Source organism: Floridaenema aerugineum BLCC-F46, from assembly GCF_041929345.1.
Taxonomy (GTDB): domain Bacteria; phylum Cyanobacteriota; class Cyanobacteriia; order Cyanobacteriales; family Aerosakkonemataceae; genus Floridanema; species Floridanema aerugineum.
This window is the reverse complement of the sequence record NZ_JBHFNQ010000086.1, coordinates 1-57,671: the sequence shown is the minus strand read 5'-3', so window position 1 is coordinate 57,671 and position 57,671 is coordinate 1. Positions and strand designations below refer to the sequence as shown.

Here is a 57,671-nt window from a genome sequence, read left to right as displayed (position 1 = left end):
TAAACGGGGAACTACGACTAAACGTCGCGTCGCTGTGAAAAATTTGGGCGATAAAAAAGCGGATATTGATATTTGGATTGCGGCTACTGATGAAAAATCTGAGCCTCTACTTTCCTGGTGTGTTTTTAACGAATCAAATCCTTTAAAATTGGAGCCAAAAGAAAGCAAAGAAGTAATTTTAACTTTTGAAGTACCTCAGCAAGCAACACCAGATTTGTACAATTATGAAATTCTTATAGAGGCTCAATCTCAATACCCAGACAAAGTTTTTCGCCGTCCCCAACAACTCCGAGTTTTGCGATCAGATCAAGATGCTGAATGGGGAAGCGAACCAACATTTACTTTACAACCTTTCACCAACTCTGCTAATCCTTATCTACTCAAAGCAGGAGAACAGTTAAATATAAAAGTTATCGTGGAAAATCGCTCTAAAAGAGTCGATCGCTTTTATTTAACTTGTCCAGAATTAACACCAGATTGGTTTACTGTTCACTACCCAGAAAGTCGCTTAGAACTATCTGGTTTAGTAAAAGAAACCGATGGTTTAGAACTTCTGCCAAATAGTACAGGTGAAATCACTTTATTTTTACATCCACCACAATATACTTTAGCAGGCAATTACTTTCCTACCATTCGTCTCATATCTAGCAATAAAGAAGATTTAGTATTGCTAGATGTGGTTTATTTGCAAATTCTTCCCGACGAAAGTTTGAAAGTAGAACTAAATCCCCTCTTACTGAAAATCCCATCTCAACCAGGTATATTTGAAGTTAAGTTATTTAACCAAGGAAATATTAGACGCGAAATTGTAATTTTTGCCAGCGATCGCGAAGAAATCTTCACCTATATTCCTGAAATTTCCCCAGTAGAACTATTACCAGGGTACGTTAACAATATTCCTTTAAAAGTGCAACCTCGCAAGTGGTGGAATCGACCGCTTTGGGGGAAAGCAAAGGAATTTAATTTTAACCTTGAACTGGAAAATCACAGGTTATTAGTACTACCTGAAACCGCCAAACCACCAGCCTTACCTAAAGAATTAGTTCAAGGAAAATTAATCTGGGAACCGCGTCCTTGGTGGCAATTTTTGCTGCCACTTTTCCTGCTAATACTGTTAGCTTTGGGAATAATCTCGATCGGTGCATTTCTCTTATGGCAACAAATGTTAGTCAAACCGAAAATTGACACACTTAAACCTGTTAGTAATATTTATGCAGAAATTAATAAACAACCAGTAAGTTTAAATTTTCAAATTAGTAATTGGCAGTTCATAAATTGGAAATTCCAAAATACTAACAGACTTAAAAGCATCAAAATTATTCCCCAAAGCGGTGAAGGAGTAGGCGAAATCATTAGTTATGAATACAATGAATTGAAAAAATTGTGTCCAGAATCTCCGAAAGGTGATCTTAACTGTACTGTACCAACAAAGACCACCACAGCAGGTGCTTATACCTTTAAAGTAGAACTTTATTCACCAGGACAAAATCAACATTCTGACTCTAAAGAGACGGATACTGTAACCATTAAGGCTATAGCTAAACCGAAAATTATTAATCTATTCGCCAGCAAAAAGACTTATCAAGAAGCATTGAAAGAGCGAGTTATTCTTAATTGGAGAATAGCTAACGCCAACCAACTAAAAACTCTAACATTAACTCAACAAGGAGGTAACGAACCACCAGTTAAAAAGACTTTTATTAAATGTATTCCTCAAGAATTTCAACCTCAAAATTTACAGCTACAACCAAATTCCCAAGATATCCTAATTTGTCAAGGAGTGGCTACAGAGGCTACAAAAGCAGGGAGTTACACTTTCAAGCTCGAAGCATTTTCTCAACAAGACCAAACTCAACCTTCCGACTCTAAAGAGACGGATACTGTAACGATTAAGCCTATAGCTACACCGAAAATTATTAATCTATCCGCCAGCAAAAAGACTTATCAAGAAGCATTGAAAGAGCGAGTTATTCTTAATTGGATAATAGCTAACGCCAGCCAACTAAAAACTCTAACCTTAACTCAACAAGGAGGTAAAGAACCACCAGTTAAAAAAACTTTTATTAAATGTATTCCTCAAGAATTTCAACCTCAAAATTTGCAGCTACAACCTAATGTTAACAATTTCCAAGATATCCTAATTTGTCAAGCAGTTGCTACAGACGCTACAAAAGCAGGAACTTACACTTTCAAACTCGAAGCATTTTCTCAACAAGACCAAACTCAACCCTCCGACTCTAAAGAAACTGATACTATTACGATTCGTCCAGCACCCCCCATTCCTCCTATCCCTATTCCAAAAATTGAAGAATTATCGTTAAATAAAACTAGCTATGAAGCAAAGGAACCAGTCCTTCTGAATTTAAAAATCAGTAATCCCAGCCAAATTAAAGAAGTAAAACTTATAGAACAGGGAAGTGATGGTTCAGTCACCAAAAATACTTTTGATTTAAGGCAATGTAATTTTCAAGAAACCTCATCTCAAAATCTTAAGCAAAATAATTCTGCTAAAATTGCACCAGTCAATAATTTATCTATTCTAAATTGCCAAAATATTCGGTTAACTCCAACTAAGGCAGGAAAGTATACTTTTAAATTTGAAGTATTTTCTAGAACCGATCAAAATCAACCTGCTCATGTTAAAGAAACTAACACTATTACGGTTAAACCCTTACCTGTCCCAAAAATCGCAGATTTATCCTCTACTCAGCCATTTTATGAAGCAGCTAAAAATGAGCAAATTCTCTTAAATTGGGAAATTACTAACGCCAGCAATATTAAAGAATTAACACTTGTAGGTTTGGCTTTAGATGGATCGATCGCAAGTCCCTTAAAACGTTACCCAATTAACAATCTACCTACTGGATGTACATTAACAACAAACTTAGTTTGTAAAAACGTGCCTACAGATGGTAGACAAAGTGGTGACTACGTTTTTAAACTAACAGTTATTCCCCAAGAAGAAGCACCAGAAACAGAAATTACTAAAAACACACCTACTATCAAAATCAAACCTATTCCCCCCAAACCTCCCAAACCTGCCACACCTGTTAATATTGTCTACTTTAAAGTTAATGGTCGAGATGTTAATCAAGAGGGAAAAATAATCTTTCCGATCAACAAAGAACGAAAACAAGCCAATGTGATTTTATCTTGGAAAGTAGAAGAAGGTGAAGATATTAAAGTTGAACTTTTAGGAAGTAATGTTCAACCTCAAGGAGATCTTTCTTATCCCTTAAGTAAACCTCCCAGCAGTCAAACAATCACCTTAAAAGTGAGGAATAAAGCTGGTGAGGAAAAAACCCAATCAGTTGTGATTGAAACAGTTGAACCAAGTAGTTCAACCAAACCTCAAACATCATCACCTGGAACAAGTTCACCCGGAATAGTTTCACCTGGAACCGGAGTTTCACCGGGAACAACTTCACCCGGAACGGCTTCACCTTCACCTTCCAATGTAGAGCAATTGCCACCCATTGAAGTACCACCATTACCGGATTGATGTTGGTTTAATTGAACTACAACCCCCTCAACTCTATATAGAGTCTGTTTTCAATAAGCAGGGAATTTTTCACCCTGGATTGAGCCGCGAAACCTTTTGCCTGCATTGGTTTGGGGGCGCTTGTCGCCCCCTGAACGAGATGACTAATGAATATCTAAATTGTCAACTGAAGCTCCTACAGAAATAAGAAAGTCATACAAGCTACCCGCAGCGGTACTGAAAGAACCAGATCGGGCAGATTGGAGATTGAGTTTAGTATGTAAGAACTCAAGACGATAAGCATTCCAAATTTCTGAGTAGTCAGCTGTTACCGTCCTTTCCCAACGTTCCAGTTTTTGCAGTCTACGTGAGGCTTCATCCTCGATATCCACCAAAGACATAGCCATCCACTTTTCAACCATAGGGTCAAGCCAGTCTTTAGCTGCATCAGTAACATTGGGCCGATCCTTGAGGTAACGAGCGATCGCCATCGACAGCGAACTGACAGCTTGTTCCCGGATCTCGGCGCGACAGGCAGCAGCACGCAACACACTCATGCGCTGTGCAGGGGCACCTTGCTTTAACTCCTCGGCAAGCTCTTCGTATACTACCTCAGCTAAGCGTCGAGGTTTAGGATGATAGGGTAAGCCAATCAGGTTCTGAGGAAGGATTTGCTCAATAAGAATTGCACGAGCCTCAGCGCGGTCTGTTTCGAGCAGACCCTTGACCAACAGGTCAGCCATATCCTTGTAGGAGGGAGGTAGGTCTCCTTCAGGCAAGGGGAGAATTTGAAGCATCGTTTTAGGCTCCTGGGCGATAGATTGAGCTTCCTTACTCGTGAGTTCGGAGATGTAGCTGGAAGGTTTACCAATGCTATAGCAACATATCGGCAAAGATAGCCACACACTACAGCAGAGCATTAGCATCAGCATATTTACCTTTCTTCATAAAACTAATCCAATTAGAAAAAGTATCTTTGCCCTTGGCATCGAGCGCTGTCTGTAGTTCGGCAACCTTGCCCTGGAAGTAAGCTCCAGCCAGCTTGTCTTTGCTAGATGCTCCGACGAGTTTCTCAATAGATTTGTGTTGATCTGTGTAGAATTTTCCGCGCTTGATTTTCTGCTCTGTACAAATCAACCGAGTGAAGTACTCAGTTGTTCCTTCGTTGGCGTTGAAGCCCACCTTTGATTTGTAGCTATCATTTGAAAAAAGGTGGATAGATTCGTGAATCGCAGTACCAGCTTCACCCCGCTCCTGATGGATATGGATCTCCGTGCCATCCCGGAAGGCATTGATTTTTGGTTCCTCTTTTTTTGCTTCCTTCTTGGTGTAAAAAGTTCCTGTGTCGGGGTTATTACGTGCCATTAAATACTTCACACACTCCTTGACAAAATCCTCTGGGGTATGGATATGAACGTGGCCTTCGGCTTGAGTACCAGCTTTAAACTTGTCTTCGACGTACTTCTTGATAAAGGGGCTGGCTTTTAGGTAGGTGTCCACCTGCTTGCCTGTAGTGTGTTTGACTTTTCGTTTTTCTTGCTTCTTGACCTTGGGATATAGGTTGTTCTTAATGTGGAGGTAAGCATCAATGTAAGTTTGCTTCTGCTTTGGATCTGAGACACCATTGATGGCCTTACCGTTCATTTCTGGATAAGCCATCCAGAAGGCTTCATTCAACAGATCGTCTTTGGTTTTCTTCTTTTCGATAACCTGGCTCATTCCCTGTTCAAGCACCGCGTTTGCCAATCCCATGCGGACAATTTCAAAGGAAGTGTCAGGATAACGCTGCACCCAAGCCTGATCGCCCATGCCAATATTTACGGGCTGAACATCTTGCTGTGGCAATTTGGCCTGAAGTTGCGCTCCTCCAGTTTGCTGCAACACATGGGTCATCTCATGGGCTGTCAACTCATCGTTACCAGGAGATTTCCCTGCGCCATAGTAAATATCGCTACCGTGAGCGAAAGCTTGAGCGCCTAATTCCTTGTTCATTTGAACTGCTGCACCGTCAGTATGCACTCGCACACCGCTAAAGTCGGCACCAAAGCGGGGTTCCATGAAGGCTCTCACCTCATCCGGCAAAGGGCTTCCACCTCCCTTACTTCCATTCAACTGACTCTCTAAATTGCTGTTATTTGAAGACTTTCCCTCTGACTCAGCCTTAGCTTGCACCTCTTCTTCTTGCGGTTCTTCTGCTGCTGTTTCTCTTTGAATAGTATTACCTGAGAGTGCTTTAGCTTGCACCTCTTCTTCTTGCGGTTCTTCTGCTGCTGTTTCTCTTTGCACCAGTGGCGTAACTGTAGCTGCTAAAGGCTTTGTTTGTACTTTTTCTTCTTTTTTTTCTTCTGGAAGTGCTTCTCGCTGAATTGGTTCCTCATTTTCCGGTGCAGGCATGGTCATCACCTTAGTTGCCACGCTGTCTGCTTGTTGCTCGTACTTATCTCCTGGTGCGCCTACACTCAGTTTTGCTTGCACTGGTGTTGGGGCATCAGGAAATAACTTCATTTGCAATAAGTTGAAGCCAGCGTCAGGAGCTATTTTTGATTGTACTGTTTCGTCTGGTTTTGCATCGTGAACTGGGTCGCTGAAAGGTCGCTGCCAGGAAGTTGCTTTCTGTGCAGGTGGAGAATAAGAACTGGATACAGGTTTTTTCTGGATTTGCGATCGCATACTCATTTCCCACCCCTGCACTTAACCTAGAGTTCGGTAATTTTTTCCATTTTTACATATTTATAATCTTTTGATTTATTCTAAATAATTCTTAACTTGACTGATATCAAAAAATGTTATAAAAAAAATTTTAACTTTGAGGTAGAGACTCTGCCTCACAGGATACAAAATCTGAGTTATAACCAACCTTTTACTTCTGCATCAGTTAAAGCTCTTTCCAATTTCATATATTCACTCTTGGTGGCTTCTAATAAATGTTTCATCATCACAGGTTCACCGCTATCAGCAGCAATAAAAGCTGCATTCAACGCAATATTGCGAATATTTCCCCCTGCAACATTTAACCGCGCTAACTTGTTAAAATCTAAACTTTCAGTAGGTGTATTTTTGGGGAAAATGCGCCGCCAAATTTCGGTTCTTTGTTGTGCGTCGGGGAAAGGATATTTAACTACAAATCGGATTCTTCGTAGAAAAGCTGTATCGATCGCATCTTTCAAATTAGTAGTTAAAATCGCCAAACCTTGATAAGCTTCCATACGTTGCAACAGATAACTTACTTCCATATTTGCATAGCGATCGTGACTATCTTTCACATCGGAACGTTTGCCAAATATAGCATCTGCTTCATCAAATAATAATATAGTTGCCCCGCCTTCTGCGGCATCAAATACTCGCCGTAAATTCTTCTCTGTTTCTCCAATATACTTACTAACTACAGAACTTAAATCAATGCGATAAAGGTCTAATTGCAAAACTCCCGCTAAAACTTCTGCGGACATAGTTTTACCAGTACCGCTAGACCCTGCAAATAAAGCACTAATTCCTAATCCTCTTGCTCCCTTTTTGCCAAACCCCCATTGTTCGTAAACTTTGGTACGCTGGCGTAAATGAGCAGCTATTTCTCGTAACACTTGTAATGGCGCTTCTGGTAATACTAAATCATCCCAAGTGGCAGCAGGTTCAATGCGTTGCGCTAGTTCGTCTAAATGAGGACGAGCTTGAGTGCGACACATATTCCATAAAGAATTGGTTATTTTATTTTCGTTACTTTCTAGTTGAGTTTTAGCTTCAACACAAACTGCATAAATACTGGGAGCGCTGAGATTAAATTCAGATGTTAATATTTCTACTTGTCCGTTTAAACTGAGTGCGATGTCCCCCAAAGCGTTTTCCCAAATGGCTATTTGTTCTTGTTTAGTGGGTTTTGCTACTTCAAAAGTGATGAATGGACGTAAACCTGCACGACGACGATCGCGACTAGTAATCATCAATGGCGTGTTAATATTCTCTATCATCTGAACCAATGTGTTTTCTTTAGCTCGATCGTTGCCATCCCATTCGTCACAATCTAACAATAAAACACTTCTATTTAATTGTGCTTCTCGTTGCCAAAGTAACATCAGATTGTAAAAATCAGTGGAAATATTTGGAATTGCATTGGCAGATATTACTGCTATTTTTATTCCTGAGATGTTACAAGCAAGTTGAGCGATCGCTCTTTTACTCGCTACTTCTTCGCCAATTAATTGTAAAATTGGAGAACTAGCAACGGAATTGTTTAATATACCAGCTAACTTTTCGGCTATTTCTTGTTGCGATGGAACCAAATATTCATTAGCTGATAAAGGTTCGATTATCCCTCTTAGGCGATCGTCCAGGTAATCTACTCCTACTAAATAATGCAATATTCGCTCATCAATTCGCAACGGGCTAGTCATCAGCGTTTTACCACCGCCAACTTCAATCAGTCGCCAGCGGCGTAACGGACTGTGCGGCGCGATCGCACTCCAATGTGCTTGCGGTAAAGCCAACATTGCTAAACTAAAAGTAGGATAGCTTAATTGCGTATCTCCTTGAGCATTAGCGCACAAACTGGCAAAACTCGCATCTAATTCCATGCCAGCGCACAATAACAGCACATTTCGCTCAAAATCCGATAAACTAAATTTACTGCACAGCTGCTCTAACGCAAACGAAGCTTCGGGCACACACGCAGGTGCGCCCCTACTTCCCTGCTCTCCTGTTCCCCCGCTTCGCGCTTGTAACGCTTGACGCACCAAGTTTAAAGTTGTAGAAAGGTAGTTCCAGTTAGCTGCTTGCCAATTAATATTTGCTGTAACATTCATGGAATCACCACCTTTGGGCCGATATACTGCTCGTAAGTTGAACTTTCTCGCTCGGTATCCACTCGCAAAAGACTTTCTGCACCATCCACTTGCACCCGCACTAAATATTCTCCTGGTTTAACATCTGAAATTGCAAACACAATTAAGTTGGTATTAGTATTGCGGGGTTTGGCTGTAAAGATATAAGCTGCTGGGATGAGGAGCGATCGCTCATTTAAAAACAATAACACTCTCTGCTCTCTACCAACAGTTAAATCAATTTCTAGTCTCAGTTCTGCTGAGTACAATTCATCCCCATTATCCATTGCTTGCAAAACTTCTACATCTGATGTAATTGTCGGACATAACACAAATGCTACTACATTAGATCCGACAGCGCGATCAGGTTCATAAGATTTACGTTTTGGTATTGGATGTAACACTTGCAAACTCTGTACACCAGGCCGTAAACTACCATATTCTTCAGTTGATAGAGTTGCCAAATCTAACCGAATTTCGCTTTCTGAAAGCTTTTGCGGTGTTAATTTAGCATCGCCAATCCTAACCTGAGTCAGTTCTCCCCGTAGTTGTTTGCCACGAATAATTAAGGTGTTATTGGCTACTATTGGCTGATTGACTCCGGCTTCTGTAGTGACTTGCTCGATCGCAGGTTGATTAGGCGTAGTGTAATAATCGATACTGCGAATTGGTAACGATCTGCTGCTAGTTCTTTGACCTTCAATCAATACTGTACTACCTTGGCAAGCAAAGGAAAGCACATAAGGACATTGAAAAAATACAGACCAAATTTTTGATAAATCTTCCGTTGTCATTGGTGTAGGAACAATTGTCACTCGCTCTACTTGTTCGGCAAGGCTAGAATCAGTCAAAAAGCTAAAAGTCGGATTATTGATTGTCTCGCGAATCATTTCTGCGGTTAAGATTGGTTGGTCAACAATAGTTCTGACTGCGCTACCTAACAAACGTTGAGGCTCTAACTCTACCTCGTTGCCGTAAAAAGTCATGATGTAGTAAAGGTCTAACCCAGCTTGTGCTTGCTTGATTAAATCTCCTTTGGGGCGACGGGTGCGTAAGTCGGCATTCCGCCAAGCGGGATTGGGGGTAGCTTGGTATAAATATACGTTAACTCCTACTTCTGGAGTCCCACTTCCTGAAGCGTCAGGGCGGACTGTGGTGACTCTAGCGCCAGGAACATCAATTTGGACAGCAGCTTGCAGGATTCTTTGCAGAGTTGCTGTAACAGTAGCGATCGCTAAATAATTACTCATAATATTTCATTTTTACTTCCATTTCTCACTGTCAACCGCTAAACTGAGATCTTGCACTCCAGAGCAGAGCCTCAATTATTCGTTCCCTAGTTGAACCTGGAAACGAGGATCTCGGAGGTTCCACCTCCTTTGAGTACAAGATCTGAGTAAATAAAATTTTTATTAAAAAAATCACTTTTGTCCTGATAAAAAGAAAGATTTGCGATCGACACATCAATTTTTTTAATTGTACTTAAGTAGAAAAAGGTTCTATTTACTACACAAAATTTAACATTGACATTAGCTATTTTTCAGGGAATTTTAACTTAAATATATAATGACACTGAATTATTTTTGGGTTAGATTAAGGTTCTAAACTCAGATTTCCAAATATCCCCGTACTCAGCCTAATTCCCAATGTAAGGAAAATTATCTATGGCGAGACTAGATTACTTTGCCCCTGGCGTATATGTCGAAGAAATTGACAGGGGTAGTCGTCCAATCGAAGGTGTACAGACTAATATAGCTGGCTTTATCGGCTTTACCGAAGCAATACGTAACGGTGCCGAACTCGGCAAGCCAATGTTAATCACCAGTTGGAATCAGTACATGGAATACTTTGCCAGGGAAAATTCCGATGGTTTCACAGATTTTCATGCTTATCTACCCTTTGCTGTCAATGGCTGGTTCTTAAACGGAGGAGCTAGGTGTTGGGTAGTTAGTATTGGCACTTCTCTGCCCAAAACAGCTGAGGAAACAATTCAACCTGGTACGGAATCAACTGCTCTGACAGTAAAAACTAACGGTAAGCGGGAATCTTTGCAATTTATCCTCAAACCAGAAGAAGCCGAAAATGGGGCTGTTAGTGTAGAAATTCAGGCTTCCGAGCCTAAATCTGACCCAGAAGACCCAAATGTTCCCGCACCCGTACCAGCAGAATTTTTCTCTGTAGTTATCAAACGCGATGGGGAAGAATTGGAAAGGCACGAACACCTGACAATGGATCGGGAAGTTCAGCCAGATGTGGGAGATTATGTAGTTACCAAGCTGGAAGAATCCCAGTACGTAATTATAACAGACTTAACGCAAAAAGGTCTTCCTTTAGCTCGACGACCCCAAGATGGTCAGTTTGAAGTCAGTCCTCCCCCAACTTTACCTACTCAAGAAAATTTAGCCCGATATGTGCAGGGGGTGCGGGACGATCGCAGCGGTATCCAAGGACTCTTCGAGATTGACGAAGTAACAATGGTAGCTTGTCCTGACTTAATGCGGGCTTATCAAGCAGGCTTACTCAACGAGGATCAAGTTCACGGTTTAATGGAGTTGATGGTGAGTCTGTGTGAAAATTCTGCTCCCAATCCTCCAAATCGCATGGTAGTTTTGGATACGCCGCCCGATCGCATTAAACCCCAACAAGTAGTTAATTGGCTGGATAACGACTTCAACCGTCGCTCCATGTTCGCCGCACTCTACTATCCTTGGATTAAAGTACCCAATCCCCGCAATGCTGGCAAGCCGATTTTAGTACCTCCTTGCGGTCACATGATGGGAGTTTGGTCACGTACAGATGAAACGCGGGGTGTCTACAAAGCACCAGCTAACGAAACTCCACGCGGCGTAATTGGATTATCCTACGATTGCAACTTCCGGGAACAAGAATTATTGAACCCCAAAGGCATTAATTGTATTCGCACTTTCCCGAATCGAGGCATTAAAATTTGGGGAGCTAGAACTTTAGTAGAACCAGAAAAAACTGAGTGGCGTTATATTAGCGTTCGCCGCTTGATGAGTTATATTGAAAAGTCGATCGAACTCGGCACACAATGGGTAGTATTCGAGCCAAACGATCAAGATTTGTGGGCAAGAGTTCGTCGTACTGTCAGCAACTTTTTAGAACGACTTTGGCGAGAAGGAGCTTTGTTTGGAGCATCGTCCGAACAAGCATTTTATGTTAAGTGCGATGAAACTCTTAACACTCCTGACACAATGATTTTAGGTCGATTGTATATCGAAGTAGGAGTTTGTCCAGTTCGACCAGCTGAATTTGTGATCTTCCGCATCAGTCAGTGGAGTGGACAAGACGAACAATAACAGTTTTTTCCAAACAATAGTTAATAGCAAGGAGATTGAATAATGGCAGATGAATTACTAGTCAGTTGTAGATTTTACTTTGAAGCTGACGGTGTAACAGATAAACAAATTCTCGAAGTTTCCGGTTTAAGCGCGGAAAACCCAGCCGCAGGCGGTGACAAAGTTTTAGGTTCCGGTAAAAACGCCATGAACTTACGTCAAGCTGCGCCTACCAGAGTCAAATTTACACCCGTTACAGTCAAAGTTGTAGCTACCACAAATAAAGACCTTTATAAATGGTATGAAGACTGCAATAAAAACGACGGTGGTAAATCAGATTGGTCATCAAATCGTAAAGCTGCTTCGGTGACAGTTTACGATCAAGCAGGAGACATGAAAGCACGTTGGGAACTGCTAAATGCTTACCCGACAAAGTATGAAGGGCCAAAGCTAGAAGCAGGAGCAAACGACGTGGCTAACGAAACTTTAACCTTAGTTCATGAAGGTATCAAACGAGTGCAATAGCAATGGAAATAGGTCTGGGGAATAAACAATTTTAGGATGGAAAATTCCCCTTTCCAATTACCAATTACCAAGAAGATAAAATGGCAAATTTAATTAATGACTTTCCCGAAATTCTCACAAATTGTCGTTTTTACATAGAACTAAAACTGGATGGTAGCACCGATCCTGTAGATGCCTATTTTCTTGAATGTAAAGGCTTTAAGCGCAATCAAGATGTGGTAGAAGTTTGTGAGGTAACGCCTGGGAGATGGGGGGAGGCTAAATCAGGTCAGGTCGTTCGCACAAAGGTTCCCGGAAATGTTAAAACTAACAATATAACTTTGCGTCGAGGTATGACTAAATCCTCAACTTTATGGCAATGGTTTAATGCTGTTGAAGAAGGAAATTGGGCTAAACAACGTCGAGATGGTTCTTTAACTATTTACGATCAAGCTGGCAATCCCCAAGCAATATTTCAATTTCAAGGTGCTTGGCCTATTAGTTACATTGCTTCGGATTTGAATTCTAGCGGTGGGGAATTGCAAATTGAAGAAATGGAAGTAGCTGTTGAAGTATTTACACGGGATAAGTAACTTTAGATGTTTCAAACAGAATTTGAGTTTACTTTACCCAAAGGATACCTTGATTCGGAGGGAAATTTGCACCGTAAAGGTGTAATGCGTTTAGCAAGAGCAATAGATGAAATTGTTCCTTTGCGTGACCCTCGTGTGAAATCAAATCCTGCTTATGCTACGGTAATAATTCTTTCTCGCGTAATTACTAAATTAGGGGCATTAGAAGAAGTTACTCCAGCAACAATTGAGGATCTTTTTGCTTGCGATCTTAACTATCTTCATCAGTTTTATCGGCAAATAAATGAATTAGAAGAGGAAAATGTAGAGTCGGATAAATCTACAAAACCCTCATAAATTAATGGGTAACGGAAAAAGATAATTACTAATGAGGAGGAATGAGGGTGAAGCTCGCCGATTTAGTTAATTCTGTAGGAATTCGAGTCAGGGAGGTGACAAATTTCGTTCGTTACCCGTTGGAAAATGCCTCCCGAATTGCCATGCGCCGCTTCCAAGATGTGTATGAAAATATAGAAGTTGGTCAGGATAAACAGAATCAAAATAAACAGATTTCAGGACAATCAACTAATGGGAAACAGTTAAATAGTCCAGTAATATTTAGGGAACCACAAGAGACAAGCGAACCCAGAGAAACTACAAATGCTATGAAAATAGCGATCGCAGAACGGTTAGCTAAAAGACAAACTTACCGTGTAGATATTGCCCCAATTTTACTAAAAAATCAAGAGATTCGCGGTGGTCGGCGAGGCAGATATCGAGTAGATAATCTACTTAAAGATGGGGAAAGGGTGCGGTTATATAATGGGGTGCAAATTGTTAATAATAAGCCAGTTATTATTAAGGAGTGTTTGTTACCCGATCGCGAATTCAATAAAAAAGAAGCTAAGGAACGTAAGGAAAAGTTTGAGCGGGTTGCTAGGGTAAATTTAAAGAATGGAGGCGGACAAGATTTTCGGTTGATTAGTCCTTGGGATGCGATCGCTTCTGGTAATGAAAAAATTTGCTATTTAATCTTTGAGCAAACTATTAGTAATAGCTCAACATTAAGAGATTATTTGGCAAATCACGGCGCAATGTCTGGTAAACAGGTGCGTCAAGTTCTCTATCAAGTATTGCAAACTCTTTGGTTTCTTCACAGTCAGAAATTGCGGTTTTCTGCGGATGAAGTACAGGAAGGTTTACCTCATGGTAATCTAACTTTGGATAGTTTGCTGATTGTGACGAGTAACCAGAATGCGATCAACGATCCCCAGTTTTTTATTTACGTATCAGACTTAGCTTTATGGGAAGATTTGTTTAAACCCCCTACTACTAAAATAGCCAATCATTCACCAGAAAAAGATTTACAAGACTTGGGATATATTAGTTTTTATCTAATATCAGGGGGAACTGTAGATGGTGTTTTTAGTCAACCCCTCGATCCAACAATTGAGCAACATTGGCCCCCTGTAAAAGATGTGCGTCTCAAAAGATTTATTCACCGTCTTTTAGGAATAGATAAGCGGTTTGCTAGTGCTTACGAAGCTCGTCAAGCACTGTTAGAATTACCACCAGAAGAAGAATTTGAGGAGCAAAATGCTGCATTAATAGAAACTTATGAAAAAGAAGAAAACAAGAATTGGCAATTTTTAAGAACGCTATTAATCGCTCTTGTGTTAGCATTATTGGCAGGTTTTTTAGGAAGAATTATTTGGCTGACATTGCGTAATTCAGACGAAATTCAATTACCTTTAATTGGTTCTTCTTCTCAAACTTGCTGTTTTGCTAAGGTGAATAAAGTTCCCAACGGAGAGGTTAGATACGCGACTGAAACTGACGGGACATGGAATTATATTCTTAATAATGCCAGCTTGAGTTCTTATACTAAAACCCTGGCACAAGAACTGAGAAATCGGGAACCGAGATTACAAAATTATACACAGAGTAATTCAACAGGGGATTTAATCGAGGATGTGCGATCGGGAGCAGTAGATTTTGCACTCACAACTTATGTCGATAAATTACCCAATGACTTGCAGCAGCAAGTAGTCGCCTACGATGGATTACTGGTTTTTGTAGCTTTTAGCAATAGCAAAAGAAAGGAAAATATTCCCAATACTTTAGATGGAAAAATTACTTTAGAGCAATTGCGAGAAATTTACAAAAAAGGTGAAATTTCTAACTGGTCGCCACCCAAAGAATTTAATAAAATTAAACTTTATCTACCAATTGATAATCCAACAACAATCAAACTAATCGATAAGTTATTGACTGAAGGTGAGTCATCGCCAGAATTAGAACAATTGAAACAGAGAAATAGAAATGAAGAAAAGCAAATTAAAGAGAAGAGAATTTTTGAGAAAAATTTGGAAATCGATAAACGCTATTCAATAGGATCTTGGAGGTGGAGACAAGAAATTGCCGCAATAACTCAAAAAGTGAACGATCGCAAAAATGATGAAGCTTATATATTGGAGCAAATTTTAAATGACTTTGAGAATAAGAAAACAGTGGGCATAGGTTTTGGTCTACTCAGCAGAATTTTCGGTCAATGTTCAGTTTATCCTTTAGCAGTGGGAACAAAAGGTCAGGAAATTCAACCGTTAGTTCAACAAATACAAAATAATGTCCAACCCATAGAACCAACAACAGACTTGTGTAATGATAAAGGAAGTTACTGGCCTAACGTTAAAGCTTTCGAGTCAGGAAGTTACCCTTTAATGTATAAGCTGGTAGTAATTTATCCTAAAGACAAAAATCGTTCTCAAGCAGGGAAAAAATTCGCTGAGTTACTAAAAACCGAAGAAGGTCAACTTTTATTACTGGAAGCTGGATTGGTACCATTAGAAAGTAGTTTAATAGATAAAAGATGAATAAAAGTAACAAGTCAGAAATTTCTCAATTAGTCGAAAAAGTGATGCTCGATCCGATATTACTAAGGAGATTGAGCAACCGAGTTTATGAATTGATGTTAGAAGATTTACGCAATCAACGCGATCGCTCTTGCAACTATAAGGGGTTACTTTAATGTCTAAAAATGGTGTAATTACTCACGAACTCAACTACGTAACAGCAAATCGCTTTTATGTAGAAATGGAAAGTAATATTACTGCGTCTTTCAGTGAGTGTTCAGGTTTAGGAGTAAAAATCAAACGTGAAGCTTATTTTGAAGGCGGCGTTAACGATCAACAGCGAATAATATTAGGTCAAGCTGAATATACAGATGTCACGCTAAAACGTGGTATAACTGACGATTTTGTATTTTGGGATTGGGTAACAAATATCTTGAGTGGTTCTAAAAAAGAACGTCGAAACGTAAATATTTTATTGTTTAATCAAGCAGGGGAAACTATGCAATGTTGGACTCTGCTTGCTGCTGTTCCCGTTGGGTGGAAAGCACCAGCATTACAAGCAAATTCCAACACAGTTGCGATCGAAGAATTAACCCTAGCTTATGAAGGATTAAAGATAGCTAAATCTCAAGGTGGAGGTGCGACTAAACTTAATTCAGGTCGCCACGCTTCAGGATATTTCCTCTAAATAATACGGAGAAAATAACCCATGTCTTTAAAACCTCTTGGTTTGCAAAACCCTTTACTTTCACCTAGTTCTTTAGGAGCAGGTTTTCAACCATTACAACCGTTGCGTCCTTTGGGTCAGAATTTAGAACCATTAGGTCAGTTTCTCCAATTTTCATTGTTAGAAAGTTCCTATCTTAGTGAAGATATCGATATGGGAAATTGGGGAAATGAAAATTTCCCATATTTAGCTAATAGTCCTTCTGAGACTCAATTTACTGAATCTGCTAAAATTGGCGATCGCATCCCATCTACAAAATCAAACTCCCCAGAATCATCAAAGGAAAATTTTCCCCAAACAACTGTTAGGCGATCGGAAACCAACGAAAATCAACAATCAAATCCTAATTTACCAGCAACTTCTTTAGAAAGTTCAACAGAAAATATAGCTAATATTAAACCTTTAGGATTATCGAAACCTTTAGTTCAACAGTCAGATTTTATTATTTCTCCTTCTGTAGCTGAATCATTAGAAAAACAGCAAACAAATATTGAAGAAATATCCAATAGAGAAGTAGTGAGAGGAAGTTGGCAAAATTTGGATGTGAGTGATGATGCTGGGAATGATGTGAATGATGCGAATGATGTGAATGATGTGCGATCGTCCTCAACTTTGCCATCAAACCCTCTAGTAATTCAACCTAATTTAGAAACCGAAATTCCTGCTACACCAGCGAAAATTCAAAATACAATAGCGCCATCTATAGAACCTACTTCAGACAACAGTTTTAGTTTAGAAACAACAACCAATTTAACAGCATCAACAACCGAAGATGAAACACCTAATTCACAAACATTTGCCGAAAATCAGGAAAACATTTCTCTGACATCTCCAAGAACTAACCAATCAGTCAACGAAGATGCAACTTCCCCATCAAATCTGGTTTCACCCTCATTAGAAACAACAACCAATCTAACAACATCAACCACCGAAAATGTAACGCCTCATTCACAAACATCTGCCGAAAATCAAGAAAACATTCCCCTGACATCTCCCACCGCTAACCAATCAGTCAACGAAGCGGTAACTTCACCATCAAATCTGGTTTCACCCCAATTAGAAACAACAACCAATTTAACAGTAACAAATCCAGAAGATGAAACGCCTCATTCAGAAAAATTTGCCGAAAATCAAGAAAATATTTCTCTGACATCTCCCACCACTAACCAATCAGTCAACGAAGCGGTAACTTCACCATCAAATCTGGTTTCACCTCAATTAGAAACAGCAACCAATTTAACAACATCAACCACCGAAAATGTAATACCTAATTCCCAAACATTTGCCGAAAATCAAGAACACATTTCCCTGACATCCTCAACAACCAACGAACAGATAACTTCGCCATCAAATCTGGTTTCACCCAAGTTAGAAACAGCAACCAATTTAACAACATCAACCACCGAAGATGAAACATCTCATTCAGAAACATTGGGAGAAAATGAGGAAACCAATAATGCTTTACCCAACGTAGAACTATTAAACCAAACAAGTAACCAAGAAATCGTATCTGCATCAGACATATCTCAACAGCCAGATATTATTCAACCACGCTTAGAAAATCAAAACTTAATCACTCTTAAACCTTTAGGTTTGGAAAAACCTCTAACTGAACGATCGAATTTTTTAACCTCTAAATTAATAGAAGATTTTATAAATAACTCACCAGTTACTTCCCAAGAAATACCTAAAGTATCTAGTAGTTTTCCTGTCAATAACACAAAAGATTCAGAGGATAAATCACCTAACATTTCCCGTTCAACAGAAGCAATATCTACTGAAATTACCTCAAAACCTACTAACAATATACCTGATTCATGGGCAAACATTTCAGAATTAATCGGTGAAAATACAGATGATAATAGCGAAAATTTGCCACCTCTCAACCCTTTAGGTTATGGCAAACCTCTCAGCAACACAAATAAGTTTATATTACCAAAATTGAACCTAACTTCTGAAACAAGAGAACAGCCTAATAATACTCAAGAAAGTTCGCCAACAGAGAATTTTAACTTTGCTAACGATGTCCCAAATTCCTGGTCAAACATATCTGAATTATTAGGCGAAAATTTTCTAACAACACCAGATAGCAACTTGACAGAAGATGAATTTGCACTTGAAACAGATGAACCATACTATACCCTTTCTTCCACCAATATTTCTAACTCTGATTATTCTGAGAGTGCCAATACTTCCCTATCAGCAGATCGTCAAAAAACTAACCAACAGCTAACAACAAACATTTACAGCAAAGATTCCTCTATCTCTGAAGAACAATTAGAAATTCTTGCCCAAAAAGTTTACACTTTATTGCGACAGAGGTTAGAAATAGAACAGGAGCGTTATGGTAAAAGCTGCGTAGGTTATCCAATTTGGTTAGGCAATATTACCTCATCATTTGGAACTTCTGCTAAAGTTAAATTAGCTCAAAAATCAACACCTCGATCGCGCACAGCAGACGAAACTGGTGAACTTTCCGCAGTCGATAATAAATTACAGACTCTTACCAGAGAAGTCTATTATTTAATTCGACAGAGGCTAGAGATAGAAAAAGAGCGTCAAGGACGCTATTATGCAGGACGATTAAACAGGTAAAATTTAGACAATTTTTTTAGGAAAATGTATGTTACCAACCAAAACAGCACCAATATCAGATAAATCCGGTAATCTCGTCAAAGCGATATTGATATCAAATGATGGTGTACCAGCGATCGAATTTATGTTTAACCCCAGCGAATTAGTTTTTGAGGGTGTAGTTGAAACCGCCGAAAGTCCCGGAGCACGCACCCAAGAAAAAGGACAACCTAAAGTTAGTTTTTCTCATGTCAAAGCCTACAAAGTTACAATTAATAAAATTTTATTCGACACTTATGAAGAAGGAGAAGATGTTGTTAATAAATACATCAATAGTTTCCGAACAGCAGTTGAATTTGTTAAAGGTAAAGAACGTCCACCCATTTATCAATTTATGTGGGGTAAACAAGTTTACTTGCGGCGTTGCTTTGTAGAAAAACTCAACTACAAACTAACCATGTTTTTGCCTGATGGAACACCAGTACGTGCTGTGATCGACAGCCTGACTCTTAAAGAAGCTGACGAACCAAAAGAAAATGGGCCACTAGGCGCTAAACCTCAAGCCAAAACTGATCGCCAAACAGATAGTATGAAAAATCGCAAATCATCACAAACAAACAATTCCCGACGTTCAATACCTAGTTAAACACCAAACAAAAAAAAACTAACAGCTTATGACCGGAGTTCATTACCGCGCCCTACCAACATTAGAAATAGATGGCAAAAAAGCGCCTCCTAACTTAATGGAGGATATTCTGGAAATATATGTAGAAGAAAGTCTGCATCAGCCAGCAATGTTTATTTTGGCAATTCAAAACGATTATTTTCCAGGTAGAGCCCAAGATCAAAAATGGCGCTATCAAGATTTATTACAAATTGGTAAACCCGTCAAAATTGGTTTTACTTCCAGTACCACCGAATCAAAAGACTATAACAAAAACAACGAAAATAACCTTATAGAAGCCGAAATTACCGGAATTGAAACCTTTTTTAGCGAAAAATCTCAAGCTCCAGTAATAGTTAAAGGTTACGATGTTAGTCATCGTTTACATCGAGGAAGGTACAACCGTTCTTTTCAAAACATGACAGATAGCGACATCGTGAAAAAAATCATTCAAGAAGTAGGCATAAAACCAGGTACAATTGATGCCAGTGGTGTCGCCCATGACTACGCTTTTCAAGAAAATCAAACTAATATGGAATTCATGCGACAACGAGCCGCTAGAATTGGATTTGAACTATTTGTAAAAGATAATAAATTAAACTTTCGTAAACCAAAAGCAGAATCAGAAAAAATCACCTTAAAATGGTTAACAGATTTGCACAGTTTCCGAATTCGAGTTAGTAGTTCCGAGCAAGTTAAATCCGTTGAAGTTCGAGCCTGGGATTACAGCGAAAAAAGAGCAGTTGTATCTACTAAAAACCAAGAACAAGTAATTACTAAAACTCAAAACGGCAAAGGCAGCGATACCAGCAATAAATTCAAAGGACAGCCGCCTACACCGAAAATGATTTTAGTAGATCAACCCCTCTTTAACCCCGAAGAAGCTGATACTATGGCACAAGCTTTATGTGATGAATTAGGAGGACAATTTATTTATGCCGATGCTAAAGCTGAGGGAAATACTCAAATTAGACCAGGGCGTGTAGTTCAATTAGAAGATATGGGACAGCACAGCGGCGAATACTACGTCACCGAAACTCGTCACTCCTACCAAGAGCGAGTTTACATCACAGAATTCTGTGTGCGCGGTTTGCGGGGAGGCAACCTTTTAACAACACTTTCTCCTCAATCTCATTTACAGCCAGGGCAAACTTTATTAGTAGGAATTGTCACCGATAATGAAGACCCAAAAGGTTGGGGACGAGTCAAAGTTAAGTTTCCTACACTAACAGAAGAACACGCTAGTAATTGGGCAAGAGTAGTAGCAATTGGCACCGGAAATCAGCGAGGATTTGATTGTTTACCAGAAATAAATGATGAAGTATTAGTAGCATTTGAACATGGCGATATTCATCGCCCTTATGTAATTGGCGCAGTTTGGAATGGCAAAGACGCACCACCAAATTCGGTAAAAGATAACGTTCAAGATGGCAAAGTGCGATTGCGGACATTTCAAACCCGTACCGGACACAAAATGCAGTTTGTAGAAGAAGATAAAAGCTCTAGTAAAGCTGGAGTTTATATTGAAACAAAAGGCGGTCACAAATTACGTATTAATGACAGTGAAAAATTTGTAGAAATTGAGACATCAGGAGGTCATAAATTACGATTGAATGACAGTGATGGTAGTATTACAATGAGTTCAACTGGCAGTATAAGAATACAAGCCCAAAGCAATATTGATATCACGGCTAATGGCATGATTAATGTCAGAGGTAGCATAATTAAACTTAACTAAAACTAAGGAAAATTTATTATGAGTAAACCAGCAGCTAGAATTACCGATCGTGTAGCCCACCCTCTCCCACCCGTCTTGACCGGAGGGCCTGGTAGCCCTACCGTACTAATAGGCGGTTTACCAGCTTGGCGAGGCATACCAGCAGCGGGAGCCGCAGTAATCTTATCAGCAAAAAAAGTCAGCGACGCAGCAATTACCGCAGCAGAATCAGCCACAGCCGCAGCCGCAGGCACGCCAGGACTGCCAGCAGCAAAAGCCGCTGAAGAAACCACAAAAACCACAGCCGCCGCCAGTATGAGCAGTACAATTACTACTAGTGCTGGTGGCGCAGACATTCATAATTGTGCTACTCCTTTACCTATCCCACCACACGGCCCAGGCGTTGTAATTGATGGTAGCAGGACGGTATTAATTAACGGGCTTCCTGCTTGTCGAATGGGAGATACTATTGTTGAAGCACTTGGCCCCCCAAATAAAATTGCAATGGGTTGTTCTACGGTACTGATTGGCGGATAAAAAAGTCTTCTTATACTAGAGAAAGCTGAGAGGAATTAGGCAATGAGCGACAGAGTACAAGTTCAGAAAAACTCATCTGCGCCATCTCAAATGGTATCATCGTCCCAATTTCAGGAACGACCTTTTAGTGATGAGAGATATCAAACTGTCGCTACTGCTGGAACTATTACAGCAGATTCGCCACCACAACCAAACACTATCCGTCCTAGTTTTAATTTGCTGAATATGCCAATATTTGCTCCTTCGTCAGAGGCGAATATGCAGCAAGGAAATATTCAGCGTCAGGAAGAAGAACAAAAGAAACTTCAGCCGCGAGAAAATTCTGATTTTGCTTCTCTAACAGGCAAAAAGGAAGATGATAAAAATCAAGAAGTTCAGTTAAAAGAAGAATCAGATAATCCTCTTCCCGGTGCAGAAGAAAAAGAGGAAAATCAAGAAGTTCAGTTAAAATCAGATAATTCTCTTCCTGTAGCAGAAGAGAAAGAAGAAAATCAAGAAGTTCAATTAAAAGAAGAGTCAGACAATACTCTTCCAGTTGCCGAAGAGAAAGAAGAAAATCAAGAAGTTCAATTAAAAGAAGAGTCAGATAATTCTTCTTCACCGGAAACGCTACAAGAAGACACTGAGTTAAAGCCGATTCAAACTAAACTTACTGTTGGTAAACCTGGGGATAAATACGAACACGAAGCTGATAGTATGGCGGCGAAAGTGATGGCTATGTCAGACTCAGCGATTCAGCGACAAACGGATAGTCAGACGGATGAACTAAAAGAGGAAAATCAGCCTTCTTTGCTAAGTAATTCTATTTCTCGGTTGGTGCAGCGTCAGACAGGAGAAGATTCTGAAGAGTTACAAATGAAGTTGGGATTACAACGATCGCCCAACAGCACAACCCAATCTTCAGCTAGCATAGAAAACCACCTCGCCAATAGCAAGGGGGGAGGTAGTCCGTTACCGGATGAAGTGCGATCGTTCATGGAACCCCGCTTTGGTGCAGATTTTAGCTCAGTCCGGGTGCATACCGACTCCACTGCCGTCCAAATGAACAAAGATTTGGGGGCGCAAGCATTTGCTCATGGTAGCGATATTTACTTCGGAGCAGGTAAATCTCCTGGGAAAAATGAGTTGACGGCGCACGAGTTGACTCACACCATCCAGCAAACGGGTGGCTTGCGGCTGAATAAGCAGGTGCAACGACAACCCAAGCCAGAGGAAGAGGAAAAAGAACCGCTTCAGGCTAAGGAAATTGCAGGTCATACCCCGGACATTTCTTTGTATAAAGAAACGCCTACTGAGTCTCAGTCGGAGGAAGAACAACCAGAAGCGCTTCAAGCCAAAGAACTTCCCGGACAAATCCCGGAAATTTCCCTCAATAAAGAAACGCCCACTGAGTCCCAGCCGGAGGAAGAACAACCAGAAGCTCTTCAAGCCAAGGAACTTCCCAGCTTAACCTTTGACAACAAGCCGATTCAAGCGAAATCATTAGAGGGAGGCTTCACGCCAAGTCCCCTATCGATTCAGCGTGGGATTGGGGATTGGATTTCAAAGGGGTGGAACAAAGGAAAGGAAATTGTCGGCGCAGGACTGGGAAAAGGGCGTGACTTATTAACAGGCGGACTTGACTGGGTAAAAAACAACATTATCCAACCTTTGATGCGATTGGCTTCAAGCGGGTGGAGCGCAGTAAAAGGCTTCGGCAGTCAGATTGCAAACGCATTTAAACAAGCCAATCCCAACATCTGGGATGTTTTCATACCGCAGCATCTTGTATTTCGCACAGCAACGAATTTAAGACGGCAACTCTTTGCTCAAGCGATTCAAGCAGAGCGGAGCCAACGGGCTAGAGCGGCTGCTAACATTCAAGGCTCTAGTCCGGCACCTGTGCAGGAACCCAGTCAGCTAGAACGGTTAGATGGACTGATGACCCAAGTGGAATCTGTTCCAGCAGCGGGCTTCGACATTGGTAAACAATTACTTGAAGGCGCAGTTGTTGGGGATTTCAATGAGAACCCAACTATCTGGAATACCATCGGGCAGGTTGCCATTGGCTTTGTTCCTTATGCCGGACAGGTAGCTGACATCCGAGACATCGTTGCCAATGTCAAGAAACTCCACGAGACGGGATACAAAGACCCTGATGCCTGGATTAATCTCGTCCTCTCAGGTATTGGTATTATCCCAGGTGTTGGGGATGCGATCAAAGCAGTTGGCAAAGGCTCCAAGGGGGCTATTCGTAAAGCTCTTAGCGGTGTCCTGAAGAATGCAGATAACATTTTGCGACCCGCTTTAGGCAAAGCCAAGGGGCTGCTCAATGGGGCGCGTCGCTACGGAAAACAATTCCTGGGATGGGCATCTCGACAAGGAGCAAAGTTACGCCAAGGCGTGACGCAATTCGCCCAGAAAACCGTTAACTTTGCCAAAGCAGCGGGTCAACGAGCGCGAGGACTGGTCACGGCACTGACAGCACGGATTGGCGGTTTTGTCAATGGTGCTATGCAAAGAGCGCGTGACGTTGCCAACCAAGCACAAGGCTTATTAGGTAAAGTAATGGGGCCATTCATGGGGATGGCGAGAAAGGCGTTTGATGCTGTCCAAAGTCGCGTTTCGCAAGCGGTCAACATGGTTAAAACTGCGGCGCAGCGCGGGAAAGAAATAGCGTTGAAGGTTGGTCGCAAAGTTGCAGATGTGACGCGAAAGGCGACAAGTCTCCTGAAAGAATTTACTCAAAGCGCTATTCAAAAAGGGCGAGAGGCAGTTCAAAAGGCTAGGCAATGGAGCAGTCAACAGATCAAGAGAGCTACTGAGTTAGGGCGCAGACTGGTCGCGCAAGCTCGCAAGCGGGTAGCAGATCTGGTTCGCAAAGGGATAAGGTTGGCGAAAGAAAAAGCCATTCCTTTGATTAAGCAGAAATTGAGAGGTGTCAGAGATCGCATCAAGAATTTCCTGCAAGACAAATGGAATCGTTTCAAAGAAAAGCTGGGAATTAAGAAACCTGGAGAAGCAGGCAAGGAAGGGGCTGAACGCGGCGGGAAGGAGACAACTGACAATGGGGCTAAAAAGGCTGCTGAATTGCCAGCTGCGATCGCTCAAGCCAAAGCAATTACGGAAGCTAACGATAGGATTGATACACCCGTGCCAGCGCTATTGGGAATTCTCAACAGCACTGTTAAGTCTAGATATTCTTGGATTGAACGATTTGAAGCACGACCTAAAGCTAAACCTGGTCATTATTCAATTCACATGATTGCTAGTGACCATGAAATTGATCCAGACTATACTACAGATGATACAAAGCATCACTTATACGAAGGTGAAATAGAAACATCTCCACAGTCTCCTTACAACGGAAAATGGAATGGTAAGGGAATTCATGAGTGGGATGCACTGGTGGAGCGGTGCAAGAAAGATGGCTACAACATCAAAGAAGTTAAAGAAGATCCAGTAACAGGAGTACGTAGAGTTACTATAGAGCGTGTTGGAACCGATCCAAAGACAGGTCAGCAGAAAACAGGCAAAATAGAGAAGACCGTTTATCCGAAAAAAATGTCCCGTACAGAGCTTGAGGCTGCTGGAAATCAAGCTCTCGACCGTGCCATAAATGGAAAATCAGGTACAGTTTTTGAACCCTTTGGTACTAAGACAAAGGCTGATGGTAGCCCAGCAGATGGTTACTTTGAGGCATCAGTTCCTACTTCTGACGGTGGTACAATCCGTATTCAAGGCTGGTTTAAGCAACTGCCAGACGGAACTAAACAAATTTCATCTCATGCCCCACGTTTCGACAAGTCATGGCCTTCTTTACCTCAAACTGATTGGTAGTAGTTGACAGACTAAGGATTGTATAGCAATGAATAATGAGAAACTCATACAGCTTGCCGAAGAACTGCAACCCAAACAACCACAACTTGCAGCTTGTTGGAATTTAGTCATCCGTGGTCTAGAAGTTGGATGGTTAGATAGTGATACTCTTAATGAGTTGCTAGATTACTTGCTTGACGGCAATGATTATTGCGTTGAAGAACTTGGATTTGAGCTCATCGGTGATAATTTGCGTATTTCGTTTCTTGACGAATACCTATATTGTTCGCCAGAGGACATGATTGAACAACTCAAGAACTTGAGACGAAGCTATGGAAGTTAACCTATCAAACTGGATTGTGATGTGATTGAAAGGATACCTAAAATTCACAACTGCTTCCTATTTCTCCCCAGCGCGATCGCCCTATCGCACCTAACTCGCCTAGTCCTAATTGCCCAAGAACTTCAACAACGGGGAGCAGAAATTGCCTTTGTCTTTCCAGAAAATAACCAAATTTTACAGCATTACAATTTTCAGTTTTTCCCGGTCGCCGATGCTGTAATTACAGACTTCAGTAGCAATGTTTTTGCTGCCTATACACCCTCTTTAATCGAACAATGCGTCAACGACGAATTAAAGGCAATTGAAGCTTTTAAACCCGATGCTATCATCGGAGATTTCCGGCTCACTGGTGCGATTTCTTCTAAAATTGCGGGAGTTCCTTACATATCAATTGTCAATGGTTACATGACAGATTACTTCGACCCGGTTGATGTCATGATTCCCAAAGATAAACGACCTCTCGATTATAAAATCGCCTCTATAGCGGCTAAAGCCATTCAGGGAAAACAAAAAAGAGACCTGGCAACTCACTTTCGAGAATATGCCCAGAAACATAAACTAAAAAATCTCGTTTCTCTCTACGATTTCCTCAGAGGCGATTTAACGTTAATAGCCGATTTGCCGCAATTTTGCCCTCTAGAAAATCTGCCGCCAAACTTCCGTTATATTGGCCCGCTAATTTGGGAGGGATTCAACGCTACAGTTCCAGATTTCCTGAAAATCAACCAATCCAAACAAATTATTTATGCCACAACAGGCAATACAGGTAAAGAAAAATTTATTCAACTTATTATTGATGCCTTTAAAAATGACAATGCTTATGAAGTTGTTTTAACCACTGGTGCTTTTATACATCCCGATGCTGTACCTAATATTCCCAATATTCATGTAACAAGATTTATTCCAGGTTCAGAAATTATGAAGCATTCCCAAGCAGTAATTCACTGTGGGGGAAATGGTACTACTTATCAGGCTTTATCGCAAGGAGTCTCAGCGGTGGTCATCCCTTTCAACAACGACCAAAATATCAATGCTTGGCTTGTCAAAAAAAATAAATTAGGCATTCCTTTATCTCCATCGGAATTAACGGGAAACCAAGTAAAGTTGGCTGTCAAAAAATTGCTTGACGACGCTGATATCCAAAATAAAGTTCAACATTTCAAGCAGTTATTAACCAATATTGATGCGCCGAAATCTGCGGCTGATCAAATAAGTACTCTTTTTTAGGGTGTTGACGAAGATGATTGCAACTAATGAAAATTCTTGCCCCAATAAAGAACTGATACTACGTGACCCTTCGGCATCAAATTTAACCCTGTGGTCAGTAAATTTGGCACTGAATAGACAGGAAGATACTCTCAGCGAGTGCCGTTTCACCTTTAAGGTAAGTCCAGAACTTTACCAGCGCGTTAACACCCAAGGGTTGTTCAATCTTAAACCGGAATTACACGGGCCTTTTGCTGCTGGTAACTTTCAGGCTGAAGCGGATATTGAAATTACAGCTATTGTACGACCAGATTTGCTGCCTCAACTGACAAATCTCGCCACTAACCCCGACGAGGCGCTAACTTACCTACAAAACCTCAGCCAAGAACAACCCGACAATCTCCTCTTATCCACCGAGAGTTGGTTTTGTTCGCACGTTCAGCAGTCTATTGAGTCCGCGACAATTGGCTATTGCACTTTTTGGTCTTATGTTAGTCCATCTATAATTACCCAAGAAGCCAATTCTAACGGGCAAGTTTCTCAAGCCATAATTCAGTTTATCAAAGATTGGTCTGATGCAGATATGTCTAAGGCCGAAGAGACAATTTCCCAGTCTCTTGAGGAAATGACTAAGGTATTTGAGCAGTTGGCTGATACTGGTCTAGCTGCAACCGAAGAGGCGATTTCTGAAGTTTTTGCCGAATTTAATAATGCCTTTACAGAATTAGCTGATACTGCAAATGAAGCACTTGTTCAGGAAGCTACAGACGAGATTAATTTGGTTACTACTAGCAGGCAAATATTTGAGGAAATAGTTAATTTTTTCACCAAAGATGACTGGGCTTTTTTCAAGATTAAAGGAGAGCCTACTTTGCGCCTTGCTTTCCAAGGGAAAAACGGCAAATGGACTTGCTACGCCAAAGCTAGAGAACAACAGCAGCAATTCGTCTTTTACTCAATTTGTCCCGACAACGCACCAGAAAACAAGCGGCTGGCTGTAGCAGAATTTCTGACTAGAGCTAATTCTGGCATGATTATCGGCAATTTTGAAATGGATTTTGAATACGGAGAAATCCGCTACAAAACCAGTATTGATGTTGAAGGCGATCGGCTCAGTTTTGCTTTAATCAAAAGGTTGGTTTACGCCAACGTTACCATGATGGATGAATACTTGCCAGGAATTATGTCGATTATTTATGGGGAAGCGGAAGCGGGAGAGGCGATCGCCAAAATAGAAACTTAACCCTTCCTTTTTCACCTAACTAAATGATAAAATATAGAATCTACAAAAATAGCTACTATGCCACAAGAATATTATTATCAACAAAACAATTACATCGGTTCAGGTTTGGCATTCCCTCTACAAATAAATGTACAGGGTGGTATCCAACTTAGCTCTAGCACCCCCAATATTGAAGAATCTATAATCATCATCCTCCGAACGGATTTAGGAGAGCGCGTTTACAGACCAAACTTTGGTTCGCGCCTCTCAGAATTGGTGTTTGAACCAATGAACGTTCAAACTCTCCTATTAATTCGTTTATACGTAGAAGAAGCCCTAGAAATGTGGGAACCGCGCATTATATTAAAAGAAGTACGGGCCGATCCTGACCCCATTCGAGGTAGAGTAGACATTATTATTGAATATCAACCCAAAAATAGCCCTGATACTCGTAGTTTGGTTTATCCCTTTTATCTATCGCCTGTAGGGGAAAATGCCCGTGAATTTTGACTTTTTACCAGAATTACCTAAATCAAACCTGGACGATCGAACTTTTAATGATTTAGTAGAAGAATGTATTCTTCGCATTCCTCGCTATTGTCCAGAATGGACGAATCATAACCCAGGAGATCCGGGAATTACTTTGATTGAATTGTTTGCTTGGTTAACCGACCAAATGTTAATGAGATTCAATCAAGTTCCCCGGCGAAATTATGTCGCCTTTTTAGAATTGTTGGGAATTCGCCTTTTACCACCAGCACCTGCTAACTGCGAGATCACTTTTTATCTCAGCAAAGCGCAGTCTCAAGCAATTGTAATTCCTTACTCAACGGAAGTTGCTACAGTGCGGACGGAAACCCAAGAAGCGGTGATATTTAGTACCGATCGCGAATTAATCATTGGCAATCCAAAAATTAGGCACTTTCTCACAGCAGTAACAGAAGAAAATATACCACAAAATTTAAGCGATCGCACTCCCCTAAACAATCAATGGTGGAACCTCGAAGAAACACTTTTGTTTGAGGACTCTAGTTTTAATAATTGTTTTTATCTGGTTTTAACAGAAGAAGATTTAGAAAGTCCAATTATCGGAAATGTCATAGCAATTACCTTTAAAGGAGAAGCAGCTAGAACTACTGGAATTAACCCAGATGATCCGCCGCTAAAATGGGAAGCTTGGAATGGTAGTAATTGGCAATCAACAATTTTGCGCCAGAGAGAAGATGATAAAACTAGAGGTTTTAGTTTTGACAGATTAGCACAACAAGGAAGTAATTCCTTGAATGATGGAGCCGATGTCGTGCTACATTTACCCCAACAATGGCCGATCGCAGATTTTGGCACAGGTTATAGCGGTCATTGGATACGCTGTGTCTACACACATCCGCGAGAAGCACAACCAAGTTATAGCAGTTCTCCTAGTATAGTTGGTTTAGCTGTACGTTCGATCGGGGGAGCAATTAATGCTAGCGAATGTGTGCGAATTGAAAACGAACTTTTAGGCGTAAGTGATGGTAAACCGGGACAAGCATTTGAATTGCAAGGAAAACCAGTTTTAGAACGTAAAGAAGGCGAAACTATTGCAGTTAAACCAATTAATGGCGAACTAGAAGTTTGGACTGAAGTTTCTGATTTTGCTGACTCTACACCTGACGATCGACATTATACCATTGATTCCCAAACTGGTGTAATTCAATTTGGCCCTTTGATTCGAGAACCAGCACAAATTAAACAACAAACACAACAGCGATCGCAAATTCAACCAGTAGGAAGAATAGTCAGGCGAGATAGTAGCGAACCGCGAAATTTAGCGATCGTACAACCATCATCTTTAGCCAGCGAAGCATTAGAACGACAATATGGCAAAGTTCCCCCTCCCGGAGCAGAAATTTACATGGTTGCTTACCGCACTGGAGGCGGTAGTCGCGGTAACGTTCAAGCCGAAAAACTTACCGTTCTTAAACAAGCAATTCCTTACATTAAAAGTGTAATCAATTATGAATCAGCAAGGGGAGGAATTGATGCAGAATCATTAGATGAAGCCGTCATCCGAGTACCGCAAATATTGCGAACTCGTGAATGTGCTGTCACTCCAGAAGACTTTGAAAACCTAGCAAAAACAGCATCGAGAACTGTAGCTCGCGCTCACTGTCTAACTGACCCGACTACCGCTATACCGGGAATTGTCCAATTACTAATTATACCAAAAATTAGTATTGAAACATTTGATTTTCGGCGTGGTATGAACCCCGATGAGTACTTTACTCTTAACAGGGAATTAGAAACAAGAATTCTTGAATATATGCAAGACCGCAAACCTTTAGGAGTACAGGTAAAATTACAAGAACCTGAATATGTGGGAGTAAGTGTCAGAACAGAAGTAACTATAGATCCAAGATATAATAATCCTCGCGCTCAAGAAGAAATTCGATCGGCATTACTGGTTAACTTATACCGCTTTTTAAATCCTCTAATTGGTGGCGTTGATGGCAAAGGTTGGGATTTAGGCCGCCCCTTGTATACTTCCGATATTGTTGCCTTATGTCAAAAAATTCCTGGGGTTCGTTATTTAGGAGTTGTAGAACTTTTTGAAATACGTAAGTATGGAGCAAATTGGTTTTTTACAGATGAACCACAATCAATAATTAATCCAGGTTCTTTAGGGTTGATTTGTTCTTGGGCAGATGAAGGAGATGGACTACAATCCGGTCATGTTATTGAATTATATTAATAGTTAATAGGTAGTAGGTAATAGGTAATGCAAAATTATTTTACCAATAGACATCTCCAAAAACTCTTGTGGGGTAGGCATCCTGTCTGCCTTTGAAATTCTTCGTTGGAGAGGTTTAATAACCAACTACTAACTACCAACTACCAATTAACAATGACTCAAGCAAATTACCGTCCAACTTTAGCTTTAAAACTTGCCTCAATGCAAACCCCGGATGCAGTAGAATCTTCAGCATTAGCAAGTTTTGCGGGAAATAATCAAGAAGAAGCGATCGCTCAAAACCTACTTTTACATCCTGGTGAACCGGGCGAAATGTTAGTCCAATTAGAAAACCTGGGTTCTCATCCATTAAGGTGGAAATTAGTAATTGAAGGAGATTTTCCTGAAATTTGGTGTAATTGGCATCAAGAAGCAGCAGAAGAAATTGGCCCCAACCAAAAAGTAGACAAAGAACTAACCTTTCAAGTTCCAGAAAACTTTTTTGAAAATCAGTTTGCTTTAATGGGTAGGAAAGCACGATTACAAATTAACTATGAAGCTCAAGTTTATGTATATACAGAAAGAGAAACTCATCAACAATTAATTGGTTATCGAGTTTTTAATATTTGTGTTCGCCCTCATAATTCTTACCTGAATTTCTTACCTGCAATTTATCGAGAAATAGATTTTATTGGGCGATTTCTTACTATTTTCGAGCAGGCATTTGACCCCGCAGTTCAAACTATAGACGTACTCTGGGCATATTTAGACCCTTTAACAGCACCAGAAGCAATGCTTCCCTTTCTTGCAAATTGGGTAGCTTGGAATATGGAAGAACGTTGGGATTCTAAAAAACAACGTCGTTTAATTCGCAATGCCGTAACTCTTTATCGCTGGCATGGAACGCGCAGAGGTTTACGTTATTACTTACATCTTTATACGGGTTTACCTTTAGATGAACATCTTCCTGAGTCAGAAAAACATATAAGTATAGAAGAAATTTTTAGTCAAGGTTTCGTTTTGGGAAAAACTTTCATAGGTCAGGATTCTATGTTGGGAGGTGCGCGTCCTTTTCACTTTATTGTAAGTTTGCGTACCAATAACTCAGAGGAAATAGATGAAAGATTAGTAAGAGATATTATTGAACGAGAAAAACCAGCTTTTTGTACCTACGATCTGGAGCTTAGACCGTGATTGAGTTTGACGTAAGGTTGGTTAATAGCCTTCAACTATAAGATTTACTAATTAATCCTTGGCATTTAACCAACTTTCAGTAGACCGAAAAGTTTTCTGGAAGCATTGCTGTGTCCTTGATCTGAGCTAGTTACCCGAATCAGGTGAAATTAAGTGAGAATCAGCTTTTCGAGTAACAGGTTTGTGGATATACTCTCTTGCTTACGCTTGCGCGATCGCAAGAGAGTCCCAAAAACATCGGCCCAAACCCTGATGGTTTCGTGAACTTACAAAAGTTTTCGGTCTAGTAACTTTGAGCGGGAACCGAAGTATTGTATTATAAGCTACATTTTATTAGCTTTTAGGCAGCGATCGCAAAAGTTTTCGGTCTACTGAAGGTTATCTATTAGCTTATTGACAGTAATTATCTTTTAAGTTTATGATATTGCACTTATATAAGCATTTTATTGAAAATTTTTTTCAATAAAATGAATGTGAACTTTAGAAACCACAAGTTGAAGGGAATGACAAGTGCATCCAACCTGCAACAACTCCTCATCACAGGAGCAAGAGTGTTTACGCCCAATTAAAATTTGCCATAACACAGGCGGCGATTTACGATCTGTACCAGGGAAGCGATCGCAAGCATATCTTGATCGCCAAAAACAGAGGGAATCGAACGCCCGCAGCTATCCGCGCTCGATTCCCCTAGCAATTCGCGCTGCCAAAGGGATTTTCATCACCGATGCTGACGGAAAGCAGTATTTTGACTGTTTAGCAGGTGCAGGGACTCTCGCTTTGGGGCACAATCACCCGGTTGTGTTGGCAGCAATGCGACAGGTTTTAGACGAAAGTTACCCATTGCACACTCTGGATCTGACCACGCCAATCAAAGATCAATTTGTCGAAGATTTATTCGCCAGTTTGCCCCCTGCTTTTGCACAACAGGCGCGGATTCAGTTTTGTGGACCTTCTGGGGCAGATGCGGTGGAAGCTGCGGTGAAACTGGTGAAAACGGCGACGGGAAGGCGCACCATGCTGTCGTTTCACGGTGGTTATCACGGGATGACTCACGGGGCTTTGAGTCTCACGGGTAAGCTGGCACCGAAAGAAGCGATCGCCGGATTGATGAGCGATGTGCATTTTCTGCCCTATCCTTCCGATTATCGCTGTCCCTTTGGCATTGGTGGGGAAGCGGGACATCGCCTCAGCAGTCATTATATTAAGCACGTTTTGGAAGATCCAGAAAGCGGCATTAATAACCCAGCAGGGATGATTTTAGAAATCGTTCAAGGCGAAGGGGGGGCAATTCCTGCGCCGGATGCTTGGGTACAGGAAATCCGCAAAATGACGCAAGAAAGAGATATCCCGCTAATTGTGGATGAAATCCAAACAGGATGGGGGAGAACGGGCAAATTATACGCTTTTGAGCATTCGGGAATATTGCCAGATGTGGTGTTGCTCTCGAAAGCGATCGGGGGAAGTTTGCCTCTGTCTGTGGTGTTGTACCGGGAAAACCTCGACTGTTGGGAACCGGGGGCACACGCAGGAACGTTTCGGGGCAATCAATTGGCGATGGCAGCGGGAATTGCAACCCTGAACTATATTTTGGAACATCGATTGATGGATTGGGCGGCGAAAATGGGCGATCGCTTATTGCAGAATCTGCAAAGCATTCAACAACAAACTCGCTGCATCGGTAACGTGCGGGGACGTGGGTTAATGATTGGCGTGGAAGTGGTAAACTCCGATGGGCAAATGTGCGGTGAGAAGTATCCCGTTTATCCGGCAATGGCACAGAGAATTCAAGCGGAATGCTTAAGAAGAGGGCTAATTTTGGAACTTGGAGGACGTTTTGGCAGCGTAGTGCGCTTTTTACCGCCATTAATCGTGACAACGGAACAAATCGACAGTATTAGCGAGATTTTCGCCGCAGCAGTTCAGGCGGCAGAATCGCAGGTTTTGGCAGAGGTAGGAGAATGTTAAGTTTGCCGGAAAATCTACCTCAGCAGTGTTTTGATGCTGAATTGTTGGGGAATTCGGAAGCGAGTTGGGCAGCTTATCGGGAAGCGATCGCCCTAGCACAAGAGTTGCTGATTAATCACTTTGCCGCACAATCTCAACCTTACAGCGGGACATCTCCAGAAGATCTAGCTGCAACTTTAGACAAGTTCAATTATTTCCCAAAAGTTGGGAAAAATTTGCAACAAGTGTTACACACTACTGCTAAAATAATTCTCAATAACTCGGTTGTGGTTTCCCATCCCGCCTGTGTCGCCCACCTGCATTGTCCTCCGGTGATTCCCGCTTTAGCAGCAGAAGTGCTGATTAGTGGAATGAATCAATCGATGGATTCCTGGGATCAGAGTGCAGCGGCGACGCACTTAGAACAGCAAATGATTCGTGAAGTCTGTGCGTGGTTCGGTTACGGGGAGGTTGCAGACGGGATTTTTACCAGTGGGGGTACGCAGTCTAACTTTATGGGATTGCTGCTTGCACGCGATCGCTTTGCCCAAAAGCACTTAAATTGGTCGATTCAACAGCAGGGTTTACCACCAGAAGCATCTCGTTTCCGCATTCTCTGTTCCGAAGTCGCCCATTTCACAGTTCGCCAAGCTGCGGCGCAATTGGGTTTAGGGGAAAAGGCGGTAGTTGCAGTAGCAGTTGATACTGGCTATCGAATATCTGCGGTGAAGTTGCAAGAAACCTTGGAAGCTTTAAAGCAAGAGGGTTGTTTGCCGATCGCGATTGTAGCGACTGCGGGAACGACTGATTTTGGCAGTATCGATCCATTGCAAGTTATCAGTGAAATTGCTGAGAAGGAGGGAATTTGGTTGCACGTTGATGCGGCGTATGGAGGTGCGTTGGCGATTTGCGATCGATACTCTCATTTGTTGAGGGGGATTGATGGTGCGGATTCGATCGCGGTTGATTTCCATAAACTGTTTTACCAACCAATTAGTTGCGGTGCTTTTTTACTTAAAAATCGCTTGAATTTTGAGTTAATTAAGTTACACACTGACTATCTGAATCCCGAAAGTCACGCAGAGTTTGGGATGGTAGATTTAGTGACTAAATCTGTGCAAACTACCCGGCGTTTTGATGGGTTGAAGTTGTTTATTACGCTTCAGGCGATCGGACAAAAGCAGTTAGCAGAGATGATTGAAACTACCATCAAACTTGCTCAAGCAACTGCTAATTTGATTAAGGATGATTCGGATTTAGAATTAGTTAATTTTCCCACAATTAATGCGGTGGTTTTCCGTTATCTTCCGGGAGAAATTGAATTAGCGAATTCTATTAACCAACAAATTCGGTTAACTTTATTAGGAACAGGAGAAGCTGTTATTGCTCAAACTCAAATTAACCACAATGTTTACTTGAAGTTTACTCTCCTCAATCCTCACACTACTCTCACTCACGTCAAGGAAATTTTGCAGCGAATTAAAGAGATAGGTCAAGTTTTAAGCGAGAAATGAAGATTTTTTTTGAACCACGTTCGCGTAGCGTGTGCGTAGCACGTAAGACACGAAGAACATGAAGAAAGAGAAGAAAGAAGAAATTACATAATTGAATATCTGTATCTCTTATCTGCATTCATCTGCGTTCTAAAAAAATCTCGAACTTGTGCAAGAGGTTTATTTAAAAAACCGCTCCAGACGCAGAGAACGCAGAGAGAAGATGGAGTTTTCTATTGCTGTTTTTTACTCGTTAATTCACCATGACTGAAGCAACACTTAATCCAACGGTTTCTCAATCTTTTTCAGCTAAAGAAATTGCTGAACAGGCGACGATGCAAAGTTTTCTTAACTGTTATTTGCGGGAGAGTGGTGAGGGGGAGGTTTTGCGATCGCAAAAATTAGGCACAGATTTGTTAATTCACTGTTTCTTATCTCACCAAAACATTGAAATCTTTGCCGGATTGCATTATTATTCGCCTACGGGAAGGCATATTTTAAGCTTTCCCATGTATTACCAATCTTTGGGAAAAAATGAGCTTTTACCACTCGATTACGTCACTTTAACCGCACTAATAACTAAAGAGTTAATGTTGGCTAGCAATCAGAATGGACATCAGGATGAGTTATTACTCCGAGTGGTGCAAAGTTGCCGAAATATTGAGCAGTTTGTCCAAGAAAGGTACAAAGAAATTCCAGAGTTGTATGGGTTTAAACGTTCATTTAGGGAAACTGAGCAAGCCTTAGTTTTCGGACATCATTTACACCCCACACCTAAAAGCCGCCAAGGTTTTTCTGAGGAAGATTTACCGCTTTATTCTCCAGAGTTAAAAGCTAGTTTTTCTCCCTATTATTTCCGCGCACACCAATCTATAATTCAGGAGGATTCAAACTCAAACGAAACAGCAACAAACTTAATCAAAAAAGAACTTTTAGCTGATGCTGAAGTTGCGCCAGAATTCAAACAAAAATACTGTCAAACTGATGAATATTCACTAATTCCCGTTCATCCTTGGGAAGCAGAATTTTTAAAGCGTAAACCTAGCGTACAAAAGTTACTGAAACAAGGTTTGTTAGAAGATTTAGGACAACAAGGAAAAGCTTATTTTCCTACCTCTTCAATTCGCACAGTTTATCATCCTAATTCTTCATTTATGTTCAAGTTTTCCTTGAATGTAAAAATCACCAATTCCTTACGAACAAATCTCTACAAAGAATTAGAAAGAGGTGTAGAAGTTTCCCGCATTCTCGACACCAAAATCGGACAAGAACTTCAGCAAAAATTCTCAGAATTTCAGATTGTAAAAGACCCAGCTTATATTACTATTAAAGGAGAAGAAGAACTCACTTCTGGATTTGCCACAGTTCTGAGAGAGAATCCATTTTGCGATCGAACCGATGCCACTTGTATAATCTCCTTATGCCAGGATACAATTACAGGTAAAAGTTCGCGACTTGCAGCAATAATTAAGCAGTTAGCAGAACAAGAAAAACGTTTAATAGCAGAAGTAGCTTTAGATTGGTTTCAACGTTACTTAAAACTTTCTTTGGAACCAATTGTCTGGTTATATTTTACTTACGGAATTGCTGTAGAAGCGCATCAACAAAATAGCGTACTTCAGTTAAAAGATGGCTATCCTGATAAATTCTTCTATCGAGATAACCAAGGCTATTACTACCGCGAATCTTTCCGACAAAAGTTAGAAACAATTCTGCCAGGAATTAGCGAAAAAAGCCAGACTTTTTGTGAAGATGCAGTAATTGACGAACGCTTAGGCTATTACTTAGTAATGAACAATTTACTAGGTTTAGTAAATGCCTTTGGCATAGCTGAATTAATCGACGAAAACTTACTAATTTTAGAGGTAAGAAAAACCTTAGAAAAACACTTATCTCTAGAACAAGGTTGTTCCAAATTCTTGGAAAACTTACTAACTCAATCTCAATTGCGATGCAAAGGTAACTTGCTAACTCGATTTCACGACATGGACGAATTAGTTGGTTCAGTTGCAACTCAATCTGTTTACGTCACAATTCAAAATCCCTTAGCTATTTAACAGGAAAATGACTCTACTAAACTCAACTTTCGCCTATTCTCCACCGCAAGATTCCCAATATATCTGGGAAAAATTTGACCCCGAAATTGACAAAAGAATTGCCTTTCGTAAGGTGGTTCTAAATCAAGATTTACCTTTAATTCACAACTGGATGAATCAACCCCACGTCATTCCTTTTTGGAACTTGGCGCTAGATTTAGAAGCAATGCAAAAACACCTGGAAAAAGCATTAGCTGACAACCATCAAACCCTTTATATTGGTTGTTTAGATGGTGTACCGATGAGTTATTGGGAAGCTTACTGGGTAACAGGAGATATCGTTGCCAAAGCTTACGAATTTCATCCCGAAGATCGAGGAATTCACTTATTAATTGGCGAACCAAGCTTTTTAGGAAAAGGCTATGCTTTACCCTTGTTACGCGCCATGACTGAGTTTTTATTTCAACATTCTGCAACTGAAAAAGTGATTGCAGAACCGGATATTCGCAACTCAAAAATGATTCATGTTTTTACCCGCTGCGGTTTTGAGTTGCAACGAGAAATTGAGTTACCTGATAAACACGCAGCTTTGATGTTTTGTGATAGACAAAGTTTTTAGCGAGAAAGATTCATGGCTAAAGAAATTTACGATATTTTGGGTGTAGGAATTGGGCCATTTAATTTAGGATTAGCAGCATTACTCGAACCAATTTCCGGGATTAAAGCACTGTTTTTAGAACAAAAACCTGAGTTTATTTGGCATTCGGGTTTGTTGATTGAAGGTTCAACAATTCAAGTTTCTTTTTTGGCTGATTTGGTAACAATGGTTAACCCTAGTAGCCGTTTTAGTTACCTAAAATATTTGCAGGAACAATCGCGCCTTTATCACTTCTATATTTTGGAACGGTTTCAGATTCCGCGCCGAGAATATAATCATTATTGTCAGTGGGTAGCGAATCAATTGGAAAGTTGCCGATTTGGACAAAGAGTGGAAAGTATTTCTTGGCAAGAAACATCAGCAGAAAGTTATTTTGAAGTCCAAGTTCGAGACGTTTCCTCACAACAAATTCAAACTTACTTGACACGACATTTAGTATTAGGAGTGGGTAGCGTTCCCCAAGTTCCAAATTGTTTCAAAGATGTGTTACATGCGGAAAAAATTTTTCATTCTGCGGAATTCTTGCATCGACGCGATCGCCCTAGAACCTCCAAATCTGTTACTATATTAGGGTCAGGTCAAAGCGCCGCTGAAGTCTTTTACGAACTCTTAGTTGAACAAGAAACTTACGGTTATCAACTGCATTGGCATACTCGTTCTAGCAGTTTTTTACCGATGGAGTATACCAAACTCGCTTTAGAACACTTTTCGCCAGACTACATTCGCTATTTTTATCATTTATCGGCGGAAGTGCGATCGCAAATCCTACAACAACAAACCTTCTTTTACAAAGGAATTAGTCACGAAACAATCACCAAAATTTACGACTTACTTTACGAACGCACAATTGCTGGAAAAAAACCCCCCATTCACCTACTTCCCCTATTAGAAGCGAAAGAAGTTACCCCCATTTCCACCCCTAACGGAACTCGCTACCAAATCGGATATCGCCATCAACAACAAAGCGAACGTATCAATCACGAAACCGATTGTATTATCCTTGCAACTGGATACCATCATGCAATTCCTACCTGCATTTCAGGATTGCAAAACTTAATTGATTGGGATAATCCAGGACGTTACAACGTTACTTTTAACTATCAAGTTCGCCTAACAAAACCTGTTGTTAATCAAATTTTTGTGCAGAATAGCGAATTGCACACTCACGGAATTGGCGCACCAGATTTAGGACTTGGTGCATATAGAAACGCCGTCATCATTAACAGTTTGACAGGAAAAACCATCTATCCTGTAAACCATTCTAATGTCTTTCAAGAATTTGGGGTTGCTGTTTCATGAAACAAAAATGGTTGTTAGGAACCCTATTTTTTTGTGTTTTCTTAGCGTGGTTTACCGAAGTTTTATTATCACCATTCTACCCGCAATTCTTCCGCAAAGTTTTTGGAGTAGAAGACTTAGCTTACACAGGGTATTACATTTTTGTTTGTCGCCTGACTGTAGTTATTGCTTCTCCATTATGGGGAATTTTAGCGCGATGGTTTTCTGTCAAACATTTAATATATTTCGGACAATTAGGAAGCGCCATTATGACAGCAATGATGGCGACAGCGACAAACGAAAAGCAATTTTTGTGGTACACCGTTGTACTACTTGTTCTTAAAAGTAGCTACTTTTTGGTGTACACATTAATCATTCAATTAGCCGGAGAAAGTCAACGTTCTACAGTAGCAGGAACTTACCAAGCAGTATCTCACGGTGCAATTGTTACATCTACAATTGCTGGCGCTTGGATGATGGGATGGGAAGCACCATTGTCATTATTTTATGGAGTTGCGATCGTAGATTTAATCCAATTAGCACTCTGCATTTATCTATTGCGAGGAGTAGAAACCAAACCTCAAAATAAACCTATTACACAAGAATCAAAAGTTACGACAGAAAAGCAACAAATAGGTTTTATCCTAGCAATTGGAATGGCAATTCTCACCTTTCAACTTGCCAACAATCTAATCCGTCCCTACTTTACTGAATATGTCATTGCACCCGAACCATTTAACATTAGTTTGCTCAATAGTAGCATTCTATTTCTAATTCCGAGTGTGATGGCGATCGCAGCGTTACCTTACATCCACTTTGCTTGCAAACCTAATAAATTAAAGCAAATTTACACCTTTGGAATGGTATTATTAGTAGCGAGTTTATTTTTACAAGGTTGGACAAACTCCCTGCTTTTCCTAATTCTCAGTCGCTTAGTTTACGGATTTTTCCTAGCAGTCACCGAAACAGTTTTACAACTGAAACTATTCAACGAAAGCAGCGAAACTGGAATTCACTTTAACTATAGCGTAGCCGCATCCTTCGCCAACGTGGGAAGATTAGGTGCGCCACTAGCAGCATCTTGGTTAGTCAGCAATTACAACCTAGCAGCACCATTTTTAATAGCAGCAATCTTCAGCATTGCTAACTGGATATTCGCTAAAATTACCATCTTCCAAAACTCGCAAAAACCCCAAACATTACCTCCAGTACCCCAAGACTAACTCATTAAAAAACATCTGTGTTCATCCGTGTTTATCTGTGGATATCTGTGGTAAAAAAACAATCTCTGACTCCCACCATAAATACTGCGCTAACATCTGCGTTCATCTGCGTTTATCTGCTTTCATCTGCGTTCTAAAAAAACAAAAATCATGCAACACCTGACAATCTTTAAAAAAGCCTTACACCCGCAAAACTGGGAAACCATAAATCGGAACTTACTAGCCAAAATGCTTTCCGAATTCATGTATGAACAAATAATCACCCCAGAAATCATCGAAACAACTAACAAAAACACCAAACTATATCAACTTCCCCTAGCCTCCGTTGTTTATCGCTTCGTAGCCAAAACCCGATTATTTAACAGCTACCGAGTCATTCCCGAAACAATTAAACGCCAACAAAATAACACAGAATGGGAACCAGCAACCCAAGTATTGCAGTTCATTTTAGATCTTCATGAAACTATAGGAATGAACCCCATTACTACTGCTCATTTTATCCGAGAAATCAGCAACACACTATTAGCAGATGCACACATTTATGTTAACAAAGAAACCGCCAAAACTAACCTATTAAACTTAAACTATGCTGAATTAGAAGGAGAAATGGAAGGACACCCTTGGATTACTTTTAATAAAGGTCGAATTGGCTTTAATTATCAGGATTATTTGAATTACACCCCAGAACAAAAACAGTCAATTTCTTTTCTTTGGATTGCATCGCGAAAAGATAAAACTAAATTTAACGCCGTCTCTCAGTTAAGCTATGATAAATTACTGCAAGAAGAATTAGGAGAAAGTCAAATTAACCAATTTCAAAACTTACTAATTGAACAAGGATTAAACCCGGATAATTATTACTTTTTTCCCATACATGATTGGCAATTTGAAACCTATTTAGCGAGTTTATTTGCTGAGGAAATTGCTACTAATGCGATTGTTATTTTAGATCGATCGCCAGACAACTACTTACCTCAACAATCAATTCGTACTTTCCTAAATATCAGCAATCCCCAAAAACGCAATGTCAAACTTCCAATTAGTATTTTCAACACTTCAACTTATCGGGGATTACCTGCGCCAATTTTAGCGCCATACATGACGGAATGGTTGAAAGATATTTGCGATCGCGATTCTTTCCTCACTCAAAAATGCCGATTAATCCTCTTAGGTGAAGTCGCCGGAATGCAGTATTTTCATCCTTATTATATTAACCTGAAAGGAACACCTTATCAATATCGAGAGATGCTGGGTTGTCTTTGGCGCGAAAGTGTGTTTAACTATCTCGAACCAAAGGAAAAACCAATAACTTTAGCATCTTTGTTACATCTAGATTATCAGGGTAAACCTTTTATTTCTCAACTTGTTGAACAGTCAGATTTAAGCTTATCTCAATGGCTAAAAAGTCTGTTCAATGCTGTTTTACCTCCTCTGCTTCATTACCTTTACCGTTATGGAACCGTCTTTTCTCCACATGGGGAAAACGTGATTTTAATTTTGCAAGACAACATTCCTGTAAGGGTTGCGCTCAAAGATTTTCTTGATGATGTTAATATTAGTGAGCATCCATTCCCAGAGTTGGAAAGTTTTCCGTCTGAGATTAAACCCTTTTTTGCTGGTGAGAAAGACGAGAAACTTTGTCAGTACATTTTTTGCGGTTTATTTATTTGTCATTTCCGCTATTTATCGGATTTGTTGGAAACTTATCATCAGTATGATGAGCAAGATTTTTGGTTACAAGTTCGTGAAGTTATTTTGAATTATCAGGCGGAGTTTCCTGAATTGCGATCGCGCTTTACTCAATTCGATTTACTATCACCAAGTTTCAGCAAACTTTGTCTAAATCGGACTCGTTTGTTGGCGCAAGGTTACGCTGATGAAAGTGGTAATCGTCCTGCTGTTTCTACTTTTGGAACTGTTAGTAATGCGCTTGATGAAGTGGTTCAAATAGCGTCTATTCTTTAGAAACCGCAGAGACGCAGAGGACGCAGAGGAAGAGAAGAGAGAGAAATTTTTGTTACGCTGTGTGTGAGGAGAACAATTGTGAATTTTTGGTCTGGTTTTAGTTCTGTTTTTGTTGCAAGTACTGTTTCTTTAGTTAATGTTCAATCTGCTTTTGCTCAAGTTATCCAAATTACGGGAATTCAGATTAATCGAACTCCTAATGGTGTAGAAGCTATTTTACAAACAACTTCGGGACTTATACCTAATATTGAACCTGTTAGTGAGAATCAAAGTTTAATTTTTGATATTCCCAATGCTCAACTTAATTTACCGGAAAATACGCCTGCTGAGCAAATTAATCCAGTTCCAGGGATTCAGAGAATTTCGCTGACAACTCTCGATTCTAATACTGTTCGTTTAACAATAGTCGGGGAAACTAATACTCCAAAAGCTGAATATCAATTGACTCCTCAAGGTCTTGCTTTTAGCATTACTCCTGGTAAAGTTGCTAGTTTGGAACCGGAAGAAATTGAACTTGTTGTTACTGCAACTCGTACCGCAGAAAATATTAATAATGTCCCTCGTTCAATAACAGTTATTAATCGGGAACAACTCGAAATTCAAACTCGAATTACACCCGATCTTGGGACAACATTAAGTCAGTTAGTTCCTGGTTTAGCACCTTCTACTCAAAGTGCTAGTAACTTTGGACAATCACTGCGGGGACGCAATATTTTAGTAATTATTGATGGCGTTCCTCAGTCTACTAGTCGGAATGTTTTTCGGGATTTGAGGACGATCGATCCTTCAGTTATCGAAAGAATTGAAGTGTTGCGGGGACCTTCCGCAATTTACGGCGATGGCGCAACTGGTGGTATCGTTAATATTACGACTCGACGACCTAGCAAAGAACAATTAACCCTAAGAACTGAAGTAGGAACTAATGCTTCTTTAAGTCATTTTTCTGATAGTTTGGGTTATTTTGCTCAACAATCAGTTTCGGGAAATCAAGGACCGATCGATTATTTAGTTTCTGCTACCTTTTCGGGAACAGGAGGATATTTTGATGCTGGTGGTAATCGCATTCCTCCCGATCCTAATGGACAAGGTGGACTTGCTGATACTGATAATATGAATTTCCTCGGTAAAGTTGGTTGGCGACCGAGTGAAAATCAACGTTTAGAATTCAGTTTTAACTACTTTCAAGACACACAAAATACCGACTATACTACCGATCCTAGAGTAGATGATTTTCCCAATCGTCGCCGTGCGCGTGCTTTACGAGGATTAGATTTAGATGAACAACAAGCTACTAGAAATGCTCAAGTTAATCTGCAATATCGCCATGATGATCTTTTAGGTAGTAAGTTACAAGCTCAAGCTTATTATCGTAACTATTTCACTCGCTTTTTCCCCTTTGATGCGCGAGATTTTGCAGGGTTTGGTAACGATATTATACAATCTAGAATTGAATCGGATAAATTTGGCGCACGAGTGCAAGTTGATACTCCTTTATTTAATCAAGGTGCAGCTAGATTATTGTGGGGTGCAGATTATTTTTTTGAAGATACTGTGCAACCAGTTTCTACTTTTGATGAATCAGAATTCGACGCTAGTAATGGGTTAAGATATCGCAAGCGCGGAAACCGAATTTGGGCACCTCCGATCGAATTAAGCAGCTTAGGATTATTTGCTCAATTTAACTGGAATATTAACGATCGCGTTATCCTAAACGGTGGTCTTCGTTACGAAACCGCAGGGATAAATGTTGATGATTACACCACCTTAAGCGGTAACAATATTAGAGGCGGAAATCTCGACTATAACGAACTACTGTTTAACGCCGGAATTGTTTACTTTGTCATCCCTGAAGTTAACGTCTTTTTCAACTTTTCCCAAGGGTTTTCCCTTGCTGATGTAGGTCGAGTTTTGCGAAGTGCTTCCGCAAATTTATCTGTCAGAGATATTAACCCCGAACCGCAAAAAGTCAACAATTTTGAATTAGGTGTTCGCGGACAATGGCGCAACATTCAAGCATCTGTATCTGGGTTTTATAATCAATCAGATTTAGGTTCTACCTTTGATGCTGACTTAAATGTAATTCGTGCTCCTGAATATGTCTATGGGATTGAAGCAACCATTGATACTAAATTAAGCGATCGCTTAACATTAGGAGGAAGTTTAAGTTGGTTAGAAGGAAGGATTGATATTGGCGACGATGGCGATTATACTGACCTCGACGGTTTTCGGATTCCGCCACTAAAACTTACCGCTTATGTGCAACACCAAACAACTTCTCGCTGGACTAATCGCTTACAAGTTCTTTATTCTGGAGGTCGTAATCCTGAAGGAGATGGTTATGGTTTAGAAGAAGTAAATAGCTACTTTACCGCTGATTATCTTAGCATCATTAAAGTAGGGCCGGGAACACTAACTTTTGGGATACAAAACTTATTTAATACCCAGTATTTCCCAATAGTTTCGCAAATTCAAGGAATCAATTCTAGTAATGCTGCGGCACAAGGAACAACTATCAGTGTAAGATATAGTTTTACTTGGTAATGGAAATTGAAGCGCACGATTTAAAGATAACTTATGGCGATCGAGTAATCGTTCCCAACCTTTCTTTCACTTTAACACCGGGAAAGGTAACAGCTTTAATCGGTCCAAATGGTTCAGGAAAAAGTACTGTTTTACGAACTTTAGCCCGGTTGTTATCACCTTCCCAAGGAATTGTTTACTTAAATAGCCGTAACATCGCCCAATTATCCACGCGAGAAATTGCGAAACAACTCGCTATGTTACCCCAATCACCTGATATTCCCGAAGGTGTAACAGTGTGGGAATTAATTGGATTTGGGCGTTATCCTCACCAAGGATTATTTAGCGGTTTCTCGAAAGTCGATTTTGAAGCGATGCGTTGGGCGTTAGAAGTTACAGGTTTAGAACCTTTAGCAAAAAGGGTAGTGGATACACTTTCTGGGGGAGAACGTCAACGGGCGTGGATTGCGTTAGCTTTAGCGCAAAAAACCCAAATATTATTATTAGATGAACCTACCACTTTTTTAGATATTCGCCATCAGTTAGAAGTGTTATCTTTAGTGCGTTCTTTGAATCGTCACGAGGGAATTACTGTAGGATGGGTATTACACGATCTGAACCAAGCAGCTAGTTATAGCGATCGCCTAATCTTCTTCAACCAAGGTCAAATAATTGCTTCTGGATCTCCAGCAGAAGTGATGACTCCAGAAATTGTTCGAGAAGTATTTGGTGTGGAAATGACAATAATCTGTCATCCCGTTAATGGCCTACCAATTTGTTTATTTTGAATAGGGGTTATGGACTGAAAAATATTTACAATCTTATCTGTGTTCATCTGTGTTTATCTGTGGACATCTCTGGTAAAAAAAACCTTGTATCCCCACCAACAACTTACAAAAACATCTGCGTTCTAAAATTTTTTTTTGAACCACGAAGACACGAAAGACAGGAAAGAAGAAGAAGAGGTTTTTATGAATTTAAGTCGGAGAAAGTTACTTATTACCACAGCAGCAACAGCTGTTAGTGTTGCTTGTTCTCAACAAAAATCTTCAGTTAATCAAGTTGCTAAAACTAACGATTTACGGGTTGTGGCTTTAGAGTGGACTTATGTGGAAAACTTGCTAGCTTTAGGTATTCAACCTGTCGGTGTGGCTGATATTGCTGGATATAAAAAATATGTAAATATTGCGCCTCAACTTGCGCCAAATGTTCAAGATGTGGGAACGCGACAAGAACCTAGTTTGGAAGCGATCGCACAATTACAACCTAATCTAATCCTCGGTTTAGAACTCCGCCACGAACCAATTTTAAAAACTTTGTTTTCTATAGGAAAAACGCTTTTGTTTAATCCATACATTGACCCCAAAACAGGGAATCAATTTGAGGAAATGCAGCAAACTTTTCGCCAAATCGCCCAAGCTTGCGATCGAGTTAGTCGAGGTGAAATTGTACTCAAAAATCTGCAAAACAGTTTAACAGAATCAGCAGCAAAAATCAAAGATGCAAATTTAACAGAGAATACTTTTATTCTCGGTCAATTTGTCCCGGAACTTCGTTTGTTTACCCAAAATGCTTTAGCAGTACAAGTTTTGGAAAAGATAGGATTAAAAAATGCTTGGAATGAGAAATTAGATCGATTTGGCTTTAATACTATCGGTTTGGAAAGTTTACTTCCTTTGGGAAAGTCTCACTTCCTTTATATTGCTGAAAATAATCAAGTTCCTCAACAAGGTTTTGCAAGTAATCCTGTTTGGAAAAGGTTGGAGTTTGTTAAGGATAATCGTTTATACTCTTTGGGAGAAGATACTTGGGTTTTTGGTGGGCCATTATCTGCTAAAATTTTGGCGGAAAAGGTTGTTAAAAGTTTAGTTTAAAATGCAGTTTTTGGGTTTTTGGTGTGGATGTTAAGGTTTTTTTTACCACAGATAAACACAAATGAAGAGGTTAATTGTTTTAGTTGGTAGTTTACTGTTATTGGTGTTATTGCTGTTACTGCATATTTGCCAAGGACAAACGGAAGTTGGTTTTTTTACTGTGGTTCCTAGTTTGTTTTTTGGCAATACTCCAGAAGCAGATGTTATTCGATTTGTACGTCTTCCTCGTGGTTTAATAGCAGTAATTGCAGGAAGTGCTTTAGGTGTTAGTGGTGCATTATTACAAACAATTACTCGTAACTCTCTTGCTTCACCTACTACTTTGGGAATTAATGCTGGGGCTTATTTTGCTCTGACGCTTAGTGCAATAATTTTACCTGGAAAGTTATCACCCATTATAGTTGCTTTTACTGGCGGTTTAGTCACAGCTATTTTAGTTTATACGATCGCAGGTGCAACCCAAATTAATCCCCTACGTCTCACTTTATCTGGGATTGCTGTTTCTCTCGCCGTTTCTGCTTTTACCGCTGCTTTACAACTATTATTTGAAAATGAAACTACTGGTTTATTCTTTTGGGGTGCAGGTTCTCTTTCCCAAGTTAATTGGAATAGTAATATTTATGCAGCACCAAAAGTTATTTTCGCTCTGATTTTTGCACTTTGGATCGCAAAGGCTTTAGATATATTATTACTTGGCGAAGATGTGGCGCGATCGCTAGGACAAAAAATTCAACAAACTCGTTTACTAACTACTCTTACTGCTGTGTTTCTCGCCGCTATTTCTGTTAGCGTTGTCGGTTCTATTGGATTTGTTGGTTTAGTCGCCCCTCATCTCGTTCGTTTGTTAGGATATCGTCGTCACATTTTACTAATTCCTGGTTCTGCTATTTGGGGTGCAATTATATTAGTAGGTGCGGATATTGTCGCCCAAACTTTAACAACTAATCTCAGCGAACTTCCCACAGGTAGCATTACCGCTTTAATTGGCGCACCGTTTTTAATTATTTTAGCTCCTTCCAGCCAGCAAACTAGTAAAAATCGCCCATCAAATCAGTTTTCTCACCCTTCTCATTTTCTCCCTTTTCCTTTACTATTTACTGGTTTAAGTATCGCTTTGTGCATCTTTCTATTTATTGGTTTATCTTGGGGAAATCTTTCTCTTAACTTTGGAGAAATTGTTAATACTTTAATTGGTGGAGGAAATGCGCTTTCTCAAAGAGTAATTTGGCAGTTACGTTTACCTCGGTTATTAGTAGGGATGTTAGCTGGTGCATCTTTGGGAGTTAGCGGTTTACTCTTGCAAGGTGTGGTGCGAAACTCTTTAGCAGGACCCGAAATAGTTGGTATTACTTCCGGTGCAGGTTTAGGGGCATTATTAATGTTAGTAATTTTCCCCGAAGCGCCTGTGGAAATGATTCCTTTAGCAGCATTTAGTGGAGCTATAGCAGCATTTGGAACAGTTTATCTCTTTGCGTGGCAAAATGGGATTTCTCCCACTCGCTTGGCGCTTGTAGGTGTGGCTATATCGGCTTTTTGTGCTGCCGGAATTAACATTTTAGTCGTGTTTTCTAAACTGCGAGTTGCCCAAGCTTTAGTTTGGTTGTCAGGAAGTACTTACGCCCGTTCTTGGGAAGAATTGGGGAGATTAATAATTTTCCCTTTAATTTTGTTGCCTTTAGCTGCAATAGTGGCGCGTTGGTTAGATTTAATGGCGTTGGGTGAAGATTTACCCCGCAGTTTAGGTTTATCTTTGCAGAAAGCGCGAGGTGTGGCAATTGCGATCGCCGTTGCCCTAGCAGCAGCAGCTGTTTCAACTGTTGGTACAGTCAGTTTTGTTGGTTTAATTGCACCTCATACCGCTCGTTTATTAATTGGTTATCATCACCGTCAATTAGTTCCCATCACTGCACTTTTAGGTGCAATTTTAGTTACATTAGCAGATACTATTGGTCGAGTTATACTTGCTCCTAAAGAAATACCTTCCGGTTTAATTACAGCAATGATTGGAACACCCTATTTTCTTTGGTTATTATTAACCCAAAATTTTAAATTTAAACGCAGATGAACTCAGATATTTGATGTAATTATTCCTGTAATGAGTGCATTTTTACACTCTCATGCGAGGCTCCTTTAATCAATTATTTTTGAGTGGCGATCGCTAATTTAGCTCCTTTTACCCGACGTAATCGATCCATTACTTCTACTACACGACCATGAGCGACAACTTTATCTGCATTTAAAATTACCAAGGCTTCAGTGTTAGGAGCAATCTTAGTTTTTACTTCAGCTTCTAACTTTTCTAACTCTATTGGTTGACGATTCAGAGCGATCGCACCATCGGGTAAAATCGATACGTTAATTTGTTCCGTCTTTTGTGTTTGTGCTGTGGAAGCTTGGGGTAAATTTACAGGCAACCCTTCTGAACGAGTTAAGGACAAAGAGGAAACAATGAAATAAGCCAAGATAGAAAATATCACGTCTATCATTGGCGTAATATTAATTTCCGCACGATTTTCTGATTCTTCAGGTAGACGCATAAGTTTGTTTTCCTTGTTCGTAATGACGACGATATAACAATTCTAATTGACCACCATATTCTTGGATCAGTGCCAATTGTCTTAAGTAAAAACTGCGAAATGTATTAGCAAACATTAAGGTGGCAATTGCTACTACTAATCCCATAACTGTGGAAATTAACGCTTCACTAATTCCACCAGTTACACCACTAGCTTGAGTTCCTGCTACATCACCAAGCCTTAGGGAAGAAAAAGCTGTCATTAAGCCTAAAACTGTTCCTAATAAACCTAATAAAGGAGAGAGCGCAATAATGGTTTCAAAAACATTATTAAATCGTTTGAATGTCGGGATTTCTGCCTGTGCAGCACTTTCCAAAGCTAAGCGAAACTCTTCTGGATTAGGATTATCTAACTCTAAAGCTTCTAGGAAAATTCGAGCCATCGGTAAATCAGCATTTTGCTGGAGTAATTTGATTGCTGTACTGGGCTTTAGCGGATACAGTTTCAACGCCTCTCGCACAATTCGGCTCTGACGACGATGCACCTTGAACCAAAATAAACAGCGTTCGATAATAAATGCGATCGCAACTATCGAAAATCCTAACAAAGGCCAAGCGACTATACCGCCAGCTAAGAAATACTCAACTGCTGCTTTCATACTTTTTTCTTCAACTTTTGCTCAGGAGTATTGTACCGGATAATTTAAAAATATTTCTAATAAGAATCTTAGCTAAAAAGTAAAAAATTGCAATAGTCAACTTTGATTTAAAGATTTACCAGAGTTTTACAGGGAAGTAATAAGGCTTAAATGCTTATAAATCAGGGTTTTGAGCAACTTTTAAGCTCAGAGCAACTGGGATTGACATTTGCACATAATCGTTTTAACTTATCTGGGTAAGTGAAAATTATTTTCAATTATTGGGTGACAGAGCGATCGCACAAAGCGCCAGTTTGTCGCCCTGGACTAATGTGCATTTTGGGAAGAAGTTTAGGGGATGAGCATTTCCAGCTTTTGTTTAGAACAACGAGAGAAAGAGAAAGCAGCACTTAAAAGCATTCTGGCTTTTAGCATTGCAGGCTCAGCAGCATTGCATCTAGTTTTAGCTTTCGGGTTTGCCCTATTGGTAAAAGAACCATCTTTGGTAGATAATGCAATTGAGATAGTAGTTTTGGATGCACCAGAACCGGAAATTAAACAGCCAGAACTAGAAACGCCAAAACCAACCCCACAACCAGTAGTTACGCCGACACCAGAAAAACTAGTTAGTACACCCACACCAGAATCAATTGTCACACCCACACCAGAACCAATTGTCAGACCAAAAATAGACACTGCACGAACAAAAGTAGAAGCACCAAAACCTTTAGAAATACCTAAAGAACCAAAAGAAATAAATGAACCAATAAAAACTCCTACCCCAGCAGAACCGGAAAAAGTTGCAGAAAGATTAGCTCCGCCAAGAATTGCGGAAAACCCTAAAGAAGAACTACAAAAACCTGACCCTCAACCCACAAAACCGGAAACAGAAACACCTAACACTTCCCAACCTTTGCCAACTCCTTTAGCAAATGCTAGGAATTTTAAAGAGCAGTTAGTGGAGTCGCAACCTGTGGAAAATGAAACAAGTACAGAGGAAACACCAAATTTACCAGGAGGATTAACAGCAAATCAACAACCAGCTGTAAATAGTTCCACAATTACCAGTCAACCTATAGAATCATCTAGAGGAGTAAATCGGGAATTCCGCGATCGAATTGCTGCTACCAATAACTCAACAACTGGCGCAAATCCGGGTGATGATGCTTCTTTTACTAATCCAGTAACACCAGAAGAAGTGACAAGAAATCGAGAAAATTCTGCTAATAAACCAACAGCAACCAGTCAACCTTTACAAAGTTCTTCAAGCAGAAATCGGGTATTTAGAAATATTTTTGCTAATCCCAATAATTCTCCAACAACTACTAATCCAGCCGATGATATTTCCGCTGCTTCTCCGGGAGTTCCCAGAGAAGTAACAGCAGATAATCAACGCCCAAGCAATCGACCTGTAGGCGGAAGTAAACCGTTACAAAGTGCTACTAATAACCGAGGATTTCGAGACAGTTTTAGTAACAACAATAATACTTCTACCAGTAGAACTAATAGTAATATTTCGCCGACTGTTCCTGGAACTTCTACAGGAGTTGCAGTTAATCGACCACCAGCTAGAAGAAATACTAGACAAGAAGGGGAAAATATAGGCGGAAATCGCCAGACAGCGAGAAGAAGTGGAAGAGGTGGAGGATTGCGTTGTGTTAGCGAATGTAATCCTGAGTATCCTTCAGATTTGGAGAATGTGGAAGGTAGACCAGTAATTCAATTTGTAGTTAAAGCAGATGGTAGCACAGCCGAGCCGCAATTAGTTGAATCTAGTGGTAATAACAAATTAGATGAAGTAGCTGTGGAAGCGGTGCGAAAAATGAGATTTGCGCCTGCAGATGAAGGAAGTAGAACCGTAAAATTAGCAATTAATTTTGCTACAAGCGGTTCTGATTTTGAGCGCCAAGCGCGTGAACGTCGAGAAGAAAATAAGCGTCAACGGCGAGAAAGAGAACGTCAACGTCAGGAAGATTTAGATAGAGAAAATTAGAATTTATGCTGAAATTTGAAATTGGATTATTCACTGTTTCTGCTGTACTTGCTTATCCTTTAGTTATGCAAGCAGCTATAATTGATTTACCTAATGGTGGTCGTTGTGAGGGAGAAGTCACTAACGGTCAATTGAATGGAAAAAGTGTTTGTCAGTATGGGAATGGCGATCGCTACGAAGGCACTTTCGTCAACGGGAAAAAAGAGGGCAATGGAGCTTATACCTTTGCTGATAAAAGCCGTTATACGGGAGAATTTAAAGACAATCAAATTAATGGGAAAGGAGTTTGGGAATATCCAGATGGCGATCGCTACGAAGGCGAATTTAGCAACGGTCAACTAAATGGTACAGGCGTTTATATTACATCTGGCGGAGGTCGTTACGAAGGTCAATTTAAAGATGGTACACCTAACGGTAAAGGAACTTACATTTTCGCCAATGGTAACAAATGTTCGGGAAACGTTACTAATGGTCAAATTAGCGGTACTGGCAATTGTATTTATACCAATGGCAACCGTTATCAAGGTGAGTTAAGTAATAATCAACCCAGCGGTAAAGGCGTTTATACTTTTGCAGATGGTGGTAGCTATAAAGGAGAATTTAAAAACGGACAGTTTAATGGTATAGGAGTAAGAGAATATCCGAATGGAAATCGTTATGAAGGGAGTTTTCGTAATGGTAAACCGGAAGGACAAGGAAGTTTTACGATCGTTAAAGAAGGTACTTATAAGGGAGAATTTAAAGATGGACAGTTTCATGGTAAAGGCGTGTTTACTTTTGCGAATAAAAACCGTTATGAGGGTGATTTTCAGCAAGGAAAATTTCATGGTACGGGAATTTATGTGTTTGCCAATGGCGATCGGTGTGAAGGAGAATTTAGTGCAGGTAATTTAAATGGTAAAGCTATCTGTAAATACGCCAATGGTGATAGTTACGATGGAGAGTTTCGTAACGGAGATAAACACGGAAAAGGGGTTTATATTTATGCTGATGGAACAAGGTTACAAGGTAATTGGCAGGAGGGTAAGTTTCAGAATTAGAATATGACAGAAACTTCACTTACTAAGTAGTCGGATAAAAGTAAACAATACTATATGAACTTTTGTAAAAGTTTTGTAATTATTGACAGCAGGCTGATTGAGCATCTTCATAAAAGTTAAGACAGTTTACATTATTTATGTCCGACTACTTACAGCAAGAATTAGAGGTGCTAATTCAGCAGCAACAAGCTTTGCAAAGTCCCTAAAAATAGAAGGCGATTTGGTGGAAAAAAGTTTGCTGTAAAATCTGTACTTGGTAATTACTCATATAAAGCAATTAATAATAAAACGTTTGCTTAAGAGGTGGCGCTGGTAGCGATTTACTATTAAGTGAATTGGAAAACGATAAAATTTCACTTACGTCTAAGCAAATAGGTTCAGAAGCGATCGCGCCCCACCCACAAGCTTTCCAAGGATGCGCGATCGCTCTCCTTTCCCTCACTTCCCGTCAGTCGCTCGTACTTTACATTTTGTAACTTTAGTGAGTGAAAATCAAATTAGACTTTTTCCAGCTACCACTGAGCTTTTGAGGTACTTAGCATCTATTTTGTACTATCGGTTGACTTTATAACTTAAGTGAGTTAATGTAGTTTACAAGTTCAAATCAAGCCAACAGATATAACAAAGCTGTGAAGTGAGGAGCGATCGCCGCCATCCTCTATTTCGCTGCCAAAATCTAATTTCTCACTAATTCAACTTTGATTTGAGGAAATAGTTGTATGAATACCATAAAGAAATTATCAATGGCTACAGTTGGAGTAGCATTAATTGGGCTGGGAACATCTGGTACTGCACAGGCAGGGATACTCGGAGGGCAGCTTTTCTCGACATGGGGAGACGTAGAAGTAAAGATTCTGCCATCCACAGCTGCATATAATGTTTTTGTTTTAGAATCAATTCCATTTGGAGGATACAATTTAAATGAAATTTACCAAGGCATTTATTATTCTAACTGGAACCGCTTTAGTTACACTAAAAACTACCAATGCTGCCCAAGCTGCTAGATTTGGAAGAGTAGAATTTCCTAATGGAGTCCTTTCTTTTGCTGATGTAGTAATTTCATACAATCCATCTATTAATAATGGAAGTCCTATTGCAAGTGCAAGAAATCCCAACAAAGCTCTAGGCGCACCAGACAGCGGATTGATAGATTTTGGATGCGATGTTTCCTTGGGAGTTGGAGGCAGTTTAACTCTCAAGTTCACTAATAATTTCTTGTCGGGAAGCGGTAACAGAACTGCTGATTTATGGATTTTTGAAACAGGTTTGGATAAAGAAGCTACATTTGTAGATATTAGTAAAGATGGCTTGACATGGTATAGCCTTGGTAAAGTTTCCGGCGGAACTCAAGGTATTGATATAGATGCCTTTGGATGGGGGAAAAATGATTTATTTTCCTATGTGCGCTTAACTGACGATCCCAATCAAGGAAATAGAACTGGGACTAAATTCCCAATTGGTAAAATAGACCCTTTTTTAGGTGCTGACATAGATGCAGTTGGCGCTATCTGGTATCCTCAATCACAAAATTCCAACCCTCAAACTGTCCCAGAACCGACTTCAGTCGTAGGATTAATAGTTTTGAGTGTGTTTACTACTCTGTCACAATTATTACTGAAAAACAAAGCAACCAAACAGACGTTACAAAAACTTTAATCAAAAGTTTTCTCAAAAAGTAAAGAATTATCAAAATCATGGTAGTGAGTCAGGCAATTAGGTGTAACATATCTCTGTTTACAGTTCTCGACTTGGTTAAATTTCAATTAATGGTTGCTCTGAGTCACTCCAAATGGGAAAACTAAACCAGGCTATGAAAAATGAAACAGAGTGCTTCTTACCAAATCTGCTTTTTTAGCTGTCTAGCTATTTTGGGAATATTTACAAATACTCCAATTACAGCACAAATAATTCCCGATCGGACATTACCAAGTAATTCTATTGTGACTCCTCAAGGAAATAGCTATCTCATTGAGGGAGGAACTAGGTCTGGTAACAATTTGTTTCATAGCTTTCAAGAGTTTTCCATACCTACTAAAACCAATGCCCATTTCAATAACGCTTTAGAAATTCAAAATATTTTTAGCAGAATTACAGGAAACTCCATTTCTAATATTGATGGGTTGATTAAAACTAACGGTACAGCTAATCTGTTTTTAATTAATCCAAATGGAATTATTTTTGGCCCGAATGCACAGTTGAATATTGGTGGTTCATTTTTTGTCAGCACAGCTAATAGTATTAAATTTGCTGATGGTACAGAATTTAGCGCAACAGCGCCTCAAAGTAACCCTTTATTAATTGTCAGTGTTCCCATTGGGTTACAATTTGGGTCAACGCCAGGAAAAATTATCGTACAAAACCCAAATCAAAGTTTTAACATCAATCCAGAGCAAAGAAATATAGACCGTACACAATTTGAAGGATTTCTAGCAGTACCCCCTGAATTGATAGTTAATGAAGCGCTGATTAGGATTGAAAATGTAGTTAGAGCGCTCATAGAATCTTTTCAAGGTTTGCAGGTAAACTCAGGTAGAACTCTAGCATTAATCGGTGGAGACGTAACAATCGAAGGTGGCATTCTTATTACTAAAGGTAATTTACTAGCGCCTGGAGGTAGGATTGAGCTAGGTAGTGTTGCAGGTAATAGTAGCATTAGCCTTATGCCTGTAATTAATGGTTATACAATGGGGTATGAGGGTGCAAATAGTTTCGGGGAAATTAATCTATCTCGACAGTCTTTTATTAATGTTAGTGGTTCTGGCGGTGGGGATATTCAAATAAAGGCCGATCGCGTTACTTTATCTGATAGCAGCGCTATTTTTGCCACCACATTGGGAAATCAAGATGGAGGTACAATTTCTATTCAAGCACGGCAATTAAATATTGTCGGCAACTCGATTCTTGGTGCTGTGACAGTGGCACCAGGAAAAAGCGAAACCCTGAACATTGTAACGGGCAAATTAACAATCCAAAACGGTTTTATTGGTTCTCTCTCGCTTCGCAATCCTTCATTAGTTCGTAACCCTTTATTGCGAGGTTTAGCTCCGGTTCCTGGCGATGCAGGTGATATAAATATTCAAGCTACAAATTCTATCAATTTGATTGGAACATTGTTTCAGGGTCAGCTGCCCAGTGGCATTTTTGCCGCGACTGGTGATGCCGGAAAAGGCGGTAACTTAGCGATCGCTACTAGGGAATTAGTAGTTAGAGATGGAGCACAAATCGCTGTCACAACAGGTGGTACAGGTAAAGCAGGATCGATTCAAATTAATGCTGCTGAATCAATAAAAGTAATAGCAGATTCAGCAGATGGGTTGTTACGCAGCGGTATATTTGCTTCTAGTTTTGGTAGCGGCGATGCAGGGAGTTTGAACTTATACACCAGGTCATTAACAGTTCAAAATGGAGCAGCTATTTCAGCTGCTACACGCACCGGAACTGGAGGAAGTGTAACGATCCATGCTGTAGATTTATTAGAAATAGCAGGTACTACTACCAAACCTTTAATTCCAAATTCAACGCTTTTTGCTAGTGATGTGTCTGCCAATACTTTGGGTACAGGTAGGGCTGGAGATGTATCTGTGCGAACAAGACGATTAATTGTTCGGGATGGTGCTAGGTTAACAGCAGCTACTTTGAATCTAGGAACTGGGCCAGCAGGTGATTTAAATGTCGCAGCCAATTTTATTGAGTTAAAAAACGGCACAATTACCGCAGAAACAAAATCTGGAAATTTCGGAAATATTACAATTAATAGTAATAATTTACAAATGAAAGATAATAGCCAAATTACCACTAATGCTAGTGGAACAGGCGGCAATATCATTATTAATAGTAATGTAATAGCAGCCTTGGAAAATAGCGATATTACAGCAAATTCGATCGACAGCCAAGGAGGTCAAGTTAGCATTAAAGCGCAAGGAATTTTTGGCGCACAAGTAAGAAGAGAACCAACATTAACCACTAGTGATATCACAGCGAGTTCTCAATTAGGGCCGCAATTTGATGGAGTTGTAAATATTCAAACTCCTGATGTCGATCCTACTCAAGGATTGTTGAGTAGTCCACAAATTGTCAATCCTCCCCGGATTACTACTGGATGTCAAGCTGTCAGTACGGAAGCATCTAATTTTATTATTACTGGAACAGGTGGTGTACCGCCTAACCCAGCGCAACCCCTTACCAGCGAGGCAATTTGGGTAGATGCACGTTCCAGTTCTGTTAACAATTATCGATCGCAAAATGAACTACAAAAAACTGAAATTGTGGAGGCGCAAGGT

At 40.2% G+C, this 57,671-nt stretch carries 41 protein-coding genes (1 of these 41 running past the window's edge); 35 read left to right on the top strand and 6 right to left on the bottom strand.

Features of this window, described 5'->3' with window-relative positions; all coding sequences use genetic code 11:
- Window positions 1-3,502 carry the 3' portion of a COG1470 family protein gene (locus ACE1CC_RS10915; protein ID WP_413270486.1) on the top strand. 59 nt of this gene lie to the left of the window's left edge, so only the last 3,502 of its 3,561 coding nucleotides appear in the window; its start codon lies beyond the left edge, outside the window; its stop codon occupies window positions 3,500-3,502.
- A gap of 143 nt (window positions 3,503-3,645) precedes the next feature.
- Here ACE1CC_RS10915 and ACE1CC_RS10910 read toward each other — a convergent pair whose 3' ends face one another.
- From ACE1CC_RS10910 to ACE1CC_RS10895, 4 genes are all read right to left on the bottom strand, one after another.
- Window positions 3,646-4,212, bottom strand: a complete 567-nt coding sequence (locus ACE1CC_RS10910; protein ID WP_413270485.1) for a hypothetical protein — start codon at window positions 4,210-4,212, stop codon at window positions 3,646-3,648.
- Between the two features lie 175 nt (window positions 4,213-4,387).
- The gene (locus tag ACE1CC_RS10905; protein WP_413270484.1) at window positions 4,388-6,157 is read right to left on the bottom strand and encodes an eCIS core domain-containing protein; all 1,770 of its coding nucleotides are present in this window, start codon (window positions 6,155-6,157) and stop codon (window positions 4,388-4,390) included.
- A 170-nt stretch (window positions 6,158-6,327) separates the two neighbouring features.
- Window positions 6,328-8,277 (bottom strand): ATP-binding protein, encoded by a 1,950-nt coding sequence (locus ACE1CC_RS10900; protein WP_413270483.1) that lies wholly within the window; start codon window positions 8,275-8,277, stop codon window positions 6,328-6,330.
- Entirely contained in the window at window positions 8,274-9,545 is a 1,272-nt protein-coding gene (locus ACE1CC_RS10895; protein WP_413270482.1) for a Pvc16 family protein, read from the bottom strand. The genes ACE1CC_RS10900 and ACE1CC_RS10895 overlap by 4 nt, the downstream gene beginning before the upstream one ends.
- Before the next feature lie 414 nt (window positions 9,546-9,959).
- On the opposite strand from ACE1CC_RS10895, the gene ACE1CC_RS10890 reads away from it, so the two are divergent.
- The 29 genes from ACE1CC_RS10890 to ACE1CC_RS10750 all read left to right on the top strand — a co-directional run bounded on the left by ACE1CC_RS10890 (window position 9,960) and on the right by ACE1CC_RS10750 (window position 49,270).
- Window positions 9,960-11,615, top strand: a complete 1,656-nt coding sequence (locus ACE1CC_RS10890) for a phage tail sheath family protein (protein WP_413270481.1) — start codon at window positions 9,960-9,962, stop codon at window positions 11,613-11,615.
- Window positions 11,616-11,657: 42 nt separating this feature from the next.
- A complete protein-coding gene (locus ACE1CC_RS10885; RefSeq protein ID WP_413262556.1) occupies window positions 11,658-12,119 on the top strand; it encodes a phage tail protein in 462 nt (153 codons plus the stop codon).
- An 80-nt stretch (window positions 12,120-12,199) separates the two neighbouring features.
- Window positions 12,200-12,691, top strand: a complete 492-nt coding sequence (locus tag ACE1CC_RS10880; protein WP_413270480.1) for a phage tail protein — start codon at window positions 12,200-12,202, stop codon at window positions 12,689-12,691.
- 6 nt (window positions 12,692-12,697) lie between these two features.
- A complete protein-coding gene (locus tag ACE1CC_RS10875; protein WP_413270479.1) occupies window positions 12,698-13,027 on the top strand; it encodes a hypothetical protein in 330 nt (109 codons plus the stop codon).
- A gap of 47 nt (window positions 13,028-13,074) precedes the next feature.
- On the top strand, window positions 13,075-15,543 hold the full coding sequence (locus tag ACE1CC_RS10870; RefSeq protein ID WP_413270478.1) for a substrate-binding domain-containing protein: 2,469 nt from the start codon (window positions 13,075-13,077) through the stop codon (window positions 15,541-15,543).
- Window positions 15,540-15,698, top strand: coding sequence for a hypothetical protein (locus tag ACE1CC_RS10865; protein WP_413270477.1), 159 nt, complete (start codon window positions 15,540-15,542; stop codon window positions 15,696-15,698). The genes ACE1CC_RS10870 and ACE1CC_RS10865 overlap by 4 nt, the downstream gene beginning before the upstream one ends.
- Window positions 15,698-16,210: a phage tail protein gene (locus ACE1CC_RS10860; RefSeq protein ID WP_413270476.1), complete on the top strand. Its 513-nt coding sequence runs from the start codon at window positions 15,698-15,700 to the stop codon at window positions 16,208-16,210. The genes ACE1CC_RS10865 and ACE1CC_RS10860 overlap by 1 nt, the downstream gene beginning before the upstream one ends.
- Window positions 16,211-16,231: 21 nt before the next feature.
- Window positions 16,232-18,844: a hypothetical protein gene (locus ACE1CC_RS10855; protein WP_413270475.1), complete on the top strand. Its 2,613-nt coding sequence runs from the start codon at window positions 16,232-16,234 to the stop codon at window positions 18,842-18,844.
- 28 nt (window positions 18,845-18,872) lie between these two features.
- Entirely contained in the window at window positions 18,873-19,469 is a 597-nt protein-coding gene (locus tag ACE1CC_RS10850; protein ID WP_413270474.1) for a CIS tube protein, read from the top strand.
- Window positions 19,470-19,497: 28 nt separating this feature from the next.
- The gene (locus ACE1CC_RS10845) at window positions 19,498-21,225 is read left to right on the top strand and encodes a VgrG-related protein (protein WP_413270473.1); all 1,728 of its coding nucleotides are present in this window, start codon (window positions 19,498-19,500) and stop codon (window positions 21,223-21,225) included.
- Between the two features lie 18 nt (window positions 21,226-21,243).
- Window positions 21,244-21,741 (top strand): PAAR domain-containing protein, encoded by a 498-nt coding sequence (locus ACE1CC_RS10840; protein ID WP_413270472.1) that lies wholly within the window; start codon window positions 21,244-21,246, stop codon window positions 21,739-21,741.
- A 42-nt stretch (window positions 21,742-21,783) separates the two neighbouring features.
- The gene (locus ACE1CC_RS10835; protein WP_413270471.1) at window positions 21,784-25,560 is read left to right on the top strand and encodes an eCIS core domain-containing protein; all 3,777 of its coding nucleotides are present in this window, start codon (window positions 21,784-21,786) and stop codon (window positions 25,558-25,560) included.
- Window positions 25,561-25,588: 28 nt separating this feature from the next.
- Window positions 25,589-25,882 (top strand): hypothetical protein, encoded by a 294-nt coding sequence (locus tag ACE1CC_RS10830; protein WP_413270470.1) that lies wholly within the window; start codon window positions 25,589-25,591, stop codon window positions 25,880-25,882.
- A gap of 21 nt (window positions 25,883-25,903) precedes the next feature.
- Window positions 25,904-27,109 carry a glycosyltransferase gene (locus tag ACE1CC_RS10825; protein ID WP_413270469.1) on the top strand — a complete coding sequence of 402 codons (1,206 nt, stop codon included), beginning with the start codon at window positions 25,904-25,906 and terminating at the stop codon, window positions 27,107-27,109.
- Between the two features lie 13 nt (window positions 27,110-27,122).
- Window positions 27,123-28,331, top strand: coding sequence for a type III secretion system chaperone family protein (locus ACE1CC_RS10820; RefSeq protein WP_413270468.1), 1,209 nt, complete (start codon window positions 27,123-27,125; stop codon window positions 28,329-28,331).
- 57 nt (window positions 28,332-28,388) lie between these two features.
- Window positions 28,389-28,820, top strand: coding sequence for a GPW/gp25 family protein (locus tag ACE1CC_RS10815; RefSeq protein ID WP_413270467.1), 432 nt, complete (start codon window positions 28,389-28,391; stop codon window positions 28,818-28,820).
- Entirely contained in the window at window positions 28,810-31,041 is a 2,232-nt protein-coding gene (locus ACE1CC_RS10810; RefSeq protein WP_459563828.1) for a putative baseplate assembly protein, read from the top strand. Before ACE1CC_RS10815 ends, ACE1CC_RS10810 begins: the two co-directional genes overlap by 11 nt.
- 153 nt (window positions 31,042-31,194) lie before the next feature.
- A complete protein-coding gene (locus ACE1CC_RS10805) occupies window positions 31,195-32,214 on the top strand; it encodes a phage tail protein (protein WP_413270465.1) in 1,020 nt (339 codons plus the stop codon).
- A 570-nt stretch (window positions 32,215-32,784) separates the two neighbouring features.
- Window positions 32,785-34,179: a diaminobutyrate--2-oxoglutarate transaminase gene (locus ACE1CC_RS10800; RefSeq protein ID WP_459563827.1), complete on the top strand. Its 1,395-nt coding sequence runs from the start codon at window positions 32,785-32,787 to the stop codon at window positions 34,177-34,179.
- Window positions 34,173-35,672, top strand: a complete 1,500-nt coding sequence (locus ACE1CC_RS10795; RefSeq protein ID WP_413270463.1) for a pyridoxal phosphate-dependent decarboxylase family protein — start codon at window positions 34,173-34,175, stop codon at window positions 35,670-35,672. The genes ACE1CC_RS10800 and ACE1CC_RS10795 overlap by 7 nt, the downstream gene beginning before the upstream one ends.
- Window positions 35,673-35,914: 242 nt before the next feature.
- Entirely contained in the window at window positions 35,915-37,708 is a 1,794-nt protein-coding gene (locus ACE1CC_RS10790; protein ID WP_413270462.1) for an IucA/IucC family protein, read from the top strand.
- A 7-nt stretch (window positions 37,709-37,715) separates the two neighbouring features.
- Entirely contained in the window at window positions 37,716-38,306 is a 591-nt protein-coding gene (locus ACE1CC_RS10785) for a GNAT family N-acetyltransferase (protein WP_413270461.1), read from the top strand.
- A gap of 12 nt (window positions 38,307-38,318) precedes the next feature.
- Window positions 38,319-39,644, top strand: a complete 1,326-nt coding sequence (locus tag ACE1CC_RS10780) for a lysine N(6)-hydroxylase/L-ornithine N(5)-oxygenase family protein (RefSeq protein ID WP_413270460.1) — start codon at window positions 38,319-38,321, stop codon at window positions 39,642-39,644.
- Window positions 39,641-40,846, top strand: a complete 1,206-nt coding sequence (locus tag ACE1CC_RS10775; RefSeq protein WP_413270459.1) for an MFS transporter — start codon at window positions 39,641-39,643, stop codon at window positions 40,844-40,846. Before ACE1CC_RS10780 ends, ACE1CC_RS10775 begins: the two co-directional genes overlap by 4 nt.
- Before the next feature lie 150 nt (window positions 40,847-40,996).
- Window positions 40,997-42,811 (top strand): IucA/IucC family protein, encoded by a 1,815-nt coding sequence (locus ACE1CC_RS10770; RefSeq protein ID WP_413270458.1) that lies wholly within the window; start codon window positions 40,997-40,999, stop codon window positions 42,809-42,811.
- 78 nt (window positions 42,812-42,889) lie between these two features.
- Window positions 42,890-45,352 carry a TonB-dependent receptor domain-containing protein gene (locus tag ACE1CC_RS10765; protein WP_413270457.1) on the top strand — a complete coding sequence of 821 codons (2,463 nt, stop codon included), beginning with the start codon at window positions 42,890-42,892 and terminating at the stop codon, window positions 45,350-45,352.
- Window positions 45,352-46,119: an ABC transporter ATP-binding protein gene (locus ACE1CC_RS10760; protein WP_413270456.1), complete on the top strand. Its 768-nt coding sequence runs from the start codon at window positions 45,352-45,354 to the stop codon at window positions 46,117-46,119. Before ACE1CC_RS10765 ends, ACE1CC_RS10760 begins: the two co-directional genes overlap by 1 nt.
- Before the next feature lie 135 nt (window positions 46,120-46,254).
- Window positions 46,255-47,205, top strand: a complete 951-nt coding sequence (locus ACE1CC_RS10755) for an ABC transporter substrate-binding protein (RefSeq protein WP_413270455.1) — start codon at window positions 46,255-46,257, stop codon at window positions 47,203-47,205.
- A 61-nt stretch (window positions 47,206-47,266) separates the two neighbouring features.
- On the top strand, window positions 47,267-49,270 hold the full coding sequence (locus tag ACE1CC_RS10750; RefSeq protein ID WP_413270454.1) for an iron ABC transporter permease: 2,004 nt from the start codon (window positions 47,267-47,269) through the stop codon (window positions 49,268-49,270).
- A 73-nt stretch (window positions 49,271-49,343) separates the two neighbouring features.
- Here ACE1CC_RS10750 and ACE1CC_RS10745 read toward each other — a convergent pair whose 3' ends face one another.
- Entirely contained in the window at window positions 49,344-49,742 is a 399-nt protein-coding gene (locus tag ACE1CC_RS10745) for an ExbD/TolR family protein (RefSeq protein ID WP_413270453.1), read from the bottom strand.
- Window positions 49,729-50,379, bottom strand: a complete 651-nt coding sequence (locus ACE1CC_RS10740; RefSeq protein ID WP_413270452.1) for a MotA/TolQ/ExbB proton channel family protein — start codon at window positions 50,377-50,379, stop codon at window positions 49,729-49,731. The genes ACE1CC_RS10745 and ACE1CC_RS10740 overlap by 14 nt, the downstream gene beginning before the upstream one ends.
- A gap of 337 nt (window positions 50,380-50,716) precedes the next feature.
- On the opposite strand from ACE1CC_RS10740, the gene ACE1CC_RS10735 reads away from it, so the two are divergent.
- From ACE1CC_RS10735 to ACE1CC_RS10715, 5 genes are all read left to right on the top strand, one after another.
- A complete protein-coding gene (locus ACE1CC_RS10735) occupies window positions 50,717-52,351 on the top strand; it encodes an energy transducer TonB (protein ID WP_413270451.1) in 1,635 nt (544 codons plus the stop codon).
- Window positions 52,352-52,356: 5 nt separating this feature from the next.
- Complete coding sequence (locus tag ACE1CC_RS10730) at window positions 52,357-53,391, top strand: MORN repeat-containing protein (RefSeq protein WP_413270450.1); 1,035 nt, start codon at window positions 52,357-52,359, stop codon at window positions 53,389-53,391.
- A 335-nt stretch (window positions 53,392-53,726) separates the two neighbouring features.
- Window positions 53,727-53,867: a hypothetical protein gene (locus ACE1CC_RS10725; RefSeq protein ID WP_413270449.1), complete on the top strand. Its 141-nt coding sequence runs from the start codon at window positions 53,727-53,729 to the stop codon at window positions 53,865-53,867.
- 445 nt (window positions 53,868-54,312) lie between these two features.
- Window positions 54,313-55,047 carry a hypothetical protein gene (locus ACE1CC_RS10720; protein ID WP_413270448.1) on the top strand — a complete coding sequence of 245 codons (735 nt, stop codon included), beginning with the start codon at window positions 54,313-54,315 and terminating at the stop codon, window positions 55,045-55,047.
- 161 nt (window positions 55,048-55,208) lie between these two features.
- Window positions 55,209-57,671: two-partner secretion domain-containing protein (locus tag ACE1CC_RS10715; protein ID WP_413270447.1), on the top strand; the 2,463-nt coding region annotated here is incomplete at its 3' end.

Coding starts and splice junctions, on each gene's coding strand:
- ACE1CC_RS10905 (WP_413270484.1), bottom strand. CDS start 6,157: ATGAGTATGCGATCGCAAATCCAGAAAAAACCTGTATCCAGTTCTTAT.
- ACE1CC_RS10900 (WP_413270483.1), bottom strand. CDS start 8,277: ATGAATGTTACAGCAAATATTAATTGGCAAGCAGCTAACTGGAACTAC.
- ACE1CC_RS10895 (WP_413270482.1), bottom strand. CDS start 9,545: ATGAGTAATTATTTAGCGATCGCTACTGTTACAGCAACTCTGCAAAGA.
- ACE1CC_RS10890 (WP_413270481.1), top strand. CDS start 9,960: ATGGCGAGACTAGATTACTTTGCCCCTGGCGTATATGTCGAAGAAATT.
- ACE1CC_RS10885 (WP_413262556.1), top strand. CDS start 11,658: ATGGCAGATGAATTACTAGTCAGTTGTAGATTTTACTTTGAAGCTGAC.
- ACE1CC_RS10880 (WP_413270480.1), top strand. CDS start 12,200: ATGGCAAATTTAATTAATGACTTTCCCGAAATTCTCACAAATTGTCGT.
- ACE1CC_RS10875 (WP_413270479.1), top strand. CDS start 12,698: ATGTTTCAAACAGAATTTGAGTTTACTTTACCCAAAGGATACCTTGAT.
- ACE1CC_RS10865 (WP_413270477.1), top strand. CDS start 15,540: ATGAATAAAAGTAACAAGTCAGAAATTTCTCAATTAGTCGAAAAAGTG.
- ACE1CC_RS10860 (WP_413270476.1), top strand. CDS start 15,698: ATGTCTAAAAATGGTGTAATTACTCACGAACTCAACTACGTAACAGCA.
- ACE1CC_RS10855 (WP_413270475.1), top strand. CDS start 16,232: ATGTCTTTAAAACCTCTTGGTTTGCAAAACCCTTTACTTTCACCTAGT.
- ACE1CC_RS10850 (WP_413270474.1), top strand. CDS start 18,873: ATGTTACCAACCAAAACAGCACCAATATCAGATAAATCCGGTAATCTC.
- ACE1CC_RS10845 (WP_413270473.1), top strand. CDS start 19,498: ATGACCGGAGTTCATTACCGCGCCCTACCAACATTAGAAATAGATGGC.
- ACE1CC_RS10840 (WP_413270472.1), top strand. CDS start 21,244: ATGAGTAAACCAGCAGCTAGAATTACCGATCGTGTAGCCCACCCTCTC.
- ACE1CC_RS10835 (WP_413270471.1), top strand. CDS start 21,784: ATGAGCGACAGAGTACAAGTTCAGAAAAACTCATCTGCGCCATCTCAA.
- ACE1CC_RS10830 (WP_413270470.1), top strand. CDS start 25,589: ATGAATAATGAGAAACTCATACAGCTTGCCGAAGAACTGCAACCCAAA.
- ACE1CC_RS10820 (WP_413270468.1), top strand. CDS start 27,123: ATGATTGCAACTAATGAAAATTCTTGCCCCAATAAAGAACTGATACTA.
- ACE1CC_RS10815 (WP_413270467.1), top strand. CDS start 28,389: ATGCCACAAGAATATTATTATCAACAAAACAATTACATCGGTTCAGGT.
- ACE1CC_RS10805 (WP_413270465.1), top strand. CDS start 31,195: ATGACTCAAGCAAATTACCGTCCAACTTTAGCTTTAAAACTTGCCTCA.
- ACE1CC_RS10795 (WP_413270463.1), top strand. CDS start 34,173: ATGTTAAGTTTGCCGGAAAATCTACCTCAGCAGTGTTTTGATGCTGAA.
- ACE1CC_RS10790 (WP_413270462.1), top strand. CDS start 35,915: ATGACTGAAGCAACACTTAATCCAACGGTTTCTCAATCTTTTTCAGCT.
- ACE1CC_RS10785 (WP_413270461.1), top strand. CDS start 37,716: ATGACTCTACTAAACTCAACTTTCGCCTATTCTCCACCGCAAGATTCC.
- ACE1CC_RS10780 (WP_413270460.1), top strand. CDS start 38,319: ATGGCTAAAGAAATTTACGATATTTTGGGTGTAGGAATTGGGCCATTT.
- ACE1CC_RS10775 (WP_413270459.1), top strand. CDS start 39,641: ATGAAACAAAAATGGTTGTTAGGAACCCTATTTTTTTGTGTTTTCTTA.
- ACE1CC_RS10770 (WP_413270458.1), top strand. CDS start 40,997: ATGCAACACCTGACAATCTTTAAAAAAGCCTTACACCCGCAAAACTGG.
- ACE1CC_RS10760 (WP_413270456.1), top strand. CDS start 45,352: ATGGAAATTGAAGCGCACGATTTAAAGATAACTTATGGCGATCGAGTA.
- ACE1CC_RS10750 (WP_413270454.1), top strand. CDS start 47,267: ATGAAGAGGTTAATTGTTTTAGTTGGTAGTTTACTGTTATTGGTGTTA.
- ACE1CC_RS10745 (WP_413270453.1), bottom strand. CDS start 49,742: ATGCGTCTACCTGAAGAATCAGAAAATCGTGCGGAAATTAATATTACG.
- ACE1CC_RS10740 (WP_413270452.1), bottom strand. CDS start 50,379: ATGAAAGCAGCAGTTGAGTATTTCTTAGCTGGCGGTATAGTCGCTTGG.
- ACE1CC_RS10735 (WP_413270451.1), top strand. CDS start 50,717: ATGAGCATTTCCAGCTTTTGTTTAGAACAACGAGAGAAAGAGAAAGCA.
- ACE1CC_RS10730 (WP_413270450.1), top strand. CDS start 52,357: ATGCTGAAATTTGAAATTGGATTATTCACTGTTTCTGCTGTACTTGCT.
- ACE1CC_RS10720 (WP_413270448.1), top strand. CDS start 54,313: ATGAAATTTACCAAGGCATTTATTATTCTAACTGGAACCGCTTTAGTT.